This window comes from Geotoga petraea (assembly GCF_900102615.1).
Classification (GTDB): Bacteria; Thermotogota; Thermotogae; order Petrotogales; family Petrotogaceae; genus Geotoga; species Geotoga petraea.
This window is the reverse complement of the sequence record NZ_FMYV01000002.1, coordinates 57672-115342: the sequence shown is the minus strand read 5'-3', so window position 1 is coordinate 115342 and position 57671 is coordinate 57672. Positions and strand designations below refer to the sequence as shown.

Sequence of the window (57671 nt, the reverse complement as noted above, 5' to 3'; positions counted from 1 at the left end):
TAATATTTTAGAAAATACTTTAAAAGCAAATTCAATAGATAGTTCTAAATATGAAATAATAAATGGAAATTCTTTTGATATTTTAAAAATGTTTGATGAAACAAGTAGATATTTTGATATGACCATTATTGATCCACCTTCGTTGGCAAAATCAAGAAAATCCAAAAAAAATGCTTTTCGAGGTTATAAAGAATTGAATTTAAGGGCTATGAAAATCACAAAAAACAATGGTATATTGGTAACTTCGTCATGCACGCAAATTATTTTTGATGAAGAGTTTTCCAGAATTATTTTTGAAGCTATGGAAGATACACATAAAATCCTTAAATTGGTTCACAAAGGGTATCAATCTCCTGATCACCCTATACAAAAAAATATCTTTGAAACAGAATACCTAAAAAATTATATATTTTTAGTTGATGACAAAAACAATTATTAATGGAGGTGTATTAAAATGTTCTTTTTTCATCCATCTATGCTAATTTTAATCCCAGCTATTTTGCTATCTTTCTGGGCTCAAATGAAAGTTAAAAATACTTTCGATAAATATTCAAGGGTAAAATCGTCGTTAGACGAAAAAGGTGCCAGTTTTGCAAGAAGACTGTTGGATTCTTTAGGATTATTTGATGTTAAAGTAGAACGAGTTAGCGGATATCTTTCTGATCATTATGACCCAACAAATAAAGTTTTGAGATTATCAAATTCAACTTATAATTCTCAGTCAGTTGCAGCCTTAGGAGTCGTTGCTCATGAAGTTGGACACGCTATACAACATCAAAAAAGTTATAAACCTTTGGTTTTAAGAAATATGTCTGTCCCATTAGCCTCATTTGGAAGCAATCTCTCATGGATAATATTGATTATAGGTTTTTTATTTTCAATACCTCAATTATTATGGGGTGGAATAATACTTTTTAGTTTTGTAGTGGCTTTTACTTTGATTACTCTACCAGTTGAATTCAATGCAAGCTCAAGGGCTGTCAAAACGTTGCCCTTAGTTGGAATGCCATCTGGGGAAGTTGAATCAGTCAAAAAAGTTTTAAATGCTGCTGCAATGACTTATGTAGCATCAGCTTTAATGGCAATATCTCAGCTAATTAGAATGATCTTATTAGCTCAAAGCAGGGATTAATTTGATTAGAAGCCAATTATATACTGTGCTAAAAAAGTTTTATAAACGATACAGCCTAAACCAAGAAAATATCAGTTATGCTTTGGATAATTTAAACGCTGAAGACAGAGGTTTTTTTATAAAAGTTTTGAATCATACTATTAAAAATCATATTAAAATAGATTTTATTTTAAAAAAATTAATAAAAAATTTTAATTCAATTCCCCCAGCCTCAAAAACCTTTTTAAGGCTGGGAGTTTCTCAGTTGTTATTGGGAATAGATGAATACGCTGCTGTAAATGAAACTGTTAAATTAGTTAAAAACAAAAAACAGAAAAGTTTTGTTAATGCTGTATTAAGGAACTTTATAAGACAAAAAGATGAAATATTAAATAATATTCCAGAATATATCGAATACAGCTTTCCAAAATGGATTTATGATGAAATTAGTTTCTTAAATCATAGGACTGAAATTTTAAAAAAACATAACAAAGAACCACAAATTACTATAAGGATAAATACTTTAAAAACAAATAAAAAAGACTTAATTGAAAAATTAAATGAACTTGGTATTGAAGTAAAGAATTCATTACACTTTGAAAATAGTCTAATTATACAAAATAACAAAGATATTCTACTTATAAATCACTTATTTGAAGAGGGTTTTTACTACGTCCAAAATGAATCATCGCAATTGGTAGCTCATATATTAAACCCAAAAGAAAATGATGAAGTTTTGGATTCATGTTCAGCTCCTGGAGGGAAAACAACCCATTTAGCCGAACTTATGAAAAATTATGGAACAATAGACGCTTATGAAAATGATATAATAAGATTAGAAATGGTTAAAAAAAATGCAGATAAACTTGGAATAAATATTATAAATACAGATTTAAAAGATTCTTCCAATGTTAAGTTGACAAAAAGTTATAACAAAGTTTTGATAGATGCACCATGTACCTCAGCTGGAATATCTTCAATACATCCAGAAGTTCTCTTAAGATTGGATGAGAAAAATATAGAGATCTATTCAAAAATTCAAAAAGATATACTACATAACATTCTCAGTCAAGTAGGAAAAGGTACAGAAATTGTCTACTCTACATGTACTTTTTTTCAAGAAGAAAATACTAAAAACATGAAATATATAAGTGAAATTTTTGATATAGAATTTATTGATTTTAAGAATGACTTAAATCATTTTAATATAAAGTCCCAATATGATGGATATGGACATTATATTATTCCAGATGACTACCTAATACCGTTTTATATAACAAAAATTGTAAAAAAATAATGGAGGAATCAAATTGTTTAAGAATGATATTTTAAACTTTTCTTATAAAGATTTAAAAGAGCACTTACAAGAAAATTTGAATTTTAAAACATTTAGAACTGATCAAATATTAGACTGGATTTACAACAAACATGTTTTCAATTTTGAGGAAATGACAAATTTATCGATTGATGCAAGAAACAAACTATCTGAAAATTATACTATCTCAAATCCCGAAATAATGGATATACAAAAATCTAAGCAAGATGAAACTACAAAATTTTTGTTTAAATTAGATGATGGTGCTTTAGTTGAATCAGTTGTATTATATTATCCAAACAGAATTGCCGCTTGTATATCTTCTCAGGTTGGTTGTGCATTGAAATGCACTTTTTGCAACACTGGAAAATTAGGATTTCAAAGAAATATGACTGGAGGAGAAATTATCTCTCAAGTTCTTACAATAGAAAAATATTTAGATAGAAGAATTAACAACATTGTTTATATGGGAATGGGAGAACCTCTTCTCAACTATGATAATGTTGTTAACAGTATATTGAACTTAAATGATAAAAAAATGAGAAATTTAGGGGCAAGACATATAACTATTTCCACTTCTGGTATTGCAGACAAAATAGAAGAACTTGGGAATCTTGACATAGAAATAAGGTTGTCTGTTTCTTTACATGCTCCAACAAATTACCAAAGAGATCAATTAATGCCAATAAATACAAAATATCCCGTTGAAGAATTAATGCAAGCTTGTGAAATCTATCAAGAAAAAACAAATAAAAGGGTTACTTTTGAATACATTGCAATAAAAGGGTTTAACGATTCGAAAGAAGATGCTATCAAATTAACTGAATTAATTGGAAATTTAAAATCAATGGTAAACATAATTCCAGTTAATCCGAATCCAGCTGGATATGAAAAACCAAAAAGAGAATATTTAATGAAGTTTGCTAATATATTGAGAGATAAGGGTATAGATACTGTAATTAGAGCGGAAAAAGGTACAGATATAGATGCCGCATGCGGTCAATTAAAAGGTAAACATGTAAATTAATGGGGGAGAATTTATGAAATTTATAACTAAATTTTTTAAATCTTTGGGATTATTTATTTTTGGAGTGATTTCAGCAGGTCTTCTTTTTTACTTTTTTATGATATCCTTTGTGAATAGTTCCAAAACTGTTGAAGTACCTTATTTAATAAACAGCGATATAGAAACTGCTAAAGCTGCTTTAGAAGAAAAAGGATTAATCCCTGACTTCATTGGAAATGGAGATAAAGTTATATATACAGAGCCAGATGCTGGAGTAAAAGTTAAAGAAGGCCATCATGTTATAGTTCAAATGAGAAATTTGGAAAATCAAAAATCCCCGGATTTAATTGGATTACCAACTGAAATTGCCGAACAGTTTTTGATGGAATATGGCTTAACCTATGAGATTAACAAAATAAAAACATACGATATTAATAAAAATGGTATAGTCATAAGTGTTGTACCGGCTCCTGGTAAGCGTATTAATTCAAATTCAATCGTTTTAAATGTTGGCTTGTATGAAGGGGGAAATTAATGTCTTGGAATAAAGGAATAGTTACTAGATTTCATTCAAATATGGCTACAGTTAACGATTTAAAAACCAATACTTCCCTAGAATGCGTTCTTCGAGGTAAATTTAAAGTACAAAAAATAAGACCAATTGTTGGAGATTATATTGAGTATAGCAAAGATGATAATAATCCAATTGGTAAAATAGAAAATATTCTTGAAAGAAAAAATATTTTATATAGACCATCAATTGCGAATTTAGATCAAGTAATTCTTGTTACAACTTTAAAATATCCTGAAGTTGATTTTCTAATAGTTGATAAATTCATTGTTCAAGCTGAAAAAGAAGATCTTGATATAATAATTGTTTTGAATAAAATTGATTTATTAACTGATGAAGATCAAAAATTAAAAGAAAAATTCTTGAATATATATTCTAATTTATATACTGTTATAGAGACATCTACAAAACAAAACCTAAATGTTGAAATTATTAGAGAAAAAATGAAGAATAAAGTAAGTACTTTGGCAGGAATGTCTGGTGTGGGTAAATCCTCTATATTGAATATGATTAATCCTGGTTTAAAATTAAGAATTGGCAATATTTCCGATAAGCTAAAAAGAGGTAAACATACCACCACTCATAGTGAACTACTACGTTTTGATTTTGGTGGTTTTGTTGCAGATACTCCAGGTTTTGCAAACATAGAAACATATAATATTGAAAAAGAAAATTTAAAAGATTATTTTTATGAGTTTTATCAATATTCAAGATACTGTCAATTTGTAGACTGTCAACATGTTAATGAACCTAATTGTGGAGTAAAAGCAGCTGTAAGACAGGAAGAAATATCACAATCAAGATATGATAATTATTTGAGTATATACAGTGAAATAGAAAAGAAGGTGAAAAAATGGTAAAGATTTTTCCTTCAATTTTATCAGCAGACTTTTTTAATTTAGAAAAAGAATTAAAACAAATTCAAAATGATGCAGATGGATTACATATGGATGTTATGGATGGAAACTTTGTTCCTAACATTAGTTTTGGTAACCCCATCATAAAAGCTGTCAGGAATCATATGGATATGTATTTTGACACTCATTTAATGATAAATAACCCAGATTTATACATTGAAGAGTTTTCAAAATATTCTAACTCATTAACAGTTCATTATGAAGCTACAAATCATTTAGATAGAACAATAAATGCAATAAAAGAAAAAGGATTAAAAGCAGGTATTGCAATTAACCCTCATACAAGTATTTATCTTCTTGAAAATATTTTAAATATTATAGACAGTGTGCTAATTATGAGTGTAAACCCTGGTTTTGGAGGACAATCTTTTATTGATTATTCTATAGACAAAATCAAAGATTTAAAAGTATTGATCGAAAAGAAAAATTTAAATGTATCTATTCAAGTTGATGGTGGAGTAAGTAAAGATAACATCAAAGAACTTTTTGAAGCTGGAGCTACTGAATTTATTTCTGGTTCGGCGATATTTAAATCCGAAGATCCCGCAAACGAAATCAGAAAAATGAAGGACAGAGTTAAATGAAAGAAATCTACTTTGCCACTTCAAATCAACATAAATTAAATGAAATCCAAGAGATTTTCAAAAATCATTTTATTGTAAAATCAATTTTCGATTTAGTAGATTATTTTGAACCTGAAGAATGTGCTGATTCTTTCATTGGGAACTCCACTATAAAAGCTGTCACAGCAGGGAGTCTTGTTAATAAGCCTGTTTTTGCTGACGATTCTGGCTTATGTATAGATTCTTTGAAAGGATTTCCTGGAGTAAAATCCGCAAGATATATGGAAGGGCATACTTATATGGAAAAAATGGAAACTCTTTTAAAAAAAATAGATAATAATAGAAAAGCTTATTTTGCCAGTGCCGCAACATTTTATGATCCTAAAACACATATTCTTATTTCTACAGAGGGAAGAGTCTATGGTTCCATTTCAAAAGATATAAGAGGAAAAAATGGATTTGGATATGACCCATTTTTTATACCTGAAGGCTTTGAACAAACTTTTGGTGAACTTGGAGAAGAAATAAAGAACAAAATAAGTCATAGATTTAACGCTTTTGACAAATTAAAAGATATTTTATATAAATTAGGCCTTTAAGGTCTAATTTTTTTATGATATAATATATTTGTACGTACGTATAACGAGGTGATTGGATGTTAAAAACTTTAAATGAAAAAATTAAAATGTTGTCAGAATCAGCAAAATATGATATTTCTTGTTCTTCCAGTGGAAGCTCCAGGAGTAATAAAAATAAAGGTATAGGAAATGCTTCTTCTGGAGGAATATGTCATAGTTGGACTTCTGACGGAAGATGTATTTCTTTGTTAAAAATACTTATGTCAAATGATTGTATTTTTGACTGTGTTTATTGCATTAACAGAAGATCAAATGATATAAATAGGGGGACTCTTACTGTTAATGAACTTGTTAATTTGACAATACAATTTTATAAAAGAAATTATATAGAAGGATTATTTTTAAGTTCTGCTATATTTATTAATTCTGATCATACTATGGAAAAAATGTATCAAGTTGTTTATAAATTGAGAAAAGAGCATAAATTTAATGGATATATACATGTAAAAGCAATACCAGGAGCGAGTATTGATTTGATAAGAAAAACGGGATTTTTAGCTGATAGAATGAGTATAAACATTGAACTACCTACTCAAAAAAGTTTGAGAGCTCTTGCCCCCCAAAAGTCAAAAGAAAACATTTTTAAACCAATGAAATTTATTGGAGAAAACAATCTGATGATTTACCAAGATAAAAAGAAGTTTAAAAATACTCCTAAATTTGTTCCTGCTGGTCAAACAACACAAATGATTGTGGGAGCATCTCCAGAAAATGATCACATGATTTTGAATTTGACTGAGGCATTATACAAAAAATTCCATTTGAAAAGGGTATATTTTTCAGCATACGTTCCTATAAATGACGATCCTAAAATACATTTTTCTGGTAAAATACAAAGGAATAGAGAACACAGACTTTATCAAGCTGATTGGTTATTAAGATTTTATGATTTTACTGTGGATGAAATATTTGATAAATCAAATAATTTTTTAAACGAGTATTTAGATCCAAAAACATTTTGGGCTTTAAATCACTTAGAATATTTCCCTATAAACGTTAATAAAGCATCATATCAAGAACTTTTAAGAATACCTGGATTTGGTATCAAAACATGTAGAAAAATTGTCTCTGCAAGAAAATATTCAACTATAACTTATGACGAATTAAAAAAAATGGGGGCAGTTTTAAAAAGAGCAAAATATTTTATAGAAGTGCCAGGCTTAAAAATAGGTGGGGTTTTTAGAGATCCAGAGATTTTGAAAAATCATTTTATTTCAGAGTCAAAAAATAAAAGTGCTAAATTAATTCCTCTTTTCACTGGAAAGGAGTTAGAACTTCCAAATGCTTATTAAATATGATAATACCATTGAAGGTTTTTATTGCGTTTTGTACTACGTTTACAAAAATAAAATTAAACCACAAGATATTACTTTTGATCAAAATACTTTGTTTCAAACTAAAACCCTTAGAATTAAAACTATTCAAAAAATTTCTGATTATATTTTTGATTGGTTAAATAAAAATTTTTCTAAAAAAGTCCATAAAAAAGTATACTACGTTTTTCTTTCAAATCTTCCAAATAAAGAAGTATTTATCATAAAATATCTAAATTTAATAAATAAATTTGGAGAAAAATTAGATAAAACTTATAAAAGTGAAGTGATAAACGTTATAAAAGATTATTATAAAAAAGTAAGTTTTGAATCACATAGATTTAAAGGTTTAATACGATTTAAAGAGTTAAAAAATGGTTATTTTTACTCTATTATTGAGCCTGACCATAACATTCTCCCAATCATAAGCCATCATTTTTCTAATAGACTCACCTATGAAAATTTTATTATACATGATACAAAAAGAAGTTTTGCTTATGTGCATGACAATAATATAAAAGACATTGTTGAAATAAAAAATATGGATATGAATGTTGATAACTTTTATTCTGATGATGAATTTATTTTTCAAGAAGCATGGAAAATATATCATAAACATTTGAGTATAAAAGAAAGGTATAATCCAAAATTACAAAGAAATTTTATGCCAAAAAGATATTGGAAAAATTTGACTGAATTTTGATTCTTTAAATTATTCTTTGAAATTTATGAAATAATAAAAAAACAAAAAAATGAAAAATGATATAATCATAATATAGCCAATTTAAGGGGGATAAAAAATGGATTTAAAAAAATCAGGACATCAAAAGATTGATTGGGTTAAAAAGTACATGAAAGTAATTAATAGCATTAAAGAAAAATACTATGATGAAAAACCTTTTAAAGGCAAAAAAATTTCAATGAGTATCCATTTAGAAGCAAAAACTGCATACTTAGCCATTATTTTAAAACAGCTTGGTGCTGAAGTATCAATAACAGGCAGTAACCCACTTTCCACCCAGCCTGATGTAGTTGAAGCACTTAAAGATTATGGGCTAAATGTTTATGCTGAAAAAACTTTAGATGAAGGTGTTTATTGGAAAAACATTGACAAAGTACTTTCCCAAAAACCAGATATTATTATTGATGATGGAGCAGATCTTGGATCGAGATATATAGAAAAATATGACACAAATTCTCTACTTGGTATTTGTGAAGAAACTACTACAGGAGTTATGAGATATGAAGCCTTGAATAAAAAAGGATCTTTAAAAGTACCCGTTATAGCAGTAAACAATTCTAAAATGAAATACCTCTTTGATAATAGATATGGAACTGGTCAATCTACATGGGATGGTATTATTAGATCTACAAATACAACTGTTACTGGCAAAAATGTTGTAGTTGGAGGATATGGATGGTGCTCACGAGGTATTGCACTAAGGGCCAAAGGTTTAGGCGCTAATGTTATTGTAACAGAAGTAGACCCAATAAAAGCCAATGAAGCCATTATGGATGGCTTCAGAGTTATGAAAATGGATTATGCTGCACCTATAGGAGACATTTTTGTTACAGCAACAGGAGATATAAATATAATCACAAAAAAACATTTTAGAAAAATGAAGGATGGTGCAATATTAGCTAATTCTGGTCATTTTGATGTTGAAGTTAGCGTAAAAGATATGAAGGAAATAGCTGATTCAATTGAAGAAATTAAACCGGGAGTTGAGGAGTATAAAATAGATGGAAAATCACTTTTTCTTTTAGCAAAAGGCAGACTAGTCAATCTTGTTAATGGAGATGGACACCCAATAGAAATTATGGATCTTTCTTTCAGCTTACAGCTTGAAGCTGCAAAATATCTTTTAGAAAATCCAGATCAAAAAATTAATGTAAAACCTGTCCCAGATTTTATAGATAATAAAATCGCTCGTATAAAATTAGAAACAATGGGTATAGAAATAGATACGTTGTCAAAAGAACAACAAAAATATTTAAATAAAGGGATTTGATTTTGTTTATCTATTAATCTAATGTTATAATTGAAATATATTTCATTTTATTAGGAGGTTTTAATTATGACCAAAGTTTTGGGAATTTTAAAATATGCTTTATCAAGGGAAAAAGAAGGGAACGAATTCTATAAAACAAACAAACTAAAGGTGAAAAATTCACAGTTGAAAGAGATTTTTGAAAATTTGGCTGAAATGGAATATGACCATATTCAATATATATCAGATTTAATTGATGCAACAGAAGATGGAAACAAAAAACTCAACGAAATAATTTTTGAAGAAGATAAAAGTTTTTTTGAATCTCGAAAGAAAAACGAAATTGTTGAAGAAGAAATTGAAGATATGACATCAGATCTCTCTATTATAAGAATGGCTTATTTAATTGAAGAAGATTTTAAAAATTTTTATGACAATGCCGCTGATAATGTTGAAGACAAAGATGCAAAAGACATACTAAAAAAACTATCTAAATGGGAGAAAAATCATAGAGATACTTTATACGATCTTTATAGAGATATGATGAAAGATTACTGGGATGAAATGGGATTTGAACCTCTATTCTAAATTAAAACAAAAATATTAAAGAAACCTGCAGACATTTGCCTGCAGGTTTTATTTTATAATTTTTTTTCTAATTCTTCTTTAATTTTGCTTTCTTCTTCGCTTGCTGATTCGTATAACTCATTTAATTCTTCATCAGACATCTTGCTTATTAATTCAAGTTTTTCTGGAACTCCTTGTCTTTTCCCTGGAACACATCCGTTTTTATCTACTTCACCATTTATAAATCCTTTTGCAAAAGCAGAACAGCCAGGATAACCACATGCTCCACAATTTATTCCAGGTAAAACTATTTCAGTGATGATTTTTCTTGAATTTTCTTTAACTTCAAACTTTTTTGCTGCAAAAGCTAAGAAAGTTCCTGCTAAGAGACCCAATAATCCAAGTAATATTACAGCATAAATAACCGTTTCCATTAATAAACCTCCTTATATTTTTACAAGTCCGGAGAATCCCATAAATGCCATTGACAATAATCCTGCTGTAATCAAAGCCAATGCAGTTCCTTTAAATGCTTTTGGGATATTATTTAAGTCTACCCTTTCTCTTATTGATGAAAATATAATTAAAGCCATTGCAAAACCCAATGAGGACGCAAATGAATTAACTGTTGCTTCAATAAAATTATAATTAGTTTGTATATTGATTAATGCAACTCCTAAAACAGCACAATTTGTAGTGATCAAAGGTAAATATATACCCAATGCTTCATATAGAGATGGTGATGTCTTCTTTATAAAGAATTCGACAAATTGAACTAATGATGCTATAACCAAAATAAATACAATTATTCTCAAAAATTCCAAACCTGTTACTACTAAGATTAAATTTAATCCCCAAGTGATTATACCAGCCATTGTCATAACAAAAATAACTGCCATTGACATTCCAGTCGCTGAATCTATTTTTTTTGACACACCTAAAAAAGGACATATCCCTAAAAACCTTGATAGAACAAAGTTGTTAACAAGTGTTGCTGATAAAAATATTAATATTAAATTCGTCATTTATTTCCACCAGCCTTTTTCTTTTTTTTATTTTCTTCTCTTCTAATACCAATATAATTAAACATAGCTAATAGCAAACCTAAAGCTATAAATGCACCTGGAGGTAAAATAAATGCATACATTTTTAAACCATCAGCCCAAATGTCCAAACCAAAAATAGTGCCATTTCCTAATAATTCTCTTACGGATCCCAATAATATTAATGATCCTGTAAATCCTAACCCCATTCCCAAAGCATCTATTATTGAATCAACTATTCCATTTTTTGAAGCAAAAGCTTCTGCTCTTCCCATAATAATACAGTTAACAACTATAAGAGGTATGAATAATCCAAGTGTTTTCCATAACTCATATGTAAAACCATGCATTACCAAATCAATTATAGTAACAAATGAAGCTATAACAACTATATAAACTGGAATTCTTATCTTTTGAGGAACCATTTTTCTTATTAATGAAATAACAATATTTGACATGATTAAAACTGCCAAAGAAGCCAATCCCATACCTAATCCATTTTCTGCATTAGTAGTAGTTGCAAGAGTTGGACACATACCTAAAACCTGAACAAAAACTGGATTATTATCTATTAAACCACTTTTAAAATTTGCCATTCTTGTAGCCATTCTACATCACTCCTTTTTCAGAGAGAAATTCTACAGCCATATTCAATGAATTAGCAACCCCTCTTGGAGTTATTGTTGCACCTGTCATAACATCACTTGTTTGAACAGTCCCTTCTTCTTTCAATTTTTCTCTCAATGAAGGATCTGTAGAAGCTCCAGCATCTTTGTTTACCTGAACCTCAGATTTTAACCCTTCCTGTGGAATATTGTAAAATCTTTTTTGAACATCTTCTTCAGAGATTTTAGCCCCAAGTCCCGGAGTTTCTTGAGAATAATTGATAACTTCAATTTTATTTAACTTTACTTTCCCATTTTCTTTTACAAAAGAAGCTACTGAAGTGACGTCTCCACCAAAACCTAAACCTGCTATAGTGAGTACGTAAATTTCTTTATCTTCTGAACTAAATTTATATACAGGTGACATTATTTTTGAATTTTCAGAATTTGTCATTAGTACATTTTCTTCGGATTCTTCCCAAATATATTGTTCTAATTCTTCTGATGATTGCGGTATTTCTTGAATATAAGATTCATCAGTTTCTGCATCTACCAATACAGCTTTTATAGCATCTAATTTTGCGTTAAATTCAGCGTCTTGAATAAATGGATTAACAAAATTATATACTACTGCAACTAAAAAAGCTGCTACAATCATATATAACATTAATATTGAACCAGTTTTTAAATAATCTTTCATTATTTAGCCACCTTCTTTGAAGTCCCAAATATTCTTGGCTTCCCCCATAAATCAATTAAAGGAACTAAAGCATTCATTATTAATATTGAGAAAGAAACACCTTCTGGATAAGCACCAAAATACCTTATTACCATGGTAATTAAACCCATGCCTGCCCCATATAATAATTGCCCCTTTTTAGTCATAGGAGAGGTAACCATATCTGTAGCCATAAATAAGGCTCCTAACATCAAACCACCCGAAAGAATGTGAAATAAAGGCGTTGCGTATGTAGGATCAAAAAGATAAAAAATACTACTTATTATTAAAACAGTCCCTATGTATGATAATGGAACTGTTATTTTTATCCTTCCTCTTAAAACTAAGTAAACAAATCCTATAATTAAAGCTAATGCGCTAACTTCCCCAATTGATCCTGGTATTCTTCCAAGAAACATATCCATATAACTATACGTTTGAAGTGCTGCTTCTTCTCCAGAATTTCCCAATAGGCCAAGAGCACTAGCTCCTGTGAAAGTATCTATAGAAGATAATGATAAAGCATTATCTACATTTTGATAATAAAATGGTTTTATCCAAGTAGTCATAACTCCTGGGAAAGAAACCACCATGAAAACTCTACCTACTAATGCAGGGTTGAAAATATTTTGTCCTAACCCTCCGTATATCTGTTTACCTATAATTATTGAAAAAGCTACACCAATTAATATGTGGTACCAGGAGACGGCCATAGACAAATTCATTCCCAATAACAAACCTGTTACTGAGGCAGATAAGTCAGGTACATAATTTTTGTTTTTTCTGATAAATTTTACTATAGTAAAATCAATTAATTCTGCTAAAACCATTGAAAATAACATGATATATAAGGCTCTGACTCCAAATACCCATGTGGATACTATTAAAGCTGGCAAAAGAGCTATCAATACATCTAACATTATCTTCCTTGTTGAATCGTTTGTTCTAAAATGAGGTGCTGCTGCCAATTTCAGTTTCATTTAATCAACCCCTCCTTTTGCTCATTGCTTTGATAACTTTTTTAGCTGTTTTGAAACTCTTAGAGAGCTCTATTCCAGAAGGGCACCCATAAGAACATGAACCACATTCGATACAATCAATTAAGCCATTTTCTTTAGCTTTATCATAATCCCTATTATCAGTTAATTTTTTTAATAAATATGGCTGTAATCCCATTGGACAAACGGTAACACAGGTAGAACATCTTATACAAGGATATTCTTTTTCTTTTGGGGCTTCGTCTGCTGTCATAACTGTTATTGCATTATTACCTTTAAAAGTAGGTAAATCTATCTTAGGCAAAGCAATCCCCATCATTGGTCCTCCATATAAAATTCTATCTATTTCTACATTTTCTTTTAATCCCACAATATTTATTAGTTCATCTGCCCTTGTTCCAATTTTATACCAATAGTTGCCAGGATTTTTTACCCCTTCACCGGTAAAAGTGGCTCCTCTTTCTACTAATGGCTTACCATTTATAATTGCGTCATAAATAGCATAAACTGTTGAGACATTAAGAACTATCACACCAACATCTATTGGCAATCCTCCTGAAGGTACTTCTTTATTGGTTACTGCTTTAATTAAATGTTTTTCAGATCCTTGAGGATACTTTGTTTTTAAAACTTTTACTTCGATATTTGCTTTACTTTTTGCCATTTCTGTCATAATAGAAATTGCTTCAGGCTTATTACTTTCTATTCCAATATACAATTTAGATGCATTACTAATATACTGGATTATTTCAAAGCCCTTGAAAATTTCCCTTGTTTTTTCTTTCATAATCCTATCATCAATTGTTATGTAAGGCTCACATTCAGCAGCGTTTATTATAATGTGCTCAGCTTTTTTCCCTTCTGGTATCATGAATTTAACATGCGTAGGGAACATAGCTCCACCTTGTCCAACAACTCCTGCCTCTTTTATGATGTTTATTAATTCCTCTTTTTCTAACTCTTTATAATTTTCTCTGTGAGGTATTAATTCCCAGTCATCTTCGGCAGTTCTTTTTATAACTATTACATCCTCTTTTCTCCCAGTACCTGCATTAACCATCTTTTCTATACTTTGTACTTCTCCTGTGACTGGAGAATGTACATTTGCAGAAATAAAACCATTTGCCTCCGCAATTTTTTGACCTGTTTTCACTTGATCTCCAGGTTCAACAATAATTTTTGCAGGTGCTCCCAAATGATTTGTGGTATACATATATACTTTATCGGGAAGCGGAGCTTTTTTAATTTCTTTTGATTCTGTAAGCTCCTTTTTTTCTGGAGGATGTACTCCGCCTTTAAAAGACAAAAATCCCATGTTTAGCCCTCCTTGAAAGTTCTAACTTTTGGTATATTGTAAAATGTTTTATTAGGTGAATCATTATAATAAGGTCTATTACACCAAGTACACCCAGATGTTTTTATTGCCTCTTCCTTATCTATATTATAACCAGGTAATTCTTTTAAATTACCTTTTTCATCAAAAATGAATTCTTCAATTTTTACTTTATAATTATCGATAATTTCTTTTGCATACTGAATTTTTCTGTATCTTTCTAAAGAAGGTGTTTCTTTATTTTCAAATTTAGTACCTTTAATGGGAGTAAAAGCAAAAAGACTTACATTAATCATATTTTTCTTCATTCTCAAAATAAATTTTACTATATCTAAATCTGTTTCACCAAGTCCAACTATTACATGTGTGGTAACTTTGTGTAAAAACTTTTTTGAAGAATTAATCAATATTTCCATATGCTTATCGTATTTAGTTCCTCTAATTTTTTCGAACAAATTTTTTTCTGGAACGTCTGTAGATATGCCCATATTATCTATATTGTAGTTATTGAACAAATTTTCTACTTCTTCTTCATTTTTTGGCCTTATAGAAACTGATACCAATATGTCTTTACTTTTTAAATATTCTAATAAAAGTTTTAATTCTTCTTCATATCCTACTGAAGAAACTACTTGCAAGCATACTCTTTTAAACTTTGTTGAATCAAACTTTTCTATAAATTTTTCATAATTTATATTAGGCCAAGTTATTCTTGAAAGATGATCATTATTTCCTTGTGCTTCCCTTGCTTGAGAACAGAAAGAACAATTATAAATGCATTTTTCACCGACCATTAAATATGCTGTAGGCATTTCAAAGTTTAATTTTCCTTTTTTTATTCCCAACATAACTGCTGTCGCATAGGAAACTTTCAACTTAATCCTCCTCATCTATGTAGACTAAATCATATTCTTCTAATTCATAAATATAGATAGTGGCTTCTGATGTTTGAATATAATTTTTGATGTCTACTTCAGAAAGAAAAGAATCCAAGGACAAACCTTGAATTCTTTCATTTTCCTCAATTATTTTTGTTGCTTTATCTATGTTATTCTTTTTAAAATCATGATATAACATTATTTCGTTTAAATATTTCAAAGTCATGAATGAAAAAATCATTATAATCATAAAAGAAATTAAGTTAATGATCAATTTCATTAAAACGCCCCAAGCCAAATCCCTATTAACACTATAAGAAGAATTCCTACAATAGAAAAACTCATTATCAAAATAAGGTCAAAAGACGATAATTTGGAATCACCTCTAAATTTTTTACTGCCCCCAAATTCATCGTTGATATCCCCTATAATCTTTGCTTCTGTTTCACCATTAGCTATTTCTTCTTTCCTCTTTCTAGCATCTTCCAATTTCCCTGTATCTACGTTTACTTTTAAATTCTTTTGAACTACTGTTTTACCAACTATTCCTTCTCCTAAATCTATTTTTAGAAAAAGAAAATTAGTTCCCGGTATCATTTCTTTTGAAATTAAGTGAACTGGAATTTTTTCTTTTTTGCTTTCATCATCTATTCTTATTACTGTTAAAGGATCGCCCACATCTAAATTAATTATAGGGAAACCGTCTATAGGATCAATAACAGGGAATACTTCAATTGCATTTTGTACATCTCCCCTTTTTAGATATTCATAAACTCCTTCTTCGCCTTCTTTTTCTGCAGCTTGAAGCCAAGTCAAATCTTCATAAAAATACTTTTGGGCAATTAGTTTGACTTGTGTCTCCCCACCCCAGTCATAAAGTATGTCTTGGACTATTGCTTTAATTACAAAAGGGTCCCCTTCTTCAACACTTAAAAAAAGCTTTGAACCTATTATTTCTAATCCATATTTTTTTAAAGTTGTATAAAAATAAGCTTTGAATTGACGATTATTAGAAGCCAAATCTTTGTCTTTAGTTATTTCATATGCTAACTGATCTATTTTTGATTTAAATTGTATGTAATCCAAATTTAAATCAGGTAATTCGTATTGTCTTAAATTTTTTTTGTTTAATACCAATACATTAAATTCAGGCATTTGCTTTTTTTTACCAAAAATATACCCAACAAATGTCTCTCCCGTTAAATCAGAAGTAGACATGAATTTTATTGCATAAAAGTCCATCAGTAAACCCCCTAGAAGACGTCTATTATTCCATCTCCTGATTCTAATTTTGTAAATTCTTTTTCGTTTAAATCAATGTTGTTATCAATAACACAATTTTTACCAATTTCAAAATTATCAGGAATTATAGTATTAAATCCTATTAAACTAATTTCTGAGTTGTATATTTTTTTATCGATTGTGGATTCTTTAAAATCACCAATTCCTATTTTAACATTATTCCCTATTACAGTGTTTTCCGCAATTATTGATTTATTTATCTCACAATTTTCTCCTATTACAACATTATTCATTATAACAGAATTTTTTATATTTGTTCCTTTGCCTACACTAACTCCTTGAAAGATTACACTGTTTTCTACATTACCTTCAATCTCAGAGCCCTCACTAATAAAACTTTTTATAACTTTTGAGCTCTCTGATATGAAAGCTGGTGGTAATTCTTCGGATTGAGTGTAAATTTTCCATCTTTTTTCATGAATATCCAAAGGGGGCAGTGGCCCCAGTATCTCTAAATTACTATCTAAAAAACTATCAATAGTGCCTACATCTCGCCAATAGTCTTCATAACTGTATGCAAATAAATTTGCCTTTTCTTCTAATATTTTTGGAATTATATTATTTCCAAAATCATGCTTTGAATTCGGATCATTAGAATCTTCTTTTAATAAATATTTAAGATATTCCCAATCAAAAACATAAATACCTAAAGAAGCCAATGTTCCTTTTGGTTCTGAGGGTTTTTCTTGAAATTCAATAATTTTATTGAATGGATCGGTTACCATTATTCCAAATCTATGAGCTTCGTTTATTGGTACTTCCATGCATGCAATTGTACAACTAGAATCTTTCTCTATATGGTAATCAACTATATCATTATAGTCCATTTTATATACATGATCCCCTGAAAGAATTAAAACTACATCGGGATTGTATTTATCTATAAAGTCTATATTTTGATAAACAGCATCCGCTGTACCTTTGTACCAAGAAGTATCTGAACGACTTAAATATGGAGGTAAAACATGTAGCCCACCATCTTTAATATCTAAATCCCAAGGTTTTCCGATACCTAAGTGAGACACCAATTGATGTGGCATGTATTGAGTTACTACTCCCACTGTATTTATCCCAGAATTAACACAATTACTAATGGCAAAATCTATTATTCTGTATTTCCCACCGAAAGGGACAGCAGGTTTTGCTAAATTATTGGTAATAACTCCTAATCTAGTTCCTTGACCTCCAGCTAATATTAATGCTAACATTTTCATAATTTTAGCCCCCTTATAGCACTGTACCTTTCTCGACAGTAATCAAATTTTTATTACTTCCTTGAATATTTTTTCCTTCCCTAATTACAACGTTTTTATCTATAATCATATTTTTTATTTGTGACCCTTCTTCAATTATAGAATCTTGCAATATAATACAGTTCTCCACAACGGCACCTGCTCTAACAATAACACCTCTTGACAATATAGAATTTTTAACTGTACCATTTATTATACTTCCATCTGCAATAAATGAGTTTTTTACTTTAGCAGTAATATTGATCTTTGGTGGAGCGGCATCTTTCAATTTTGTATATATTTTTCTGGTGTAAAAAAGCTCATTTCTAATATCTTTTTTCAATATATCTTGATTTGTATCATAATATTCTTTGACTGATTTTTTTATATTTCTCCAATAACCTTTATGCTCATAGCTAAAAACTCTTAATGAATTCAAATTTGGTATTATAATATCAAGTAATAGGTTGTTTGACCCATTAGGCACATGTGAATACAAAAGCTCCATTAATAAAGACTTATTTATAAAATAAATACCCAAAAATATTTTATCGGTTATTTTATCAGACTGTTTTTCATATATGTTTTTCACTCTATTATTTTCATCAACTTCAATTTGGCCGTAGTCTTTAAGATTATAACCTTCTGAGCTTTTAGTTAATAAAGTTATGTCAGCACCATTTCGAATATGATTTTTATAAACTTCTCTAAAATCAATATTGTAAATGTAGTCTCCACTACCTATTAAAACAAAATCTTCATCAGATCTTTTTAATAAAGTCATGTTTTGATATATTGCATCTGCTGTTCCTTTATAATACATATTCATGTTTTTATCTGTCATAAAAGGTTGAAGAATAAAAATTCCTCCACGTTTTCTATCTAAATTCCATTCTTTCCCACTTCCAACATGGTCCATCAAAGACCTTGGATTATATTGGGTTAAAATGCCAACTTTACTAATTCCACTATTAACCATATTACTCAGTGTAAAGTCAATAGCTCGGTATTTACCAAAAACAGGCACAGCAGAACTAGTTCTCTTTATTGTTAGCTTATCTAAGTTATCATGACTCGATCCCGATAATATTAGTCCCAGAACTTTCATAATAACACCCTCTTTATAAATTTATTATTTTCATCCATAAACATTTCAAATATAAAGATTCTGGTATTTGAATTATCCATGGGTGATCATTTGATTGAAAAGTCACACCAATAAATTGAATCAGCTTTTGCTCCCCAAAATAAGCCTTTCTTGTCGCTTCAATTAACAAGTCTGTGTCTGCGTGATATGCACAACTGCATAGTCCTATTATTCCTTCATCTTTTAAATGAGGCTTGGCTAATTCAACGATATTTTTAAAAATATCCACACCTTTTTTCCTTTCATGTTTCTTTTTTATTAAAGATGGTGGATCTAACACCATTATATCAAATTTTTCGCCTTCATATTCTTTCATATAGTTTTCATATGTGGAATTAACATACTCTATATTGTCTATATTGTTTAGACACGCATTTTTTTTGGCAATTTGCAAAGAATCTTCATCTTTATCAATCGCTATAATCTTATTTGCACCTGCTTTTGACATATTCATTGCAAATCCTCCAGTAAAAGTATGCCCATCTAAAGCCAATGAATCCTTTTTTACTAATTCTCTAACAAATTTTCTTGAATCTCTTTGATCAAAAAAGAAACCTGTTTTTTGACCTTTTTTGGGATTAACTATATATTTTATTCCATGTTCTTCTATTTCTATTTCTTCTGGAATTTCTTCACCATATAAATGACCTACATTTCTTTCTATTTTATCCTCAACCTTTGATTCAAAATCACTTCTTTCATAGATTGATTTTGGGTTTATTATATCTTTTAATGCTTCAATTATGTAGTTTTTATAATTTTCTAATCCTTTATTTCTTATTTGAATAATTATGTAATCAAGATATTTGTCTATTATTAATCCTGGTATACCGTCTGCTTCTGCATGGAATAATCTATATGAATTCTTAAGATTACTTCTTTTTTTGTTTGCTAAAAAAATTTTTTCTTTAAAAAATTCTTCATTAATTTCAACATCTTTGGTTGAAAGCATTTTAACTGCTATATTTCCTTCCGAATAAAAACCTTTACCCAAAAATTGGTACTCGTTTGAAAAGACATTACATATCTCGCCTTCAATTTTTTCCCCTTGAATTTCAAATATTTCATCTTTGAATACTCTTGGATATAGATTTATAATCTTTTTCTCTTTGTTTTTATTTAATCTAACTATAATCATATTTTATACTCCTATAAATCATTTTGTCCGTCCAATTCATATTTTAATATTTCATTTTCTTCAAAAAATATGGATATTTCTGAATTTGCATTTTCAATACTATCAGAAGCATGAACTATATTCTTTTGAACTGTTAATCCGTAATCTCCTCTTATACTTCCAGGAGAAGCTTTGAGAGGGTCTGTATTGCCTATAATGTGTCTAACCATTTCTATTGCTCTTGGGGCTTCAACTACCATAACTACTACTGGGCCAGATAACATAAATTCTTTAAGAGACTTATAAAATTCTTTTTCTTTGTGAATTTTATACAATTTCTCAACTTGTTTTTCAGATATATTAATCATCTTCATTGCTATAATTTTTATACCCCTATTTTCTAATCTTTTAATTATTTCGCCTATAAAACCTCTTCTTATTGAATTAGGTTTGATAATTAAAAATTCTCTTTCGTTCTTCATACTTATCCCCCTATTTACAATATAACACCATCTTCAAGATAAAATATTTTATCTGAAATTAATTTTATTCTTTCATCATGAGTTGCAATTACGTATGTTTTGTTATTAGAATATTTTTTTAATATATCTATCAATTCTTCAGCATTCTTTGAATCAAGAGATGAAGTTGGTTCGTCAAAAAATATCAAATCATTACTTATAATATTTTTTATAAATGCTATCCTTTGTTGTTCTCCTGTTGATAGTTCATTTGGGAGCCTATCTTTTAAACGATATACATTTAATTTTTTCATAATGTTTATTATTTCTGATTCATTATCAATACCTTTAATCAATTGAGATATTCTCAAATTATCATATATAGTCAGTTCATTTAACAAGTTATTCTTTTGAAATAAAAAACCTTTTTTAAAATTATGGTTTATACTTAGTTTACCTGAATAATTTTTAATCAGTTCCGCTAATATGAACAATAAAGTAGTTTTACCACTCCCAGATGGACCATATATGGAAAATATTTTGTTTTTTTCAATTTGAATATTTATATTTTTCAATACTTTTTGGTGATCATATGAAAAAGAAAGATCTGTTGCCTCGATTATGTTATTCTCCATCTTTTAAAACCTCAATATAATCAAATTTCATCAGTTTGTTTAAATTTAAAAATGCTATAAAAATAACGATAATTATAGTTATAAAAAAAGATATAAACATCATTGTGAAATCAAAGTCTATAGGAAGATATTCGATATAAAATATCCCTTTTGGAAGAGGAATTTTAATAAAATTTAAGAATATCACTGTAAAAATAGAAAAAATTAATCCAAAAAAATAACCGATTATCGTTGTTAACAAGGATTCAAAAATGAATATATATTTAATGTCTTTTTCGCTAAAACCTGTGATTTTTAACAATCCAATTTCTCTTTTTCTTTTTAAAAAAGAAAAGGTGAGCGAATTGGTGACTGAAAACGCTGACATCAGCACAATAAAAATAGTTATCAATAGGCTTATTAAACTATCAATTTCAATAGTTTGAGTTAATGTTTGATTAGATTCTTTCCAAGTTAAACTGGAATAATTAGATAAATATTTTTCTTTATAACTTTTGGCATTTTCTGGATTTTTTAAAACTATTGCTGTATATCCAAGGTTTTTATTTTCCACTTTATTGATAAGAAAATTTTCATCAAAAGAATTAATATTTGTTCTAAAATAATTGTCTATATCAATAATCTCATAATTAGGAATAATATTGTTTAAACGAAAAATTCTTACTTTATCTTCATTAACATATTTTTTCAGTCCGCTACCCATAATATATTTCGTATTTGATGATTCATTTACTTCAAATTTTTTTGAAAATTGCTTTAAGGATGTTGTGTTGAATATATTTATAATTTTCAATTCTGGTTCAACCAAAAGAGCTTTTTCAAAAGATATACTATAAGTATATTCAATTTGTTCTTCATCAAAAGAGTAGTCTCCATTAACTATAATATGAGGATAAAAATCTGTTATTGATTTTATTAACACATTATCAAATCCACTAATAATAGAAGAAATTACTAATAACCCCCAAATTGCAACACCAACAGATACCATTGTAAATCTAAAGTCTTTTTTTGAATTTTTGAAATATCCAATAACAACTTTTTTTAAAGCTATGGCTTTTTTATTCATTTATTATCACCAAAGCTTCGTATTTTGTTGTATCTATAAAATTATCTGTTAAAAATTCTATAAGTTTAAAATATAATTTTGTATCTTGAATAGTTATGAATTTTTTATCTGGAAAACTCTCTTTTAAATCATTTAAAATTTTATTTTTATAATTATTATTTTTAATAAAAACAACAGAATTCTCAGATTCAAAATTATCTATTTTTTTATCTAATACTTTAATTCTATATCCTTTCTTTTGCCAATGCTCAAACACATAAGTATAAAAAGAATAATTATAATTTATATAATTCTTAGTAAAAAGTACTGAAAGAACCTCTTGCTTAGATTCCTCTTTTTTGATAAATTTAACTTTATCTTTAAAATCATCTATTTCGGAATTATCTATTAGAAGATAATTCCCCTCTATTATAGTAGGTAAAGATCCAAAAAAAATATTAGCATCTCTCACGTATGAGTATAGAGACATCATTTTTTGAAGATCAAATGTATTTTTAGTGTTTTCTTGGACATATTCAAATATATCAAATAAAGTCCTAAAACCTTTTTTTTGAGCAGAATCAAGCATAGCATATAAAGCTTTTTTTTGTCGCTCTATTCTACCTATATCCCCCAGGGCATCATTTCTAAACCTCATATAAGACAATAACTCTTCTCCATTTAAATTGTTGATTCCTTTTTGAAAGTCTATCTTTAGGTCTTGATGATAATCAATATAGTTCATATCTTCTTCAATAATTATCTTCACTGGGGATATCATATTACCAATTTCTTTAAATATTTCATAGTTAAAAAATATATAATCATCAATATTGATTTCAGCTATTTTTTCAACCTGAGTTAGAAGTTCATCTATACCATAAATACTATATATCGAATTAATTCTTCTTTCTTTTCCTTCAATATTTAATAATAAATCTCTTGGAAAATGATAGAAATTTATTTGATTGTTTTCTATAGCTCCTAATAATATAGTATCGGTTCTTGATTCATAATTATCAACAGAATCAACCCCTATTACTAAAAAGTAATAAGGTGTTTTAATATTATTACTTATATTTATATTTTTTAACAAAGAAAAGAAAATACTAAACAAAATCAAAAAAGAAAGAAGTACTCCCAATGATTTTATAATGATATTTCTCATTTATTATTGAAGATTTTCTTTAACTATTTTGTATGATTCTTGTTCTACATAATTTCTTTCAAATGATCCTTCATTCGTATTGATGATTAGAGGAGTATCAAATTGACTTTTGATTTTTAAATCCTCATAATCCGTTATTGAATATTCGCTTAATTTTTTAAGAAAGAAATATAATGATTCTTCAGATATCATAGCATCTCTTGAGTCGTTTTTTATAATTTCAGTATATTTGCCCATTCTAAAAATATTTAGTAAAGAAAAGTCAACATCTGTAATTTGATCAAAGAAAACATCGATGTCTTGACTTTGAGAACCAAACTCTGAGGTCAAATTTTTTAACGAATTTTCTGTAAGCTCAAAGTAATAGTCTACATCAGAATCTATCTCAAATTGTTTTTCAAAAGTTTCTATACTTTCATTCAAATACTTTGTAGATAATGTATTTTTAGTGTCTGGAAAAGTTAGTCCTTCGGTCAATTTAACTATCATTACCTTCCTATTTGAATTAATAATTCTTGTAAAATATACATCATCTTTGTATTTTATAGCGTAGGTATATTTATTATAGTTGAATAAATCGCTGTTATTATATTTATTATACTGGTAGAAAAAAATCCCCCCAATGACAACTACAACAAGGATCAACCAGATCCACCATTTTGATCTTTTTTTATTCTTTTTACCACCTATATATATATTAGACATCTTTTTCACCCCTTAATTTATTATATAATATATATGTTTCTTTTAAAATAGGTAAATTTTTAATTAATGCATATTTCATTTTATTTTTAATAACTTCATAAAAGCCTTCTTCTAAGTTTTTAAATGATACTTCCCTTAAAGAAGAAACATTTTTAAAATCTCTTTTTCTTTCTAAATTATCCGATATGATAAGAATTTTCCCTATAATATCTAAGTTAACATTTCCACCTGTATGAAAATAAACCGCTCTATATGTACTTTGATTAGCATTATATTTCTTTCGTATATATTCTGCAGCAATTTTACCATGCAATAATATAGGTGAGGTTTGTTCTATCTCATTAGGTATAATTCCATACTTATCAGCTAAGTTTAATAATTGCTCTTTTGATAAATCTCTGTATAAATCATGAGATAATATAGCTATTTCTATGTTTTCTATAATATTCTGATTTCTAATTTTATGTGATTTAATCAATTCATTTGCAAAAGATTGAACTGATTTTACATGTTTATATCTGGTTTCTTTAACTTGTTTTATAAGTTTTTCTTCTATTTCCTTTTTAATAATATTATTATTCAATTAGATCATCCTTAAAAAATATCATATAAATGTTCAGAAATACTAACTCCATATTCAACTTCAATTCTTTCTTCGATATTTTCTAATACATTTAAAAGATAATCTTTATCTTTTGATACGATAGAATAGGTTAACGAAATAAATTCGTGTGAATCGTTAAAATCACTTTCAATAACGGAAGCATTGTAATATTTATCGAGCATATTTTTCATTCGCTTTACAATACTTCTCTTTTCTTTTAGACTTTTAAGTCCTCTTATCCTTGTTGTTATATTTGATTTTAAACAATATGTTTTTACCATGTTTTATATACAATTTTGTCCATTACATACTCTTCATATCTTGCCAACAAAAAAAGCACATCTGATAATCTGTTAACATACTTTCTTAATTCTAAATCGACATTCTCTGAATTGGATAAAGTTATAATTCTTCTTTCAGCTCTTCTACATATTGTTCTACAAACATCTATTTTAGCAGATGATAAAGTATTACCAGGAATAACAAAACCTTTTAAGCCAATTTTTCCTTCTAAAGTTTCAACTATTTGATCTAATCTGTCTACATCTTTACTTTCAATAGGATTTACATAGAGTTTTTCTTTTGATGCCAATGTACCGGCAACTTTGAATAGATCATTTTGAATATCTATAATAATGTTTTTAATATAAACGGATTTGACATAATGTTTTGCTTCTCCAAGATGAGAATTTAATTCATCTATAGTTCCATAAGATTCAACTCTTATGTTATCTTTATTAACTCTTTCTCCACTCCACAATGAAGTTTGACCTTTATCACCTTTCTTAGTTGATATAGACATAAAAACACCCCCGTTATTTTATCAATATAATTATATCAAAAAAAAAGAGGCATTTATAGATGCCTCTTTAATTTAAAATATGTTTTATTCTGTTTCTACTTTAGATTCTTTTATAATTTTATCTTGTATATCAGGACTTGTTTCATTATAATGAGAAAATTTCATATTAAAATAACCTTTTCCTGAGGTTAAAGAGCTAAGTCTTGGAGAAAAGTCCATCATTTCGGCTAAAGGTATTTCTGCATTTATTTTATCATTACCTTTCCCATAGTTTTCCATTCCCATTGGTCTTCCTCTCTTTGAGGTAATTTCTCCCATTACGTCTCCAGTATATTCATTTGGAACAAAAACTTCAACTTGCATTATAGGTTCTAATATCACTGATTTTGCCATTTTAAGAGCTTCTTTAAAGGCAGCTCTTGCTGCAATTTGAAAAGCGATATCAGAAGAATCAACTTCATGATGAGAACCATCGTATAGCGTAACTTTAACATCAACAACGGGGTAACCTGCTAAGATTCCATTTTTCATAGCTTCTTGTATTCCTTTATCAACTGAAGGAATATAACTTTTTGGTATAACTCCTCCAACTATTTCGTCTACAAATTCATACCCTTCTCCGCGTTGAAGCGGTTCTACTCTAATTTTAACATGCCCATATTGCCCATGACCACCAGTTTGTTTTTTATGTTTATATTCTGCTTCGGTAGAAGTTCTAATAGTTTCTCTATATGCAATTTTTGGTTCACCTATATTGATCTTAATTTCAAAATTTTTCTTAAGTCTTTCCATCATAACTTCTAAATGGGTTGAACCTATACCACTAACAACAGTTTCACCAGTTTCTGAGTCAAAATTCCAAGTAAAGGTAGGGTCAGATTCGGATAGTTTTTGAAGCGCATTTGTGATCTTATCTATTTCATTTTTAGATTCAGGACTAATAGATTTAGAAATCATAGGTTCTGGAAACTTAGCTTCTTTTAAAATCACTTTTTTCCCTTTTGTTATTGTTGAACCTATAAATGTATTTTTCAATTTAGGTATTAAAATAATATCCCCCGGACTAGCTACATCTAATTCTTCATTTTTATCACTTCTTGGAATATATAGATGTGAAGCTTTTTCATTTGACTCTTGCTGTACTATATAAAATGAATCTCCAGCTTTTAATTGTCCTGAAACTATTCTTATATAAGTTAATTTTCCAACAAAAGGATCAACATCATTTTTTATAATAATTCCAGTTAAATCTCCATTTTCATCAGGTTTTATCTCTGCACCATCTTCAGTTTCAAAAATTCTTTCTGAAACAAGCATACCAAATTTTTTTAGTGCTGTTAACAATCTATCTACCCCAATATTTTGTAGAGCTGAACCAACTAAAACAGGTGCAATAGCATCGTGATCAAAAGCTTCATGTAAATCGTTCATTAAATCATCTTGTGAAAGAGAATCTTCTCCTCCTTCAAAATATTTTTCCAGTAATTCGTCATCAAATTCAACTATATCTTCAACCAGTTCAGAATGGTAAAGATCAAAATATTCTTTTGCATCTTTATCTACATCATTAATTTCGGTATATTTACCTGATGTATCTTTTTCATATATGTAACTACTTTTTGTAAGTAAATTAACAATACCTTTAAACTTTTCACCTTCCCCAATAGGAACTTGGAAAGGAACTATTTTTAATCCATCTTCAAATTTTTCTTTTAATTGAGAAACTACGTTACCAAAGTTAGATCCTTCTTTATCAACCTGATTTATAAAAAATAAAACAGGCTTGTTCATTTCTCTCGCTACATTCCAAATTCTTTCTGTTGATACTTCAACTCCTGCATGTGCATTTACAACTATCAATACATTATCTACTGAATGAAGAGCAATTTCAATATCTCCTAAAAATTCTGCTGAACCTGGAGTATCGATAAAATTTACACGTAAATCTTCATAATCTACAGTTACCACATGATTAGAATATGTTGCTCCTTTTTCTTTTTCTATGGGTTCTTTATCTAAATATTTTTGTCCTATTCTGTCTGCACCAGCATAGTCTTTTAAAATAGCATCCATTAAAGTTGTTTTACCGCATGCATGATGTCCAAATACGCCTATAACTCTTTTTTGGGTAGTATTAAACTTCCCCATAATTCCCCACCTCCAGTAACATATTTTTATTTATCTACAGGATAGATATTTATAAATACAGGAATATAATCTCTTAATCTTTCACTCCCGTTATTCATTATTTTCCCATCGTAATAGAAAAGTGATGATCCTCCCCCATCGAACATGATTGCTTTTTTATAATTTCCCATTAAGTCTAATAATTCTTTCATCCCATCATAATTTAAACCTAAATTTTCATCAACGTAACCTTCAACCACAATAAATGTTACCATATTTTCATTATCAATTGCAAATGCTGTCCTGGGGGATTTACCATAAATAATCCCATTAGAATATGCTCTTTTTTCTTCTAATAACATTTCTTCACTATATTCATCATTCAATAAAATAGGTCCGCCTTCTACAAGAGTTTTTATACTTGATTCTATATTTTCACTATAAGTTATATCAAAGGTTACGTCCGATCCTACTTTTATTTCTTGTAGATATTTTTCATATTTTTTGCTTATTATTAATAGTTTTTGAGATTCTGAATAATCCTTAGAATTAATCTTTTTTATTTCTGAGTCTTCTATAACAAAGAAAAGATATTCTTCAAAAGACTCTTCTATTTCGCCCTTGTATTTGCTGGTATAAATTTTTACTTCTGCTTTCCATTTGGAATTAACTGATTTAACCCAAAAAAGCATTCCATCTAAATTCACTTTATATTCTAACTTTACATAATCTATGTTCATTTTGCCATTTTTATTGATAAAAAAGGCTGGCCTCGAATAGGCGCTAAGATGTTGGATTTCTCCATTAACAATTATATTACCCAAAGGTTCCAATGTTTTCACATCAAAAAAAGATGCATTTATAGACGCAATTATATCTTGGTTATCTTCAAAATAAGATTTTACTGTTTTTGAGTTACCTAAATTATTGAGACCTATCTGAAAATCATATTTTGACGGATCTATCTTAAGGCTATAAACCTGTATTTCATTGCCTGAAACTAAATATTTTCCCTGATCATATTCTAAGCCTTTATAATTATTATTTATTTCTTTAACGGGCATGAATTTTTCAGAATAGTTAAAATCTAAAGTAAAACGGGGTCCTTTTATTGATTTTTCATAATTTGGAATATCATTAAATTTTAAATATATTTGGCCTCTATCGTAAGTATAATTTAAATTAGAAGGTATAAATTTTATATCAAGTACCGGTTTAATTGAAAGAATAATTGACGAATTAACTTCATTTATATTAAACATTGAATCATGAATTGTTCTATCAAACTCAATTTCAAATTTGTTATTTGTGAATACTATGTCTTTAATTAAAGGCATTTGATCAAAAAAATATAAATTCTGAACAGTTTCATAAGATTTTAGGAATAAAAAATTTTCTATAACATCTTTTCTGATATAAACTTCACCTTCTGATTCTAAAATTGAATTTTCATATTTTTTATTAAAATCTATTTTAGAATATTGATTTTTTAAATTTATCTCTAATATTTTTTGATTATAGACATAAAAAAATATATTATTGTTTGAATTTTTTGAAATATTATCAGATTCAAAAATATTAGAATTCACAAAAAATTCACTTGATTTTTTAATTGTTTTAAATTCTAAAGGAGTTGATGGTTTTGTTAATAAATATGCATCAGAGAATACTGTAATTGTAGTTAATATAGTTAATAATATAAATAATAACTTATTCAAAACACCCTTCCCCCTTAGTCAATTATTTCATAAATAGTTTTGACAATAAATTCATCTGGTTTTTTATCAGAAATTTTTATAGCATTTTTAATTGTCTTTTCGGATTCTTTTAAATCAGAATTGTCAGAATAATAAAGCGTTACAATTTTATCACCTTTTTTTATTTTATCACCAAGCTTAACATGAACTTCTAAGCCAACGCTAAGATCAATTACGTCTTCTTTAGTTGCTCTTCCTGCTCCTAACATCATAGAAGCTATACCAATTTTTTCAGTATCAAAATTAAAAATATATCCATCATTTTCTGCATATATTTCTTTTTTATTTTTAGATATAGTTAGTAAATTTGGATCGTCTACAACTTCTGAATTGCCACCTTGAGCACTAATCCATTCTTTCATTTTTTTTGCTACAGTACCATTTTCAATGTTTTTATTCAATTTTTCCTTAGCTTCTTCATAACTCATTTCTTCAGATAACTCTGCCATATAGCAAGCTAACTCAACGCAAAGTTCTTGAAAATCATTTGGCCCTTTACCTTTTACTGTTTCAATTGCTTCGTAAACTTCTAATGCATTTCCTACTTTCATTCCCAAAGGTTGGTTCATATTGGTAACTAAAGCTTTCATATTTTTACCATTCATTTTCCCTATACTAACCATTGACTCTGCAAGTGTCTTAGCATCTTGTATATCTTTCATAAAAGCACCTGTTCCGGCTTTTACATCAAGTATTATTCCATCAGAATCAATAGCTAATTTTTTACTCATTATACTCGAAGCAATTAAAGATATTTCGTCAACAGTTGCAGTAAGATCTCTCAAAGCGTAAATTTTTTTATCTGCAGGTGCAATATTTGCCGTTTGGCCTGCAATTGCAATACCAGTTTTATTTGCAATATCTATAAATTCTTCAGTACTCAAAGCAGTTTTATAGCCCGGTATAGATTCAAGCTTATCAATTGTACCGCCTGTGTGTCCTAATCCTCTACCAGATAATTTTGAAACTGATAATCCTAAAGATGCTACCATTGGTGCTAATGCTATTGTTGTTTTGTCACCAACTCCACCTGTCGAATGCTTATCTATTTTTTTCCCTTTAATGTCTTTTAAAGAGACTCTATCTCCACTGTTTAACATAGCTATTGTGAGATTATATCTTTCTTCATCAGTCATGTGATTAAAGTATACTGCCATCAACCATGCTGCCATTTGATAATCTTTTAGTTCTCCTGAAACATAGTTATTAATCATGAATTCAACTTCTTCTTTTGTATTTTCTAATCCATTTCTTTTTTTCATTATTACATCATACGCTCTCATTAGCATTTCCTCCTTTAAAATTTATTTTAAATAAAGTGCCGTTGTTTTCTTCACTTTCCAAATAAATTCTTGCATTATGCTTATCTAATATGGTTTTAACTATATAAAGACCTAATCCAAACCCACCAATTTGTCTAGTCCTTGATTTATCAACTCTATAAAACATATCGTAAATTTTTTGTATTTCTTTTGAGGGGATCCCAATTCCATCATCTTCGATTTCTAAGACAACCTCATTTTTTTCTTCATTTTTCTCTTGATAAAGTCTAATCCAAACATTTTTTTTAGTTGATTTCTTTAAAGACGTAAACTTCAAAGCATTATCTAATAAATTATAAATGACTTGTAAAATTCTGTCATCATTAGCTTTTATGTATATATCTTCTTCTATTTCAGAAATTAAGTTTATATCCATTTCATTGGCTAACATTGAGAAAAAATTATAGGATTTGGTAGCAATATTTGAAATATTTACTTTCTCCATTGACATCTCTGTATTGATATTTTTTTCCAACCTTCCTAAATCCAATAAATCATTTACCAATCTTGTAAGCCTGGCAGTTTCATCTTCAATTATATTTAACATTTTTTTGTAATATTTATCAATCGATTCATCCATCAGTAAATTTTCTACATAACCATTTATAACAGTCAAAGGCGTTCTTAATTCATGAGACATTATAGTAAAAAATTCTTTTCTTAATGATTCAAAGTTTTTCTCTCTTGTTATATCGGTTAAAATTATTATTTTGTATTTTTCATCTATTGAAGGCGATTTTACTGTACAATTATAGTATCTTTTTTCCGGTGAATAAAAAAGTATTTCTTCTTGAAGTTCTTCATTCCTTTTGTAACTCTTTAATATTAAATCTATCAAATTGTGAGAGTCAACAATCTCTGCGAGAGACCTACCAATATAATCTTCTATAGTAAATATTTTTCTTGAAGACGTATTTGCAAAGTCAACCTTGATTAAATCTCCTTCATATAAAGAAACTAAAATCACACCCTCGTTTAAAGAGTCTAAAATAGAATATATATTTCTTCTACGGTTTTTTTCTGATTCATAGTTATTCTTTAGCTTTTTTATAGTATTATTCAATTGATGTAATAAAAAGTCGTCAGATGGATTATTTATGTTTACTTGGACTGTTTTGGAAATTTCTTTTTTTAGCTTTTTATAATTACCTTTTATATTTCTCATACTAAAATAATAATAAATAAAAGCAAGCGTAAGTATAATTAAAACAATTGTTAAAATGGTATAAATTATCATTATATCACCTCTAAAAATGACAATTGAAAAAAAGCGACAGAAAAAAATCTGCCGCTTTAATAATTTATATTAATCGTTTTTATCTTTTCCTGGATCTCTAAACTTATATCCTTTACCTCTTACGGTTATAATATATTTTGGATTTGAAGGATCTTCTTCAATTTTTGTTCTTAATCTTCTTATGTGCACATCAACTGTTCTGGTATCTCCATAGTAATCATAACCCCATAATTTATCTAAAAGAACATCTCTGTTAAATACTTTACCTTCATTTTTTGCAAGGAATACTAAAAGATCAAATTCTAATGGAGTTAAACTAACTAATTCTCCTCTAACCCAAACCTCCAATCTTTCTGTATCAATTACTAAGTCTTTTGCAGATATTTTCTTTGGGCCTTCTTCTTTCATCTGTGAAGCTGTAGTTTGTCTTCTAAAAATACTTTTAATTCTTGCTAACAACTCTCTTACATTGAATGGTTTTGTAACATAGTCATCACTACCTAATTCTAATCCAGCAACTTTATCGGCAGCATCATCTTTAGCACTTAATATTAATACCGGAGTTGCTTTGTGATTCTCGTTACTTTTAATAATTCTTATTAAATCAAATCCATCCATAGAACCAGGTAACATTATATCTACAATGAAAAAGTCTACATCTTTTTCTTCAACTACCTTAAGAGCTTCATCTGCTGAACCTGCTGATAATACATCATATCCTTCTTTTGAAAGATTAATTGATAGCATTTCAGAAATTGCAGGATCATCTTCAACTATCATAATAGTTTTCTTTGCCATAATAATTCCCCCCTTTTGGGTTAAATTTTATTTATTGTTTTTATTTTTTCTTCTTTTTGTTTTTTTAAATATTTTTTTGACACAACTGTTCTAATTAAATTAAATTCAGCAATTTTATTTATTTCATCAAAAGCTTCACCTTTAAAATAAATGTTATTGTTAATAATTTTTTCTGGAATAATTTTCAAATAAACATTTGTATCGTACGGAGTTAGAGAAAGATGTGTTAGCTTTATATTTGAAACTACTGATGTTTCATCATTTCCAAGATAATCCGATAATATTTCAAAAGCAGCTTTATGAATCTCTTCAATTAACGAAGAAGTACTTAATAATTTATCGTTTAATAAATCATCATCTTCAGACCATATCAAATCTTCTGAGCTAAATTTAAAATTAAAATTGTATTCTTTATCAACAATGTTATTAATATCTTTATTCATACATCCCCCTCCTTAAATTTTTTGCTGATTATCTTTCAAGTCACTATTTTATACTTTATATTTTGTTTCATATATATATTTTATTTGGTAAGCTTCTTTTTCCATTAATTCTTCTAAGTCGTCTCCTGATATTGTTTCTTTTTTCAAAAGAATATCAGCTATATACTCTACTTTTTCTTTATTTTCCTCAAGTTTTTCTTTAGCTATTTTATAACAATCATTAATAATTTTTCTTATTTCAGAATCTACTTCATCGGCTGTATCTTCTGAGTAATTTTTTGTTTTAGCCAAGTCCTTACCAAGGAAAACTTCTCCTTCTTCCTCTCCCCAGGCTATTGGACCTATTTTTTTACTCATACCTAATTGTAAAATCATTACTTTTGCTAATTTAGTGGCTCTTTTAAGATCATTCCCAGCTCCAGAGGTAATTTCGTTAAAAAATAATTCTTCAGAAGCTCTTCCTGCAAGCATTGTAGTTATTCGATCATAAAATTCTGATTTTGATGTTAAAAATTTATCTTCCTCGGGAATTTGCAATGTATAACCTAAAGCCGAATGGCCCCTTGGTACTATAGTAACCTTGTGAACTGGATCTGCATTCGGAAGCAAATGCCCAACAATCGCATGTCCCAATTCATGAAAAGCTATAATTCTTCTTTCATTTTCAGAAATAATTCTTGATTTTCTTTCTGGCCCCGCTATTACTCTCTCTATTGCTTCTTCACAATCTTCCATTTTAATTGTTTTTCTACCATTTCCTGCAGCTAATAAGGCTGCTTCATTTATTAAATTTTCTAAATCTGCCCCAACAAATCCAGGAGTTCTAAGTGCTAAAGTGTGCACATCAACATTCGGTTCTATTTTTTTCCCTTTCATGTGTATTTTTAAGATTTCCTCTCTGCCTTCCAAATCTGGTCTATCGATAATAATTTTTTTGTCAAATCTTCCAGGCCTTAATAAAGCTCTATCAAGTATATCCGGTCTATTAGTTGCAGCCATTACTACTATACCTGAATTGACTTCAAAACCGTCCATCTCTACTAAAAGTGAATTTAAAGTTTGTTCTCTTTCATCATTTCCACCACCCAAGCCGGCACCTCTTGCCCTACCGACAGCATCAATTTCATCTATAAAAATTATGGCAGATTTTTCTTTTTTAGCTTCTTTAAATAGTTCTCTAACTCTTGAAGCTCCAACTCCAACAAACATTTCAACAAAATCAGAACCACTTATAAAGTAAAAAGGCACGCCTGCTTCGCCAGCAACTGCTCGTGCTAACAATGTTTTACCAGTACCGGGTTCACCAACCAAGAGCAACCCTTTTGGCATCCTGGCACCTATTTTACTAAAAGAATCAGGATTTTTAAGAAATTTTACTATATCAATTAATTCTTCTTTTGCCTCTTGAATACCAGCAACATCATTGAACGTTACTTTAGGTCTATTAACATCGTATTTTTTAGCAGGACTTTTTGAAACTCCAATTCCCCTATTGCCGCTGTTTCTTGGCCTTAATATCATTATCCACAAGAATATAAAAAATGCAATAGGCAAAAGGTATGTTAAAAGGTTCACCCACCAGCTTGACCCTATTCCCTCTACAAACTTAATATTTATACCCTTGTTTGCTAAACCATACAAAAACTCTCTTTCTTGTAATATTCTTGGTGCATATAATTCAAATTCGCTTCCATCCTTAGTTGTTAAGTTAATACTTCCTGTGTTTTCTACTTGCATACTTGCAACTCTTTCTTCGTTTATCATTTGTAAAAACTGATCATAAGTCAATTCACTTTGATTAGAATTGTTATTTATTAAAAAAATTGATAGAACCATTATACTTGCTATAATAAAGTAAATTACTATAATTACCGGATTTATTCTTTTTTGATTCTTATTGTTTTTATTGTTTTTATCATCTGACAAAACTATTACTCCCTTTCTATTATTAAAGTATTTTTATTTTTTTCTATCTTTATACCTTTAAACTGTTTGCTTTTTTTGCTCCCCATTTTGATAATTTTTTTAGTCTCCTCATAATTGGGTGGATATTGTTTACATCTAAGAAAGAATAATCTTAAAACCTCTTCATCAAAAATATCTTTTTTTATATCAAAATAAAATTTGTTTTCATTTTGATGTATACGTTTTAAATATTCATTTTCTACTTGTTGTCTATATTCCCAAGCAATTCTGGCAAATTTAAAAAAGTTATTTTCAAAGTTATCGTTTATTAATTCTAATTCAGGTAATATTTTATTTCTAATTCTATTTCTTGAATAATTATTTTCAAAATTGGATTTATCAATTTTATATTTAACATTATCAATTGTAACATAATTTATTATCTCTTTCAAAGTTACAGTTAACATTGGCCTTGTTAACATTTCGTTAATAGGCAACAAACCTGATACACCATAAATTCCAGTTCCTCTGGAAAGCCTATAAATGATAGTTTCTACAAGATCACTCATATGATGGGCCGTTGCTATTTTATTATAGTTGTTTTTTTTTGCAATATCAAACAAAAAATCATATCTCATGTTCCTTGCAGATAATTCTATATTTTTATAATTTTTTTCATTTGCCTCACCATAATAATATTTAATTTTTAATTTTTTTGCCTCTTCCTCAACAAATATTTTCTCTTCTTCACTCTCTTTTCTAAGTTTATGGTTAAAATGTGCAACTCCAATTTCTAAATTCATTATTTTAGATATTTTATACATTACTTTTAATAAACTCATGCTATCTTTACCACCAGATATTGCTAATAATATTTTATCATATTTTTCATATATGTTATAATTCTTTATAAATTTATAAATTTTCTTTTCAAATTCATTAAGCATGATTAACTCCCATTTGTAATAGCGTTGGAGCCGGTGAAGGGAATCGAACCCCCAACCTACTCATTACGAATGAGTTGCTCTACCTTTGAGCCACACCGGCTAAATTACTAAGTAAATTATACTATATATTGTTTTTATTTCAAAAATTTATTTAAATATATGTAATTTTATATTTCTTCATTATAAAAATGTTTTATAGTATAATAAGTATGATATTAAAAAAGGAGAGTGGATATTATGTTAGCTCCTGTTTTCTTTTTAGACAAACTAAGTGGAGAACAAGTTTTAATTATAAAAAATACTTTTGAGAAAAAAAACTTTAAAACAACAAAGGATATAGATAAAGCAGACATTATCATAACTAATGACGCCAAAAAAAATTTTGTTGACAAAATAACTATATATATAAATGAAAATAAAGTTTTCTTTAAAGATAAAAATACCAAATTAGAAATTTCTGGTGAGTTCGAAAATATTTTAGATACAGTAATTATTCATTCCTTTTCTTCTTTTAAAGGATGTAGACCTTTCGAATTTCTCGATTTTACAGAAAAAACTTCAAAGAAGATTTCAAAATTTTTACAAGCTTTGGTAATAACAATGGAAGTAGAAGATAAAGATACAAAAATGAGTCATTCACAACGTGTTGCTTATTATTCAGAAAAATTTGCAAAATATTTGAAATGGGACCAACAAAAAATTTCAAAAATTAAAGAACTTGCAATGTTGCACGATATTGGCAGAATAGGTATCGAGCAATTAATGCTTTTTACCCCGACAAGGATAAACGATTTTGAAACATGGGATTTGGAACACACAGTAACAGGCTCTATATTTCTAAGTTCTCTTGACGAACTTTGGTGGACAGTTCCCGTGATTAGAAGTCATCATGAAAATTGGAATGGGTCGGGTTATCCTGATGGATTATCTGGTGAAGATATTCCTTATTTAGCCAGGTTTATAGGAATTGTCGATTGGTTTGATATTGCCACCCACACTGCCTCATCAGAATTCGAAGGTATGATGACTATACAAGATGCAATAAAATATATAGATAAAAAGTCAGGTATAATATTTGATCCAGTTTTGAGCAAAGAGTTTCTAAATTTTATAAGCGAGCATTTAAAAAACAACAAATTTATATAAATTCGGAGGTGTACTATGAGTTCTAGTTGGGTATATATAAAAGATCTAAAAGACTATTTAGACAAAAAAATAATTTTAAAAGGGTGGATGTGGAACAAACGATCTTCTGGAAAAATTGCTTTTTTACAAATTAGAGATGGATATGGTTTTGTGCAAGTTATAGCTGAAAAATCTGTTCTTGGAGAAGATTTCTTTAATGAAATTAAAAAATTAAAAAATGAATCAAGTTTGATAATAGAGGGAACTGTAAAGAAAGATGACAGATCTCCTGTTGGTGTTGAAATATTAGCTGAAAAAATTGAAATTATTCATGAGCCAAATGAAGATTATCCTATTTCTAATAAAGAGCATGGCATAGACTTTCTTATGGAAAATAGGCACTTATGGTTAAGATCCAGAAAACAATTTCATATATTGAGAGTTAGAAACCAAATTATTAAAGCTATAAGAGAGTTTTACTTGGAAAATGATTTTACTTTAATAGACACACCAATTTTCACAGGTTCTATTGGAGAATCAGCCGGTAACACTTTTGAAATGGAATATTTTGATTATGGAAAAGTTTATCTTGCTCAAACAGGACAACTATATCTTGAAGCTGCTTGCCAGTCCTTAGGGAAAGTTTTTAACTTAGGACCTACTTTTAGAGCTGAAAAATCAAAAACAAGAAGACATTTAATAGAATTCTGGATGAATGAAGCTGAAGTAGCATTTTATGAACACGAAGATAATATAAAACTCCAAAACGATTTAGTCAACTACATTGTTAAATCTGTTTTAGAAAATGTTAGAGATGATTTAGAAGCTTTAGAAAGAGATATTTCCAAACTGGAAGCTGTTAATGGAGAATTCCCGAGAATCACTTATACAGAAGCAGTTGAAGTACTACAAAATCAAGGTTATAATATTAATTGGGGAGACGACTTAGGTGCCGAACACGAAACAAAATTATCTTCTAAATATGACAAGCCTCTTATAATAGAAAAATATCCAAAACATGCTAAAGCTTTTTACATGCAACCTGATCCACAAAATCCTGAAGTCGTTTTATGTGACGATATGTTAGCTCCTGAAGGATATGGCGAAATTATTGGAGCTTCAGAAAGAATTTGGAAAGAAGAAGTTCTTCTTAAAAGATTAGAAGAAGAAAACCTTTCTAAAGATGACTATCAGTGGTACCTTGATTTAAGAAAATTTGGTAGTGTACCTCATAGTGGTTTTGGATTAGGAATTGAAAGAACTGTTGCCTGGATCTGTGGATTAGAACACATAAGAGAAACAATCCCTTTTCCAAGAACATTATATAGAGTGTACCCTTAATTTTGGAGTGATTTTTATGGAATTTGAAGATAAAGGGCTTTTAAACCCTTTAGATAAACAGGACGAGGTTAACATTGTTAACCTTCGTCCTAAGTTTTTAAATGAATATATTGGCCAAAACACTATAAAAAGAAAGCTGAATGTCGCAATTGACGCAGCAAAATTGAGAAAAGAAAATTTGGATCATACAATTTTGGCAGGGCCCCCCGGCCTTGGTAAAACAACTATGGCCAATGTAATTGCAAATGAAATGGGGTCAAATATTCAAATAACAAGTGGCCCTGTACTTGAAAGAGCTGGCGATTTGGCTGCAATTTTGACAAACCTATCAACAGGTGACATATTGTTTATAGATGAAATTCACAGACTGAACAGGTCTGTTGAAGAAATTCTATACTCTGCCATGGAAGATTTTCAACTGGATATTATGATAGGTAAAGGACCTTCGGCAAGATCAATAAGAGTAGATTTACAACCTTTCACACTTATTGGGGCAACAACCAGACTGGGGCTTTTGGCCTCACCTTTAAGAAGCAGATTTGGTTTGATTTTAGAGATGGATTTTTACCCTGCTGATGACTTGAAAGAAATAATAGTTAGGTCTGCAGATTTATTAGATATAAAAATCAATGATGATGCTGCTTTACTTCTTGCACAAAGGTCTAGAGGAACTCCAAGAATTGCCAACAGACTTTTAAAAAGAGTTAGAGATTTTGTTCAAGTAAAAGAAAAAGATACAATAGACATTGAACATGTAGAAGAGACAATGAAGTTATATGAAATAGATCATTTTGGTTTAGATGAAATGGATAGAAAAATTTTAAAAACTGTTATAATAAATTATAAAGGTGGACCTGTTGGTATCAATGCGTTGGGTAGTTCATTAGGTATAGAAAGCGATACAATAAGCGAAGTTTATGAACCCTACTTATTACAGAACGGTTTTCTTATTAGAACACACAGAGGCCGATTGGCAACAGACAAAGCATACAAACATTTGAAATTGTCTCAAAATCATAAAGATTTGAATTTATGGGGTGATTCTAATGGATAAAATAAAAGATAGATTAAAAAATGTAAAAAGTATTATAAATTCTATTAATCCCAATGCAAAATTAGTTGTCGTATCTAAATTTTTCCCTGAAGAAAATATTTTAGAAGTTTTAAATGAAGGACATAATATTTTTGGGGAAAGTAAAGCCCAAGAACTAAGAGACAAATACGAAAATTTAAAAAACAAAAAAATTGAATGGCATTTTATTGGCTCAATACAGACCAATAAAATAAAATATATTGTGCCTATATGTGATTTAATCCATTCTGTATATAGAGAAAAAGAAATGAAAGAAATAGATAAAAGAGCTAAAGAGAACGGAAAAATACAACAAATTCTTCTCGAAGTTAATGTTAGTGGTGAAGAGTCGAAGTCAGGAATTAATATTAATTCTGTCAAGAATTTGCTGAATAGTTCGTTAAAATTTGAAAATATAAGAGTTGTTGGCTTGATGACAATGGCTCCACTAACAGAAAATGAAGAAATCATTAGAAGTACATTTAAAAAATTGAAGGATCTCAAAGAGGAATTAAAAGATGAATACAAAGATTTAAAAGAACTTTCTATGGGAATGTCAAATGATTTTAAAATAGCTTTAGAAGAAGGAGCAACTATTGTTAGAATTGGTTCAAAAATTTTCGGAAAACGAAATTATTAGGAAGTGATAATATGTTTGCAATAGGAAATCTTTTAGAAGCAATTTCTTATATACTAAGAATATCTATTAATTTTCTTCAGATTAGCATAATAATATCTGTTATAATGAGTTTTTTAGTGCCCTATTACAGTAAAATAAGAGCTTTTTTTGACGGAGTTTCAGACATCATATTAAATCCTATTAGAAGATATTTGCCTGTTCATGCAGGACCTTTTGATCTTTCTCCTGCTATCGCTATACTTGTGTTAATATTTTTAGATAGGTTTTTAATACAAACTCTCTTTGATATTGCTTCAAGATTGGGATGATTTAATGAAAATTATTTTATTTTTTAACCCCTTTAAAATCGATCTTGAAAGAATTAAAAAAACCATATATCCAGTTTTTAAAAAATATAATATTCAAATATTAAAAATTTTATCAGCAGGCTCGGGATTAAAAGAAGATATCGCAGAGAGTGCTGATTATTATGTTGTTCTTGGTGGTGATGGAACAGTTTTAAGAATAGCTGAAATGGCCGCTATAAATCAAAAACCAATTATAGGTATAAATCTCGGTAATTTAGGTTTTTTAAATGCTTTTTCACAGGATCAAATTGAAAAAGCAGCTAGAGATATAATAAATAATAAACTTAGATTCTCAGATAGACTTGCAATAAATTGTTCAATCAGCGGTAAAAAGTACACTGCATTGAACGACATTGTAATCCAAAAAAGTCAACCATTGGGAACCATTGATTTAGAAGTAAAAATAGAAAATCACACAGTTTACTCATTTCTCGGAGATGGAGTGATTGTTTCTTCTCCAACAGGTTCAACTGGTTATTCATTATCAGCTGGTGGACCTATAATCCATCCTTCATTAGAAGTAATTGAATTAATCCCTTTAGCTCCTCATGCTTTAAACATAAGGCCTATAATAGTTCCCACAAAAAAGAACATTAACATAAACATTAAAACTATCGCCTCTGGATTTGCTTATGTGACAGGTGATGGCGATATTATCCATAGATTAGAATCTGGAATGGCTTTAACTGTAAATGGGGCAGAGAAAAAAATTAAGTTAGCAGAACAATGCGATGATGACTACTTCACATTACTAAATTCAAAACTCGCTTTCGGTAGGAGGTTTGAATAACAGATGGAATATAAAAAATCAAACGATATTAGCAACTTTAAAAAAGAAAATTTAAAAATATATTTAAACAACGTTTTAAAAATGGGAAGAATAGTTCAAGGCATGTTTTACAAATTTAAAGATGCCTATTTTGAAAAGGATAAAAACTTATGTAACGAAATTATTAAACAAGATGACAGGTTAGACTTTTTAGAAACAAAATTAGAGTATGAGGGTTTATCTATGCTTGGCTCACAAAATTTTACAGGAGTATATTTAAAAGCTACCATGCTTGGAATAAAAATGAGTTATATTTTTGAAAATATGGGAGATCTTTGTGAAAAAAACGCAAAATTAAACCTTGAAATTCTTAAACTCCCTCAATTAGTTAATATGCTTAGCTTCGAGGACATTTTTTCTCAAAGCCAAAAGATGTTGACCCTTTCTTTAAAATTATTATCAAATTTCGTCAATTTAGACATACAAAAACTAATTGAAGAAGAATCTCAAAAAAATTTTTTCTTATCGGCAAAAGAGATTTGCTTTTTGAATCAAGATGTAAATTCTTTACTATCAGCATTTAAAAAGATTTTGTATAGATCAAAAGAACAAACGAAAACAATTAATTTGCATTTAAATGTTTTATCGAATATTGAACAATTTGCCGACTTTTCAACTAATATATCAGAAAATGTAATATGGGCACTAAGCGGATCAAAATATAAATGCAGAGGGAAAGATTTAGAGTATTTCTACTCATACGAGGAAGAACTATGAAACGTTTAATCAAATACATTACCAAAGAATTTTCAGCTCCATTTTTTATGGGATTATTTGGTTTTATTGTTTTTGTTAGTGTTCAGCTTTTATACGAATTATCAGAAATTATAGTAAAAAATCATGTTGGTTTTGACAAATTACTACTATTGTTATGGTATAACTTACCATACTTTATTTCAATGGGGATACCTGTAGGTGTTTTATTTTCTATCTTTTGGGTAGTATCAAGATTTACTAATGATAATGAGTTAATAGCAATGCAAACTTTAGGTGTTCCAACAAGAAAAATAGTTATACCATTTCTTTTGATATCAATTTTTTTGTCACTTTTTACTTTTTATCTTTACGATAATCTGGTGCCAAATTCAAACTATAAAGCAAAACAAGCCATGGCTAAATACATTTATGAAAAACCAGAGGCAACTATAGAAGACAATGAATTTGTCGATCTTGGTGATGATAGATACTTGTTTGTTAAAGAATTGGACAGAAACACTGGTATTTTATATGAACTCCTTTTATATGAAGTAGCCTATGATAATGTCAAAGTTTTTCACGCCGAAAGAGCGCAAAAATATCCAGATGGATGGAAAATGGAAAATGGTAGAATTTATAAAATGAAAGATAATGGATTTTTAGAGTTAGATGTTTCTTTTGATTCTCTTGATCTAAACATTGCCGCAGATGTTGAAGAGTTTATTAACTTTTCAAAAGGGGCTAATGAAATGACAACGAGAGAATTAAAAGAAAAAATAATCACCTTTTCTAAATTAGGCTCAAATGTTTCTGGATTAATAGTTTCTTACCACAACAAGTTTGCTAATTCTTTGGCACCTTTAGTAATTGCTATTTTAGGAATATCATTATCACTTTTTTTAAATATTAAAAGTAAATCATGGAGTGTTATAACAACATTTGTTTTAGTGGTTTTATATCAAGGCAGTGGAGCTTGGATAACTGCTCTGGGTAAGGAAGAAATTGTTAACCCTGTTTTAGCTTCCTGGCTACCAAATATACTCTTTGGTTCCATAGGTATATTGCTATTTATATTGTTAGATACTAAAATATCTTATAAAGTAACAGAGCCATTAAAAAAATTCTTCTCCATCGCTATTGTTGTTTTTATTTTTTCAATCGGGAGCACTGGTTATTCTGAAAAAGTTAATATAAAAGCTAATGACTTCAATATTTTTAATAACACAATTACAATAGACTCGACTTTGACGATAAACTATCAAGACACCATAGTAGATGCTGGAAGCGGGAAAATTGTACTTAGAGAAGACAATACAGTAAAATTTGCAGAATTAACCAATGGAGTAAAATATCAATATGAAAAAAACACTATTGAAGCATCTCAAATGACTATAAATTATGAAACCGATACAGCTTTATTTTTAAATTCTTATACTATTCAAAAGTATAAAGACAATGAAAAAGTGTCTGTTAGAATTTGGTCTGAAGAGACGGAAAAACCAATCAACGACGATATAATATTTTCAAACAGAATCAAATTGACAACTTGTGAAGACAATATTACCTATTATATGAGTGCCAGGAAAGTTACTGTTTTTCCAAAAAAATTTTTAATAGCAAGAGATGTTGTATTAGATTTTTTTGGAATGCCAGTGTTTTACTTCCCTTTTTATTTTCAGAGTCTTGCTGAAGATGAAGATGAACCACTAAAATTAGTGCTAAAATACGAAGATAATAAGATCAACGTAAATGTGGGAATAAATTATACTTTTGAAAATAATTCAAAATTAAAATTTAATTATGAAATCATAAATGACTTAGAAAAAAATTCTTTTGATCAAAGTTCGTCTTTTAATTATGGATTTCCTTTTTTAAATGGTGAGTTCTCTATTTTTTCAAATTTATACAACGAAACTTTAACTTCTTTAGGATTACAATATGATTTTGATTTTGATGGCAACCTCAAAGCCCAACATTCTCCCAGCTCTAATAAACAACAAATAAGTTTGAATATTCCAGAATTAAAAACAAACTACGGTACAATAGAAGATATAAAATCTCAAATAATTTGGAAAGAAAGGACAATTGACTTTGTTGAGTTTTATAGTCTTTCAACTGACGCATTTCAAAAAAAATATAAAAGGTCAATAATATCAATCAGTGATTTAGATTTTAATGCAAAATCTGCTGAAAATTCAAATGCAAAAAACGATATAGTTGAAATTTGGCAAAATAGAATATCAAATACAGAACTTGAAGGAAAATACAATCTTTATTCAAATAACAGTTCATTATCTGGTAACTTTAATTATGACAGGACTAAAGTAGCAACAAAAGTCACTCAAGATAGATTAGAAAGCAATAATAAGTTTAATTATAAATATAATGCTTTTTCTTATAATATAAATGATTTTAATTTAGATAATTATATAAATTTCACAAGTAATTTTAATCATAAATTAGATCTTATTGAACAAAGCGAATATTCTTTTGGAAAAACATATTTTGATTTAAATGTAAAACCCCAAATTGATTTTAAATATAATATTTTTAAGGCCGGAACTTATTTGAACTTTAGAAAAGTTTTTGAAAACAATTTAACTCCTTCTGCCACTGACCAGATTAGTTATGGCGACTTTATTGGATATGATTTAAATATATTGAATAATAATCTTAAAAATTCAATTTTGTTAGAAAGAAATTTTTTATATAAAAATGAAGATCTACATTTATCTTTTTTGGATAGATTTGATTTAGATAGTCTAAATATAAATACAAAAACAGAGCTAAGTATTTTAAACACAAGACATAGAATAAAAACAGATACAAAATTTGACGTTGAAGATGATGAAAATATAAAACTAGAAAAAACAAGCATTGAGATATCTAATTCTATTTACTCTTATGATCATAAAACTAAATTTGAAATCAAACATCAAGAAGAACCCAAAATAGAATACTTAGAAAATACTGAAACCTTTAAATTTTCACGAAATAAGATTCAAATCGATTATGATTATTTTCTTTCAAAAAGTTTGTGGAAAGAAAAAATACCTAAAATAGAGGCAAACTACAATTTTTATTTTAACAATAATAAACTAAATGGATCACTTTTAATAAATGACCAATACAATCATATTAAAACAGAGAATAAATTTATTCAACAAAATTCTCAGTTTTTTGTTGAATTAGACCTTGAACATTATATTGAAGAAAAAGAAACTAAAAGTTCTATACAAATTGAAAATTCTGATGAGTCAGAATTTGGAAAGTTTGGGATAAAGTATAATGGCATAACCAAAGATTTTTCTTTTGATGTTTTTGAAATACAGAAAAAAATAGTTTGTTGGACATTAAATCTAAAAGCATATAGCCCTAATAATACGAATGACCCAGCTTTAACGCTACTTCCCAATTTTAAAGTTTCTGGATTTTCTTTTACTTTTTTTATTAACTATATACCAGATAAAAATGTAAAATATAGTGATCAAGGATTTGAATTTGGATTAATGTAAAGGAGTGAATAATTATAAATAAAAATACAGAACTTGAAGCTATAAAAAAAACTATTTCAAAATGTGAAAAATGTTCTTTGCATTTAACAAGAAATAATGTTGTACCCGGAGAAGGAAATGTTGATTCTCCTTTAGTTTTTATTGGTGAAGGTCCTGGCGCAGATGAAGATTCATCAGGCAGACCCTTTGTCGGCAGAGCAGGCAAGCTGTTAGATAAAATGCTTAAAGATTGGGCAGGTATAAATAGAAATGATATATATATATCAAATATTGTGAAATGTAGACCTCCCAAAAACAGAGTTCCTACTGATGATGAAATGAAATCTTGTATTCAATACCTTGAATCTCAAATGTTAGTTATTAAACCAAAAGTAATAGTAACTTTAGGCGCAACTTCAATGTCATATTTTACAAACAAAAAGAAAATTAGCGAATCAAGAGGAAAATTCTACGATTGGTATGGAAATATAAAAACATTTGTAACTTTTCACCCAAGTTATCTTTTGAGAAATCACTCCATGGAAAAAGGTTCACCAAGATGGTATTCTTACATGGATATGAGAGCAATTGGGGTAATGTTTAGGGCCCTTCAAAAGGGTAAAAATATAAATGAAGTTGTTTCGGCGATAAACAGTAGGATGAAAGAGTCCGGGGGCATTTAAAATGAAAATGTTATCTTTGGAGGTAGAGGGATTTAAAAGTTTTGCTAAAAAAACTATTTTTAACTTGGATAAAAACATTATCGCAATAGTGGGTCCAAATGGTTCTGGCAAATCAAATATAGTTGATGCCATAAGGTGGTTATTAGGTGAGCAATCTGGTAAACAGATGAGAATATCAGATTCAAATGATGTCGTTTTCGCCGGCACAGATACAAAAAAAGCTTCTAATTACGCAAAAGTTGAAATGATTTTTGAAGCTGATAACAAAGAAATAATTAAAATAGCAAAAAAATATGAAAAAAATTCTTCTAATAAATACTATATCAATAATAAAATCTGTACATTAAAAGATATACATGATATTTTTTCTAACAAGGGTGTTGGAAAACAATTTTATTCAATAATTTCACAAGGACAAGTTAGTGAAATAGTAAATTCTTCCCCAGAACAGTTAAGACAAATAATTTTAGATGCTTCAGATATAGGAGAATACATTACTAAAAAAGAAAACACCTTAAAACTATTAGAAAAAACCAGTGAAAATCTTGAAAGGTTGGAAGATTTATTATTTGTTACTGAAAGAAGGCTAAGATCTCTTTCTAACAGGGCTGGTAGGGCAAAAAGTTATTTAAAGTACAAAGAAGAGATAAAAGTAATAGGGAAAAAGTACTTTGGTGCTCAAAGAAATAAAATTAATAAATCAATTAAATATTCTGAAGAAAAAATACAAGAAAATCAAGAATATAGAAATAATATTTTGAGAAAATCTTTTGAAGTCGAGAGGGAATACAAATCTTTAAAAGAAGAAATAACTAATTTTGACGAAACAATAGCCAAAAACTCTGATTTGATAGACAATTATAGAGAGAGAATCTCTGTAATTGAAAATGAAAAAGAAATACTAACAAAAAAAACAAATGATTTAAGTACAGAAATAATAAATATAGATTGGCAAATCGAGGACACAAAAGAAAAGATAAAACAATCAGAATTCAAGTTAGAAGAAACGAGCACTTTAAAAAATAAGTATGAAAAAGATTTAAAAGAATTAACTATTAATCTTGAAAAAGAAACAGAGAACAAAGAAAAAATCAAAAAAACTATAAATGATGAAGAAAATAAACTACATGAACTAAACTCTATAATTAATAGGTTAGAAAAAGAAAATAACGATTTAATAAAAGAAAAAAATCAAAAATTAAATGAAAATGAAGCTAAAGATGAAAGGTTAAATTACCTTAACGATGAATCTTTAAAATTAAACAAAGAATTAGTCTCTTTAGATAAAGTAATTGAAGAGATTGAATACACGCTTTCTGAAAGTAATGAAAAAGAAAAACAATTATATAATGATAAGCAAGAAATTGTCAATTCTTTGAAAAAAATGAAAGAAAATTATGATTTATACATAGAAGAGATAGAAAATAACAAGAAAAAAATTTCCAGTTTAAATCATGAAAAAAATATTTTGCTAACTCAAATCAATCACTACGAGGGATTTGCAAAGGTTGTACAAGATTTTTTTACAAAATTTTCAAGTGATGATAACGTTATAGATGTTGTAGCTAATCTTTTCAATGTTGACCAAAAATTTGAAGAAGCTGTTTCATCTTCTGTTGGTGGGAAGCTCCAAAATGTAGTTATTAAAAGTTCTAAAAAAACGAGAGAATATATTGACTATTTGAAATCTAATTCTTACGGAAAGATCACCTTCTTATCAATAGATATCTTGAACCCAAAAAGCACATATTCACAGAAAATTTTAAATGAACCAGGTGTGATAGACTATTTAATTAATACTATTGATTTTGATAAAAAATACGAAAAAATAATGAAATACGTCTTTTCTAACGTTCTCTTGGTTGATGAGCTTAATAATGCCATTAAAATTTCAAAATCTTCATTTAGAGGCAATATAGTAACTCTTGGCGGAGAGCTTATATCTGGATATGGAGCTATAACAGGTGGAAGAGTCAAAAACGATTATTCGGCAACTATTATAAAAAGGAAAAATAGAATTTTTGAACTTGATATTGAGATAGATGAGGCTAAAGAAAATATAAAATATTTACAAGAAAAAGTATCCAAAATGATCATAGATATTAAAGAAAAGAAGAACGAATTAGAAGAAATCAATGAAAATATAAACCAGCTAATGATAGAAAAAGACCTAAAAAATAACAAATATACTTCAAATGTAAATAGAAAAAAAGAACTTAAAGAAACTCTTAAAAAGACAGATGAAAGAATTTCTCTATACAAAGATCAAATAAAAAATAATAGTGATCGTGTAAAAGAAATTCAAACTGTATTAGATGTAAACAAAAAAACTATTGAAAAGAGTAAAAATCAACTGTCTAAAATAGAAAAAGAAAATATCGTTGAAAAAGAAGAATTAAATGAGATCAACTTAAAAATAGCTGAATTAAATATGGAAAAGAAAAATTTCCAAGAAAAATTTGAATTTTATACAAAGCAAAAAAGAGAAATATTGGATAATCTAAACACTCTGAGAGACAAATTCGATGAAAATCAATATCTTTACAAAAAAAAGAGAGAAGAAAAAGAAAAAAGCGAACAAAATTTAAAAGATTCTGAAAATGAATACAACTCTTTAAACAACGAAATAACAAACATATTCGAAAAAATGAAAAACTCTCGAATTGGGAAAAATGAGAAATTCAATAAGTTAGAACAAAAAGAAAATGAAAAAAACGAGTTAAAAGACAAGTTATCTGAAATAAATAATAATAACCAAGAGTTGAAACATAAAATTGAAAACTTAAAAAATGAAAGGCAATATTTGATAGAAAGAGCTGAAAATGTTGATATTTCAGAAGATGAATTTGAAATTAAAGAATTATCAGATGATGAAATTAAATCTTTAAAATTTAACTTTGATGAACTACAACAAAAACTAAAAAATTTGGGTTCTGTTGACTTAACTGTATTAGAAGAATACAACGAAGTGAATGAAGAATACAATTCTAAAAAAGAAGAAAAAGAAGATATTGAAGAATCCATAACCTCTCTTAAAAATTCAATAAATCAACTTGATGAATTTGCAGAAAATAAATACTCAAACTTTCATGCTGCTTTGAATGAAGAGTTTGGTAAATATATACAATCTCTATTTCCAAATGGATATGGTGAATTGCGGCTGATTGGAGAAGGTTTTTCTTTTGAAAAAGGTATTCAAATTTCAGTAAAAAAATCAGGAAGAAAATTTCAAAAACTTTCCTTGTTTTCTGGGGGAGAAAAAGCTTTGATAGCTATAGCATTTCTTTTTGCAATGATGTCACTAAACCCCAGTCCTTTTTACATATTAGATGAAATTGACGCTCCGTTAGATGACATAAATGCCAGTAAAATTTCTGAATTAATAAACGACAACGCTGAAAAATCGCAATTTTTGATGATAACGCACAACAAATTGGTCATGGAAATTGCAGATGTATTCCACGGAATTACAATGAAAGGTGGTATAACAAGAGTTGTCCCTGTTGATTTCAAGGAGTTACAAGCATGAGAAAAATAAAATATCCTTTTTACAAAGGTCATTTTGATATCACAATAAAAGACAACAAATTTTATAAAATAGAAATTAAAAATGAGAAAACTGGCAAAATTAATGAAGAGAAAGATTTTTTTTATACACTATTTGACGAGCTAATCAAATATAATAAAAAAATCCCCTTAAAATATTTTGTAAATCCAGGGAAAACTGAATTTGCAAAAAAAGTTTATCTGGAGTTATATAATACAAACTTTGGTGAAACTATTAGTTATAAACAATTAACAAATAGAGTTACAAACAAAAAAGCTTATAGAGCGGTAGGTACATTGATGAAAAATAATACACTACCAGTGATAATCCCATGTCATCGGGTAATCAAAAGCGATGGCACACTTGGAAATTTTGGAAATGGTCCTGAATGGAAAAAAGCTCTAATTGAAAATGAAAAAATTGAGGTGATAAGATGAAACAATCAAAATATAAAAGGCTACATCCAAATCTATTCAAAGTCCCAATTGATAAAGTTCGTATGGGCTACTACACAGACAAATACTTTACTCGGTTTGTTGAAGTACTTAAAAAAGATAAAAAAGATATTAATGTTATTTATCAGTTTTTCCCAAGAAAAGATTCTGTAATAGTTGGAATAGACGAAGCCTTGGCAATATTAAAATATGGAACAGGATATTATAAAGATGAAGAAAAGGCTGAAAATATATTCAACCAAATTTTAAAATTAGAAAAAAATTTACAGGATGCCGCCAGTAGAATGGATAAGGAAGACCTACTAAATGTAACATCAAAAAAATGGGATCTTAGAATGAAACTAAACGAACTATGGGTTGACAAATGGAATGACATAAACATCAAAGCTTTATATGATGGGGATAGAGCAAATAACATGGAACCAGTATTAGTGATAGAAGGTAATCCTAAATACTTTGGCCATCTTGAGACTTTGCTTCTTGGTGTTTTATCAAGGGCCACAAGTACAGCCACATCAACAAAAAAAGTTGTTGAAGCAGCAAATGGAAAACCTATAACATTTTTTAGTGCAAGATTTGATCATTTTTGGGTTCAAACAACCGATGGTTATGCTGCATTGAAAGCTGGAGCTTTTGGTGTTTCTACTGATGCTAATGCTGATTATTGGGGTATAGAATCTATGGGAACAATTCCTCATGCCTTAATTGCTTCTTATGACGGTAGCACAGCTGATGCCGCAATTGCATTTGACAAACATATTAAACCCGAAATTAATAGGCTTGTTTTAGTTGATTGGGACAATGATGTTGTCGAAACTACCTTTGACGTCATTAAAAATTTTTATGAATATATGAAGGGCGAAAAATTCATTGAAGGACACACAGACCCTTCTGAGATAATTGGTTCTGGTAAAGGCAAAATATGGGGTGTTAGATTCGATACTTCAGGACAATTAAGAGATAAATCGGTAACTCCAAGGGACAAAAATTCATTAGGGGTTAATCCAGAATTAGTGTGGAAGGCAAGAAAAATATTTGATAAAAATGGTTTAAAAGATTTAAAAATAATGGTTTCTGGTGGATTTAACGAAGAAAAAATTAAATTATTTGAAATGCTTGATGTACCAGTAGATCTTTATGGGGTTGGCTCATCCTTATTGAAAACTAAAGTAGATTTTACAGCAGATATTGTTGAAGTAAACAACAAACCTTGTGCCAAATTCGGAAGGGAAAAAGGAGATTACTCAAGACTAACTAAAGTTCCAAAAGAGTATTGGGCTGTCAAAAAGGATGATGCATAATGAAATCAATTTATTCATGCTATTTGAACATCGATCATGTAATTAAACCTATAGTTTTAGAGGTACTAAACGAAAACAACATATCTATAGAGGAAAAAGACATTTTTAATTCTGATTTTGCTATAACCAATGAAGAATTGAATTATTCTTTTCCGCATATTGTAGTAAAAGAAAATATAGAAGAAATAAACAGTAAAATATTATTTAAATATGACGGAATAGGTTTTATCCTTTCATCTTTTGACAAAGACTTAATCAGAATTTCTATTCAAAATGCAATTTATTTTGTTATGTCAAGAGGTAGTAAAGGAGCCTTTAAATTAAGAATCCAAAATGAATTAGATAAGATCAACAGAAATGGCGGTTCTTTTTCCTTAGCTTATGTATCTATTATGGATTTTTACAAATTTAAAAACTATTTGTCTAACATAAACATTGATGATACAGTAAAAGAAATACTAAAAATGATAAAAGTATCAACCAGAAAAACTGATGAAGTAATGAAAATATCTCGAAAAGAATTTGGAATAATGCTTCCAAACACAGAATTGAGAAATGCTGAAATAGCTTGTGAAAGAATTAAAAGAAGGGTATCCAAGATAAAAAATATAAACTTTGATGTGAATCTTGCTTTTGGAATAACTCAAGTTTCTGACCCACAAGAATCCATAGATGAAATAATGGAAAGATTAAAAAAAGCTTTATATATATCAGAGGGAAATAATGGAGAAATAGATTTTCTTTAGGAGGTAAACATGTTCGCAATAAATTTATTATTAGCTCACCTTGTAAGCGACTTTGCTTTTACAAATGTTTTTTCTGAAAAATTAAATAAAAAAGACAACACTTTATACCATATTATTTGGGCAGTAATAGCTTTTTTAGCTTTTAGTTTTGACGTTTTAGGATCTTTTTCAGGAATTCTTTTAATATCTTTGGGTATTGCTATCCATGTTTTATGGGATTTTTATAGAAAAAAAATCAATTCTACACCTTTAAAAGAATTTTCTGTAATTCTTGTTTTCATAGTAATCAGTTTTTTTACAAAAAATATTTTTGCGGATTCATTTTTGAGCTTAACTTTTCAATATTATATTTTAGGATTAATATTGGTAACCGGATTAGTAACTTATTTTTTTAGATATTTAAAAATATTTCCTTTAGAAAAAAAAGATACTACCGGAATGACAGAAAGGATGGTCCTATTCATATTTTTAGTGAATCAAATGCACCTTTATGCAATAATAACTGTAATTATAGGAATTACTTATAAATATCTTTTTGAGAAATTTAGAAAAAAAGAAATTTTTCTATCACCAATAATTGGTTACATTTTTCCACTTTTATGGTTATTATTATTAAAAAACATATAAGGGCTGATTGTATATGAGAAAAAGAGATGTTTACTATTGGCAAGAAAGAAGTATTTTAAAAAACTTAGATCAAGAATGGAAAGAACACCTTGTATTTAAAATTATAGACAATGAAAATATAGAAGGTATCGGTGCTGCAACACCAAACAAAGAATTTGGAGAAACTTTTAAAACTTCGATGGCTATAGTTGAATCTTTAAGAAAAATTACAGAAAATTTTGAAGATTTAAACCATATACTAGAATTTGAAAATAAAGTTCACTCTATAATAAAAAAAGACATGGCAGCAAAAACTACAGTTTTTTTAGCAGTATACGATTATATCTCAAATAAAAATAATATAAACCTTGAAAATTATTATTTTGATCTTAACGATCATCACAAAAAAAATGATTATGAAAGAATAATCATTAATGAAAATACTAAAAATACCGTTTCAGATAGTTCTTATATAAAATTCGATGTAGAATCATATGTTGACCCTAAAAAACTAATCGAGATAGTAAATAATCATAAAAATGCAGATTTAACAGTAGATTTTTCTGGCTTATACAATTCCTATGAAATAGATTTTATCATCAACAATATAAAAAAAGATATATCCATTACTTTAGAACAACCTTTTAAATATGGTCAAGAACATATTGCAAAAAAGTATTTAAATATGGGATACAAAGTTTATTGGGATGAATCTTTTCATAATATTTTTGATTTTTATAGAATCAAAGATTACTCAACTGGATTTGTTTTTTCAATCAGCAAAATGGCTAGCTTGTCAAATATATCTACATTGTTGAGATATGTTAAAGAAAATGGTTTTGAAACTATTATTTCTTCAAAATTAGAACACCCAATAAACCTTAAATGGTCAAATAAAATCAGTAATGCTTTTGATATTACTGATTTAAATTATTCCAAATACATTAAAACAACTAATAAATAGGGTGATTTTATGATTGTTAATATATTAAAAGTGGAAAAAGAAAAAAATAATTACAAAATATTTGTAGAAAAAAACCCCTTATATCCAGATGGAAAAGGCGGTCAATTAGGAGACCGAGGACAAATAGATAAAGCAAATATAAAATATGTTGATGAAAACTATATATTAGTAGATAGAGAATTAAATGTTGGAGAAAATCAAATAAAATTAGATAAGAACAATCAAAAAGATATTTCAAAACAACATACCGCTCAACATATAATTTCTGCAATAATGAAAGATTCATATGGTCTAAATACAGTTGGATTTAGAATGTCTGAAGAATACTCAACTATAGATATTGACAAAAGAATATCTGGAGATTTAATCAATAAGATTGAAGACATATCAAATGAGAAAGTTAATGAAAATCTCGATGTCTATGAAAAGAATTATGATAGATCTGAAGCAGAAAATTTATCCCTGAGGAAAGATATTTCAGAAAAAATTACTGAAGATATTAGAGTTATTTACATCGAAAACTTAGATGCCTCTGCTTGTGGTGGTTTTCATGTAAAAAATACATTAGAAATAAACATGATAAAAATAATAAAAACTGAAAATATTAAAAATGGTTATATGAGAATTTATTTTCTTGCTGGTGAAAGAGTTCTTAATTATTTAAAAAGTAGTGAATCCATATTAAATGAACTAGGAACTATTCTAAACACAAACAAAGAAGATTTCGTTTCTAAAATTACTAAAATCATTGAAGAAAACGATATTCAAAAAAAAGAACTTGATAATCTATATTCTTACAAAGCAAATAATTTAATAAAAAATCTTGAACCTTTTAAAATAGTTAATAATATTAATATTTTCTATCTTGAAAAAGAAGATGAATCTTTCGAATATGTTTATAAAAATTTTGATAAAGAAAATTTTATTTTCATTTTGAAAGATAATGACACTTATAAAATCCAATCTGATTCAGTCAATGTTGGAACCCTAATTAAATCTATAAATAATGAACACTCCACCAAAGGTGGCGGAGGAAAAAATAATGGACAAATCAAAGGAAATATTTCTTTTGAAAATATTATTGACCTTATATAAAGAAAAGAAGACATCTTGCTTATAAAGATGTCTTCTTTTTTTTGGGTGAGAATATATTTACTTATATATTCTTTATTCTTCTTGAATTTTCCATCCAAATTTTATTCAATTCATTGTCCAATCTATCAAATCCAGCGTAGTACGATCTAGCCTTGTTTTTTCTTTTTATAATCATATCCCATCCCCCCTATTTTTAAAATAGTTTATAACTCTCTTGGAGTACTTTAATATTTTCTTCAGCAAGTCTGTCAAAAGAATTTTCAAATAAATCTCTTCTCAAATCATTTTTTCTAAACATGTCATTCCCTCCTTAAAATATTCTCATACTATGTTGTAATACCTCTAAATTTTCCTCAGCAAGTCTGTCAAAAGAATTCTTCATAAAGTCTTTTCTTATAAACTGTTTTCTCATCATTTCATTTCCTCCTTTTGATTTTTTAATATCATAAATAAGTTTTTGTTTAATATTTTTAATTTTCTGCTTAATATTTTTAATTTCATTATTATTATATACCTATATTTTTTATTTGTCAAGTGATAATTCAATAATTTTAATTATTATATTAAATAATTTTATTTTTTTCTATATTTTATTAAATTTATTTATTGTTTATATGCTTTTTAAGTATTTATATTAATATTTTTAAGTTTATAAATAAAAAAGGTGAGCTCGAAAGCTCACCTATATTTTTTGTATTATTAAATTATTTAATTTCAAAACCAAGTGTGAAAGTAGCAGTATTTAAAATATTTGAAGTATAATTTTCTGATTGACCAGATTCACTCCATCTAGTACTTTCATATTGAGAAGTACCATTTGCTGTGCCACCCAAATATCTAATATTTATAAATGTATTCAAAGAATCTTTTAATTCAAACCCAACTCTACCCGAAATATCGAAAACAGATCCTTCGAAATTAAAATCAGCACCATTTATAAAAGCGCTACTTGCATAAAATCCGTCGGCATCAGTTTCTAAATAAATTCCATTATCAAAGAAATATGCAGCCTTAATTTTAATTATAGGAACTGGTCCTAAGTTCTGGTTAACTGTAACTTTGCTACCATCGTAATTTTCAAAAATAATAGAAGCATTTCTTAGTTGTAATGATAATCCCGCTGATAAATAGTAATCTTCATTTTCTAAAAAATCATATAAATATGAAACTCTCCAAAATGGAAAACCGTATTTAACATTCAAAACAGAATCCGCATTAGTTGTTGAAGCAAATGTTGTATCATTAAAAACCAAATCATCTCTTTGCTGAACTTTTGTCTCTACAGTTAATGGTTGATATAAGAAAACTACATGATGTTTATCAAACAGTTCTAAATCTGCGGTAAACCTTTCAAATGGAAATAGTATATCTTGTCCACCTTGTTCCACAAAGTCAAAATTAGTTCCATTTCCTCCAAATTGTAGAGTATGACTTAATACTTTTACCCACCCATTTTCATATTCAAGATTTAGGTTATAAACATTCCCTTCCTCATTTATTAAGGTTGAAAATGACAACAAAGAAATCAATAACATTAGAGTTGTAAATAAAATGGTTTTTTTCATAATTATCACCTCTATATTAATTTTTAAAACCATTTTAATTATATCATATTATAATCTTTTTCTTTCAATTTATTAATATTCAAAACAATAATTTTTCCATTCCTTCTAAAAAAATCTTCTTTTTCTAATTCTGATAAAGCTCTTGATAAAGATGGGCGAGTTACTCCAAATAATAGGGATAATTCTTCAATTTTTACTGGCATTTCGAATCTTTCTTTATGATTGTTTTGATTATATAGTTGAAGTAAATAAAATAATATTTTTTCTCTTATAGTTTTCAAAGAGGTTATCCATAGTTTTTGAGAAAGAAAATTCATCTTTCCACCAATATGATTCAATAGATTTTCTAAAAATTTTTTCTTTTTACAAGAAAATTCTATTAAAGTATCTTTTTTTATAAACAACACACTACTTTTTTTAGTTGTTATTATATCAACTGGTAAAATATTGTTTGTTTGAAATACAAAACCAATGGCAAGCATCGTTGGTGACTTTAATCTTTCAATTTGAATAACTTTACCGTTAAAATCAGACATTTGAGTTTTTACTTCCCCAAAAAGAAGAACCATTAAATGATCAAGTTTTTCTCCTCGGCTTTTTATAATACTATCTTTTTCAAAATCGACAGATTTGAAAGAATTATCCAAAGTTAATGACTTTATCTCTTCTACAGTTAAATTTTTAAATAATGGTATTTTTGATACCTGATTCAATACTGGATGAATTTAAACCACCTCCCAAACCAAATTATACTATAATTGTCGGATATTTTAAACATGGTAACATATGTTACCGACTTATTTGAATAAATATTTTATTATATTAGTGAAGATTATAAATA

At 28.1% G+C, this 57671-nt stretch carries 58 protein-coding genes and 1 tRNA gene (1 of these 59 only partly in view); 28 read left to right on the top strand and 31 right to left on the bottom strand.

Annotation, left to right across the window (positions count from 1 at the left end):
- The 12 genes from BLS00_RS02865 to BLS00_RS02810 form a co-directional block, all read left to right on the top strand.
- A protein-coding gene (locus BLS00_RS02865) for a class I SAM-dependent rRNA methyltransferase (protein WP_091402652.1) crosses the window boundary here: on the top strand, nucleotides 1-439 show its end. 740 nt of this gene lie to the left of the window's left edge; only the last 439 of its 1179 coding nucleotides appear in the window; its start codon lies off the left edge, out of view; the stop codon is at nucleotides 437-439.
- Between the two features lie 15 nt (nucleotides 440-454).
- Nucleotides 455-1132, top strand: coding sequence for a zinc metallopeptidase (locus BLS00_RS02860; protein ID WP_091402650.1), 678 nt, complete (start codon nucleotides 455-457; stop codon nucleotides 1130-1132).
- A 1-nt stretch (nucleotide 1133) separates the two neighbouring features.
- The gene (locus tag BLS00_RS02855; RefSeq protein ID WP_091402648.1) at nucleotides 1134-2408 is read left to right on the top strand and encodes a transcription antitermination factor NusB; all 1275 of its coding nucleotides are present in this window, start codon (nucleotides 1134-1136) and stop codon (nucleotides 2406-2408) included.
- 13 nt (nucleotides 2409-2421) lie between these two features.
- Nucleotides 2422-3453, top strand: coding sequence for a dual-specificity RNA methyltransferase RlmN (gene rlmN / locus BLS00_RS02850; RefSeq protein ID WP_091402646.1), 1032 nt, complete (start codon nucleotides 2422-2424; stop codon nucleotides 3451-3453).
- A gap of 13 nt (nucleotides 3454-3466) precedes the next feature.
- On the top strand, nucleotides 3467-3967 hold the full coding sequence (locus BLS00_RS02845) for a PASTA domain-containing protein (RefSeq protein ID WP_091402645.1): 501 nt from the start codon (nucleotides 3467-3469) through the stop codon (nucleotides 3965-3967).
- Nucleotides 3967-4863 (top strand): ribosome small subunit-dependent GTPase A, encoded by an 897-nt coding sequence (rsgA, locus tag BLS00_RS02840; RefSeq protein WP_091402643.1) that lies wholly within the window; start codon nucleotides 3967-3969, stop codon nucleotides 4861-4863. Before BLS00_RS02845 ends, rsgA begins: the two co-directional genes overlap by 1 nt.
- Nucleotides 4857-5504 carry a ribulose-phosphate 3-epimerase gene (gene rpe, locus BLS00_RS02835; protein ID WP_091402641.1) on the top strand — a complete coding sequence of 216 codons (648 nt, stop codon included), beginning with the start codon at nucleotides 4857-4859 and terminating at the stop codon, nucleotides 5502-5504. The genes rsgA and rpe overlap by 7 nt, the downstream gene beginning before the upstream one ends.
- A complete protein-coding gene (gene rdgB, locus BLS00_RS02830) occupies nucleotides 5501-6082 on the top strand; it encodes an RdgB/HAM1 family non-canonical purine NTP pyrophosphatase (RefSeq protein ID WP_091402639.1) in 582 nt (193 codons plus the stop codon). The genes rpe and rdgB overlap by 4 nt, the downstream gene beginning before the upstream one ends.
- Nucleotides 6083-6138: 56 nt before the next feature.
- Complete coding sequence (locus BLS00_RS02825) at nucleotides 6139-7413, top strand: putative DNA modification/repair radical SAM protein (RefSeq protein ID WP_091402637.1); 1275 nt, start codon at nucleotides 6139-6141, stop codon at nucleotides 7411-7413.
- The gene (locus BLS00_RS02820; RefSeq protein ID WP_091402635.1) at nucleotides 7403-8137 is read left to right on the top strand and encodes a TIGR03915 family putative DNA repair protein; all 735 of its coding nucleotides are present in this window, start codon (nucleotides 7403-7405) and stop codon (nucleotides 8135-8137) included. Before BLS00_RS02825 ends, BLS00_RS02820 begins: the two co-directional genes overlap by 11 nt.
- A gap of 97 nt (nucleotides 8138-8234) precedes the next feature.
- Nucleotides 8235-9446, top strand: coding sequence for an adenosylhomocysteinase (locus tag BLS00_RS02815; RefSeq protein WP_091402634.1), 1212 nt, complete (start codon nucleotides 8235-8237; stop codon nucleotides 9444-9446).
- Nucleotides 9447-9512: 66 nt separating this feature from the next.
- Nucleotides 9513-10013 (top strand): ferritin-like domain-containing protein, encoded by a 501-nt coding sequence (locus BLS00_RS02810; RefSeq protein ID WP_091402633.1) that lies wholly within the window; start codon nucleotides 9513-9515, stop codon nucleotides 10011-10013.
- Between the two features lie 53 nt (nucleotides 10014-10066).
- Here BLS00_RS02810 and BLS00_RS02805 read toward each other — a convergent pair whose 3' ends face one another.
- The 29 genes from BLS00_RS02805 to BLS00_RS02665 form a co-directional block, all read right to left on the bottom strand.
- A complete protein-coding gene (locus BLS00_RS02805) occupies nucleotides 10067-10426 on the bottom strand; it encodes a (Fe-S)-binding protein (protein WP_091402631.1) in 360 nt (119 codons plus the stop codon).
- A 12-nt stretch (nucleotides 10427-10438) separates the two neighbouring features.
- Nucleotides 10439-11017 (bottom strand): electron transport complex subunit RsxA, encoded by a 579-nt coding sequence (gene rsxA, locus BLS00_RS02800; RefSeq protein WP_091402630.1) that lies wholly within the window; start codon nucleotides 11015-11017, stop codon nucleotides 10439-10441.
- Nucleotides 11014-11643: an electron transport complex subunit RsxE gene (rsxE, locus tag BLS00_RS02795; RefSeq protein WP_091402629.1), complete on the bottom strand. Its 630-nt coding sequence runs from the start codon at nucleotides 11641-11643 to the stop codon at nucleotides 11014-11016. Before rsxE ends, rsxA begins: the two co-directional genes overlap by 4 nt.
- A gap of 1 nt (nucleotide 11644) precedes the next feature.
- On the bottom strand, nucleotides 11645-12340 hold the full coding sequence (locus BLS00_RS02790; RefSeq protein ID WP_091402628.1) for an RnfABCDGE type electron transport complex subunit G: 696 nt from the start codon (nucleotides 12338-12340) through the stop codon (nucleotides 11645-11647).
- A complete protein-coding gene (locus tag BLS00_RS02785; protein ID WP_091402627.1) occupies nucleotides 12340-13338 on the bottom strand; it encodes an RnfABCDGE type electron transport complex subunit D in 999 nt (332 codons plus the stop codon). The genes BLS00_RS02790 and BLS00_RS02785 overlap by 1 nt, the downstream gene beginning before the upstream one ends.
- A gap of 4 nt (nucleotides 13339-13342) precedes the next feature.
- On the bottom strand, nucleotides 13343-14671 hold the full coding sequence (rsxC, locus tag BLS00_RS02780; RefSeq protein WP_091402626.1) for an electron transport complex subunit RsxC: 1329 nt from the start codon (nucleotides 14669-14671) through the stop codon (nucleotides 13343-13345).
- 2 nt (nucleotides 14672-14673) lie between these two features.
- Complete coding sequence (lipS2, locus tag BLS00_RS02775; RefSeq protein ID WP_205742412.1) at nucleotides 14674-15564, bottom strand: LipS2 family lipoyl synthase; 891 nt, start codon at nucleotides 15562-15564, stop codon at nucleotides 14674-14676.
- 1 nt (nucleotide 15565) lies between these two features.
- Nucleotides 15566-15847: a hypothetical protein gene (locus BLS00_RS02770; protein ID WP_091402624.1), complete on the bottom strand. Its 282-nt coding sequence runs from the start codon at nucleotides 15845-15847 to the stop codon at nucleotides 15566-15568.
- Entirely contained in the window at nucleotides 15847-16809 is a 963-nt protein-coding gene (locus BLS00_RS02765) for a DUF4899 domain-containing protein (RefSeq protein ID WP_091402623.1), read from the bottom strand. Before BLS00_RS02765 ends, BLS00_RS02770 begins: the two co-directional genes overlap by 1 nt.
- Nucleotides 16810-16820: 11 nt before the next feature.
- Complete coding sequence (locus tag BLS00_RS02760; protein WP_091402622.1) at nucleotides 16821-18086, bottom strand: glucose-1-phosphate adenylyltransferase; 1266 nt, start codon at nucleotides 18084-18086, stop codon at nucleotides 16821-16823.
- 10 nt (nucleotides 18087-18096) lie between these two features.
- The gene (gene glgD / locus BLS00_RS02755; protein ID WP_091402621.1) at nucleotides 18097-19209 is read right to left on the bottom strand and encodes a glucose-1-phosphate adenylyltransferase subunit GlgD; all 1113 of its coding nucleotides are present in this window, start codon (nucleotides 19207-19209) and stop codon (nucleotides 18097-18099) included.
- A 13-nt stretch (nucleotides 19210-19222) separates the two neighbouring features.
- Nucleotides 19223-20386 carry a class I SAM-dependent rRNA methyltransferase gene (locus tag BLS00_RS02750; protein WP_091402620.1) on the bottom strand — a complete coding sequence of 388 codons (1164 nt, stop codon included), beginning with the start codon at nucleotides 20384-20386 and terminating at the stop codon, nucleotides 19223-19225.
- Nucleotides 20387-20397: 11 nt separating this feature from the next.
- Entirely contained in the window at nucleotides 20398-20847 is a 450-nt protein-coding gene (ndk, locus tag BLS00_RS02745) for a nucleoside-diphosphate kinase (protein WP_091402619.1), read from the bottom strand.
- A gap of 14 nt (nucleotides 20848-20861) precedes the next feature.
- Nucleotides 20862-21461, bottom strand: a complete 600-nt coding sequence (locus BLS00_RS02740) for an ABC transporter ATP-binding protein (protein ID WP_091402618.1) — start codon at nucleotides 21459-21461, stop codon at nucleotides 20862-20864.
- Entirely contained in the window at nucleotides 21451-22530 is a 1080-nt protein-coding gene (locus tag BLS00_RS02735) for an ABC transporter permease (RefSeq protein WP_091402617.1), read from the bottom strand. Before BLS00_RS02735 ends, BLS00_RS02740 begins: the two co-directional genes overlap by 11 nt.
- Nucleotides 22523-23677: an LCP family protein gene (locus BLS00_RS02730; RefSeq protein WP_091402616.1), complete on the bottom strand. Its 1155-nt coding sequence runs from the start codon at nucleotides 23675-23677 to the stop codon at nucleotides 22523-22525. The genes BLS00_RS02735 and BLS00_RS02730 overlap by 8 nt, the downstream gene beginning before the upstream one ends.
- A 3-nt stretch (nucleotides 23678-23680) precedes the next feature.
- Nucleotides 23681-24382, bottom strand: coding sequence for a hypothetical protein (locus BLS00_RS02725; RefSeq protein ID WP_091402615.1), 702 nt, complete (start codon nucleotides 24380-24382; stop codon nucleotides 23681-23683).
- Entirely contained in the window at nucleotides 24375-24965 is a 591-nt protein-coding gene (gene yqeK, locus BLS00_RS02720) for a bis(5'-nucleosyl)-tetraphosphatase (symmetrical) YqeK (protein ID WP_091402614.1), read from the bottom strand. Before yqeK ends, BLS00_RS02725 begins: the two co-directional genes overlap by 8 nt.
- A gap of 11 nt (nucleotides 24966-24976) precedes the next feature.
- A complete protein-coding gene (locus tag BLS00_RS02715; protein WP_091402613.1) occupies nucleotides 24977-25267 on the bottom strand; it encodes a DUF503 family protein in 291 nt (96 codons plus the stop codon).
- Complete coding sequence (locus tag BLS00_RS02710; protein WP_091402612.1) at nucleotides 25261-25788, bottom strand: cob(I)yrinic acid a,c-diamide adenosyltransferase; 528 nt, start codon at nucleotides 25786-25788, stop codon at nucleotides 25261-25263. Before BLS00_RS02710 ends, BLS00_RS02715 begins: the two co-directional genes overlap by 7 nt.
- Nucleotides 25789-25872: 84 nt before the next feature.
- Complete coding sequence (gene fusA, locus BLS00_RS02705; RefSeq protein ID WP_091402611.1) at nucleotides 25873-27936, bottom strand: elongation factor G; 2064 nt, start codon at nucleotides 27934-27936, stop codon at nucleotides 25873-25875.
- 26 nt (nucleotides 27937-27962) lie between these two features.
- Nucleotides 27963-29633: a phosphodiester glycosidase family protein gene (locus tag BLS00_RS02700; RefSeq protein ID WP_091402610.1), complete on the bottom strand. Its 1671-nt coding sequence runs from the start codon at nucleotides 29631-29633 to the stop codon at nucleotides 27963-27965.
- Between the two features lie 14 nt (nucleotides 29634-29647).
- Nucleotides 29648-30955 (bottom strand): thymidine phosphorylase, encoded by a 1308-nt coding sequence (locus BLS00_RS02695; RefSeq protein WP_091402609.1) that lies wholly within the window; start codon nucleotides 30953-30955, stop codon nucleotides 29648-29650.
- Nucleotides 30942-32231, bottom strand: coding sequence for a sensor histidine kinase (locus BLS00_RS02690; protein ID WP_091402608.1), 1290 nt, complete (start codon nucleotides 32229-32231; stop codon nucleotides 30942-30944). Before BLS00_RS02690 ends, BLS00_RS02695 begins: the two co-directional genes overlap by 14 nt.
- Before the next feature lie 69 nt (nucleotides 32232-32300).
- The gene (locus tag BLS00_RS02685; RefSeq protein ID WP_091402607.1) at nucleotides 32301-33029 is read right to left on the bottom strand and encodes a response regulator transcription factor; all 729 of its coding nucleotides are present in this window, start codon (nucleotides 33027-33029) and stop codon (nucleotides 32301-32303) included.
- 20 nt (nucleotides 33030-33049) lie between these two features.
- Nucleotides 33050-33472 carry a thioesterase family protein gene (locus tag BLS00_RS02680; protein ID WP_091402606.1) on the bottom strand — a complete coding sequence of 141 codons (423 nt, stop codon included), beginning with the start codon at nucleotides 33470-33472 and terminating at the stop codon, nucleotides 33050-33052.
- Between the two features lie 48 nt (nucleotides 33473-33520).
- Nucleotides 33521-35398 (bottom strand): ATP-dependent zinc metalloprotease FtsH, encoded by a 1878-nt coding sequence (gene ftsH / locus BLS00_RS02675; protein WP_143012934.1) that lies wholly within the window; start codon nucleotides 35396-35398, stop codon nucleotides 33521-33523.
- 5 nt (nucleotides 35399-35403) lie between these two features.
- On the bottom strand, nucleotides 35404-36324 hold the full coding sequence (gene tilS, locus BLS00_RS02670) for a tRNA lysidine(34) synthetase TilS (RefSeq protein ID WP_091402605.1): 921 nt from the start codon (nucleotides 36322-36324) through the stop codon (nucleotides 35404-35406).
- Between the two features lie 25 nt (nucleotides 36325-36349).
- Nucleotides 36350-36424: transfer RNA gene (locus tag BLS00_RS02665), tRNA-Thr, on the bottom strand.
- Nucleotides 36425-36561: 137 nt separating this feature from the next.
- Here BLS00_RS02665 and BLS00_RS02660 point away from each other — a divergent pair.
- The 16 genes from BLS00_RS02660 to BLS00_RS02585 are packed head-to-tail and all read left to right on the top strand — an operon-like array spanning nucleotide 36562 to nucleotide 55265.
- A complete protein-coding gene (locus BLS00_RS02660; RefSeq protein ID WP_091402603.1) occupies nucleotides 36562-37470 on the top strand; it encodes an HD-GYP domain-containing protein in 909 nt (302 codons plus the stop codon).
- Nucleotides 37471-37485: 15 nt separating this feature from the next.
- The gene (gene asnS, locus BLS00_RS02655) at nucleotides 37486-38790 is read left to right on the top strand and encodes an asparagine--tRNA ligase (RefSeq protein ID WP_091402602.1); all 1305 of its coding nucleotides are present in this window, start codon (nucleotides 37486-37488) and stop codon (nucleotides 38788-38790) included.
- A 16-nt stretch (nucleotides 38791-38806) separates the two neighbouring features.
- Nucleotides 38807-39844, top strand: coding sequence for a Holliday junction branch migration DNA helicase RuvB (ruvB, locus tag BLS00_RS02650; protein WP_091402600.1), 1038 nt, complete (start codon nucleotides 38807-38809; stop codon nucleotides 39842-39844).
- Nucleotides 39837-40502, top strand: coding sequence for a YggS family pyridoxal phosphate-dependent enzyme (locus tag BLS00_RS02645; protein WP_091402599.1), 666 nt, complete (start codon nucleotides 39837-39839; stop codon nucleotides 40500-40502). The genes ruvB and BLS00_RS02645 overlap by 8 nt, the downstream gene beginning before the upstream one ends.
- Nucleotides 40503-40513: 11 nt before the next feature.
- Complete coding sequence (locus BLS00_RS02640; RefSeq protein ID WP_091402597.1) at nucleotides 40514-40810, top strand: YggT family protein; 297 nt, start codon at nucleotides 40514-40516, stop codon at nucleotides 40808-40810.
- Between the two features lie 4 nt (nucleotides 40811-40814).
- The gene (locus BLS00_RS02635; RefSeq protein ID WP_091402596.1) at nucleotides 40815-41639 is read left to right on the top strand and encodes an NAD(+)/NADH kinase; all 825 of its coding nucleotides are present in this window, start codon (nucleotides 40815-40817) and stop codon (nucleotides 41637-41639) included.
- A gap of 3 nt (nucleotides 41640-41642) precedes the next feature.
- The gene (locus tag BLS00_RS02630; RefSeq protein ID WP_091402594.1) at nucleotides 41643-42395 is read left to right on the top strand and encodes a phosphate signaling complex PhoU family protein; all 753 of its coding nucleotides are present in this window, start codon (nucleotides 41643-41645) and stop codon (nucleotides 42393-42395) included.
- A complete protein-coding gene (locus BLS00_RS02625; protein ID WP_167848956.1) occupies nucleotides 42392-45889 on the top strand; it encodes an LptF/LptG family permease in 3498 nt (1165 codons plus the stop codon). The genes BLS00_RS02630 and BLS00_RS02625 overlap by 4 nt, the downstream gene beginning before the upstream one ends.
- Before the next feature lie 8 nt (nucleotides 45890-45897).
- Entirely contained in the window at nucleotides 45898-46551 is a 654-nt protein-coding gene (locus tag BLS00_RS02620) for a uracil-DNA glycosylase (protein ID WP_311044511.1), read from the top strand.
- Nucleotide 46552: 1 nt separating this feature from the next.
- Nucleotides 46553-50080, top strand: a complete 3528-nt coding sequence (smc, locus tag BLS00_RS02615) for a chromosome segregation protein SMC (protein WP_091402590.1) — start codon at nucleotides 46553-46555, stop codon at nucleotides 50078-50080.
- The gene (locus BLS00_RS02610) at nucleotides 50077-50535 is read left to right on the top strand and encodes a methylated-DNA--[protein]-cysteine S-methyltransferase (RefSeq protein WP_091402588.1); all 459 of its coding nucleotides are present in this window, start codon (nucleotides 50077-50079) and stop codon (nucleotides 50533-50535) included. The genes smc and BLS00_RS02610 overlap by 4 nt, the downstream gene beginning before the upstream one ends.
- The gene (locus BLS00_RS02605) at nucleotides 50532-51854 is read left to right on the top strand and encodes a nicotinate phosphoribosyltransferase (protein ID WP_091402586.1); all 1323 of its coding nucleotides are present in this window, start codon (nucleotides 50532-50534) and stop codon (nucleotides 51852-51854) included. The genes BLS00_RS02610 and BLS00_RS02605 overlap by 4 nt, the downstream gene beginning before the upstream one ends.
- Nucleotides 51854-52600, top strand: coding sequence for a GGDEF domain-containing protein (locus tag BLS00_RS02600; protein ID WP_091402584.1), 747 nt, complete (start codon nucleotides 51854-51856; stop codon nucleotides 52598-52600). The genes BLS00_RS02605 and BLS00_RS02600 overlap by 1 nt, the downstream gene beginning before the upstream one ends.
- Before the next feature lie 9 nt (nucleotides 52601-52609).
- Complete coding sequence (locus tag BLS00_RS02595; protein ID WP_091402582.1) at nucleotides 52610-53227, top strand: hypothetical protein; 618 nt, start codon at nucleotides 52610-52612, stop codon at nucleotides 53225-53227.
- Nucleotides 53228-53240: 13 nt separating this feature from the next.
- Nucleotides 53241-54170, top strand: a complete 930-nt coding sequence (locus BLS00_RS02590) for a hypothetical protein (protein ID WP_091402580.1) — start codon at nucleotides 53241-53243, stop codon at nucleotides 54168-54170.
- A 9-nt stretch (nucleotides 54171-54179) separates the two neighbouring features.
- The gene (locus BLS00_RS02585) at nucleotides 54180-55265 is read left to right on the top strand and encodes an alanyl-tRNA editing protein (RefSeq protein WP_091402579.1); all 1086 of its coding nucleotides are present in this window, start codon (nucleotides 54180-54182) and stop codon (nucleotides 55263-55265) included.
- A gap of 704 nt (nucleotides 55266-55969) precedes the next feature.
- Here the strand turns inward: BLS00_RS02585 and BLS00_RS02580 are convergent.
- Entirely contained in the window at nucleotides 55970-56830 is an 861-nt protein-coding gene (locus BLS00_RS02580) for a hypothetical protein (protein ID WP_091402577.1), read from the bottom strand.
- 38 nt (nucleotides 56831-56868) lie between these two features.
- Nucleotides 56869-57543, bottom strand: a complete 675-nt coding sequence (locus BLS00_RS02575) for a Crp/Fnr family transcriptional regulator (RefSeq protein ID WP_091402575.1) — start codon at nucleotides 57541-57543, stop codon at nucleotides 56869-56871.
- Between the last annotated feature and the right edge of the window lie 128 nt (nucleotides 57544-57671).

Bases quoted from the DNA above. Each gene is read 5' to 3' on its own strand.
- BLS00_RS02860 (WP_091402650.1), top strand. From the start codon at position 455: ATGTTCTTTTTTCATCCATCTATGCTAATTTTAATCCCAGCTATTTTG.
- BLS00_RS02845 (WP_091402645.1), top strand. From the start codon at position 3,467: ATGAAATTTATAACTAAATTTTTTAAATCTTTGGGATTATTTATTTTT.
- rsgA (WP_091402643.1), top strand. From the start codon at position 3,967: ATGTCTTGGAATAAAGGAATAGTTACTAGATTTCATTCAAATATGGCT.
- rpe (WP_091402641.1), top strand. From the start codon at position 4,857: ATGGTAAAGATTTTTCCTTCAATTTTATCAGCAGACTTTTTTAATTTA.
- rdgB (WP_091402639.1), top strand. From the start codon at position 5,501: ATGAAAGAAATCTACTTTGCCACTTCAAATCAACATAAATTAAATGAA.
- BLS00_RS02825 (WP_091402637.1), top strand. From the start codon at position 6,139: ATGTTAAAAACTTTAAATGAAAAAATTAAAATGTTGTCAGAATCAGCA.
- BLS00_RS02820 (WP_091402635.1), top strand. From the start codon at position 7,403: ATGCTTATTAAATATGATAATACCATTGAAGGTTTTTATTGCGTTTTG.
- BLS00_RS02815 (WP_091402634.1), top strand. From the start codon at position 8,235: ATGGATTTAAAAAAATCAGGACATCAAAAGATTGATTGGGTTAAAAAG.
- BLS00_RS02810 (WP_091402633.1), top strand. From the start codon at position 9,513: ATGACCAAAGTTTTGGGAATTTTAAAATATGCTTTATCAAGGGAAAAA.
- BLS00_RS02805 (WP_091402631.1), bottom strand. From the start codon at position 10,426: ATGGAAACGGTTATTTATGCTGTAATATTACTTGGATTATTGGGTCTC.
- rsxA (WP_091402630.1), bottom strand. From the start codon at position 11,017: ATGACGAATTTAATATTAATATTTTTATCAGCAACACTTGTTAACAAC.
- rsxE (WP_091402629.1), bottom strand. From the start codon at position 11,643: ATGGCTACAAGAATGGCAAATTTTAAAAGTGGTTTAATAGATAATAAT.
- BLS00_RS02790 (WP_091402628.1), bottom strand. From the start codon at position 12,340: ATGAAAGATTATTTAAAAACTGGTTCAATATTAATGTTATATATGATT.
- BLS00_RS02785 (WP_091402627.1), bottom strand. From the start codon at position 13,338: ATGAAACTGAAATTGGCAGCAGCACCTCATTTTAGAACAAACGATTCA.
- rsxC (WP_091402626.1), bottom strand. From the start codon at position 14,671: ATGGGATTTTTGTCTTTTAAAGGCGGAGTACATCCTCCAGAAAAAAAG.
- BLS00_RS02770 (WP_091402624.1), bottom strand. From the start codon at position 15,847: ATGAAATTGATCATTAACTTAATTTCTTTTATGATTATAATGATTTTT.
- BLS00_RS02765 (WP_091402623.1), bottom strand. From the start codon at position 16,809: ATGGACTTTTATGCAATAAAATTCATGTCTACTTCTGATTTAACGGGA.
- glgD (WP_091402621.1), bottom strand. From the start codon at position 19,209: ATGAAAGTTCTGGGACTAATATTATCGGGATCGAGTCATGATAACTTA.
- BLS00_RS02750 (WP_091402620.1), bottom strand. From the start codon at position 20,386: ATGATTATAGTTAGATTAAATAAAAACAAAGAGAAAAAGATTATAAAT.
- ndk (WP_091402619.1), bottom strand. From the start codon at position 20,847: ATGAAGAACGAAAGAGAATTTTTAATTATCAAACCTAATTCAATAAGA.
- BLS00_RS02740 (WP_091402618.1), bottom strand. From the start codon at position 21,461: ATGGAGAATAACATAATCGAGGCAACAGATCTTTCTTTTTCATATGAT.
- BLS00_RS02735 (WP_091402617.1), bottom strand. From the start codon at position 22,530: ATGAATAAAAAAGCCATAGCTTTAAAAAAAGTTGTTATTGGATATTTC.
- BLS00_RS02730 (WP_091402616.1), bottom strand. From the start codon at position 23,677: ATGAGAAATATCATTATAAAATCATTGGGAGTACTTCTTTCTTTTTTG.
- BLS00_RS02725 (WP_091402615.1), bottom strand. From the start codon at position 24,382: ATGTCTAATATATATATAGGTGGTAAAAAGAATAAAAAAAGATCAAAA.
- BLS00_RS02715 (WP_091402613.1), bottom strand. From the start codon at position 25,267: ATGGTAAAAACATATTGTTTAAAATCAAATATAACAACAAGGATAAGA.
- BLS00_RS02710 (WP_091402612.1), bottom strand. From the start codon at position 25,788: ATGTCTATATCAACTAAGAAAGGTGATAAAGGTCAAACTTCATTGTGG.
- fusA (WP_091402611.1), bottom strand. From the start codon at position 27,936: ATGGGGAAGTTTAATACTACCCAAAAAAGAGTTATAGGCGTATTTGGA.
- BLS00_RS02695 (WP_091402609.1), bottom strand. From the start codon at position 30,955: ATGAGAGCGTATGATGTAATAATGAAAAAAAGAAATGGATTAGAAAAT.
- BLS00_RS02690 (WP_091402608.1), bottom strand. From the start codon at position 32,231: ATGATAATTTATACCATTTTAACAATTGTTTTAATTATACTTACGCTT.
- BLS00_RS02685 (WP_091402607.1), bottom strand. From the start codon at position 33,029: ATGGCAAAGAAAACTATTATGATAGTTGAAGATGATCCTGCAATTTCT.
- BLS00_RS02680 (WP_091402606.1), bottom strand. From the start codon at position 33,472: ATGAATAAAGATATTAATAACATTGTTGATAAAGAATACAATTTTAAT.
- tilS (WP_091402605.1), bottom strand. From the start codon at position 36,324: ATGCTTAATGAATTTGAAAAGAAAATTTATAAATTTATAAAGAATTAT.
- BLS00_RS02660 (WP_091402603.1), top strand. From the start codon at position 36,562: ATGTTAGCTCCTGTTTTCTTTTTAGACAAACTAAGTGGAGAACAAGTT.
- asnS (WP_091402602.1), top strand. From the start codon at position 37,486: ATGAGTTCTAGTTGGGTATATATAAAAGATCTAAAAGACTATTTAGAC.
- ruvB (WP_091402600.1), top strand. From the start codon at position 38,807: ATGGAATTTGAAGATAAAGGGCTTTTAAACCCTTTAGATAAACAGGAC.
- BLS00_RS02645 (WP_091402599.1), top strand. From the start codon at position 39,837: ATGGATAAAATAAAAGATAGATTAAAAAATGTAAAAAGTATTATAAAT.
- BLS00_RS02640 (WP_091402597.1), top strand. From the start codon at position 40,514: ATGTTTGCAATAGGAAATCTTTTAGAAGCAATTTCTTATATACTAAGA.
- BLS00_RS02635 (WP_091402596.1), top strand. From the start codon at position 40,815: ATGAAAATTATTTTATTTTTTAACCCCTTTAAAATCGATCTTGAAAGA.
- BLS00_RS02630 (WP_091402594.1), top strand. From the start codon at position 41,643: ATGGAATATAAAAAATCAAACGATATTAGCAACTTTAAAAAAGAAAAT.
- BLS00_RS02625 (WP_167848956.1), top strand. From the start codon at position 42,392: ATGAAACGTTTAATCAAATACATTACCAAAGAATTTTCAGCTCCATTT.
- smc (WP_091402590.1), top strand. From the start codon at position 46,553: ATGAAAATGTTATCTTTGGAGGTAGAGGGATTTAAAAGTTTTGCTAAA.
- BLS00_RS02610 (WP_091402588.1), top strand. From the start codon at position 50,077: ATGAGAAAAATAAAATATCCTTTTTACAAAGGTCATTTTGATATCACA.
- BLS00_RS02605 (WP_091402586.1), top strand. From the start codon at position 50,532: ATGAAACAATCAAAATATAAAAGGCTACATCCAAATCTATTCAAAGTC.
- BLS00_RS02600 (WP_091402584.1), top strand. From the start codon at position 51,854: ATGAAATCAATTTATTCATGCTATTTGAACATCGATCATGTAATTAAA.
- BLS00_RS02595 (WP_091402582.1), top strand. From the start codon at position 52,610: ATGTTCGCAATAAATTTATTATTAGCTCACCTTGTAAGCGACTTTGCT.
- BLS00_RS02590 (WP_091402580.1), top strand. From the start codon at position 53,241: ATGAGAAAAAGAGATGTTTACTATTGGCAAGAAAGAAGTATTTTAAAA.
- BLS00_RS02585 (WP_091402579.1), top strand. From the start codon at position 54,180: ATGATTGTTAATATATTAAAAGTGGAAAAAGAAAAAAATAATTACAAA.
- BLS00_RS02580 (WP_091402577.1), bottom strand. From the start codon at position 56,830: ATGAAAAAAACCATTTTATTTACAACTCTAATGTTATTGATTTCTTTG.